At 32.3% G+C, this 57,671-nt stretch carries 37 protein-coding genes, 7 pseudogenes and 1 CRISPR repeat array (2 of these 45 only partly in view); of the genes and pseudogenes, 1 reads left to right on the top strand and 43 read right to left on the bottom strand.

Annotated features, from left to right (window positions below):
- Positions 1–495 carry the final stretch of a relaxase/mobilization nuclease domain-containing protein gene (locus ACQV2O_RS01030; RefSeq protein ID WP_428874728.1) on the top strand. It extends 837 nt beyond the left edge of the window, so the window shows 495 of its 1,332 coding nt (coding positions 838–1,332); its start codon lies beyond the left edge, outside the window; it ends in the stop codon at positions 493–495.
- Positions 496–504: 9 nt separating this feature from the next.
- On the opposite strand, the gene ACQV2O_RS01025 is transcribed toward ACQV2O_RS01030, so the two are convergent.
- The 43 genes and pseudogenes from ACQV2O_RS01025 to ACQV2O_RS00815 all read right to left on the bottom strand — a co-directional run.
- Entirely contained in the window at positions 505–2,412 is a 1,908-nt protein-coding gene (locus ACQV2O_RS01025) for a UvrD-helicase domain-containing protein (protein WP_428874727.1), read from the bottom strand.
- Positions 2,400–4,490: an ATP-dependent nuclease gene (locus ACQV2O_RS01020; RefSeq protein ID WP_428874726.1), complete on the bottom strand. Its 2,091-nt coding sequence runs from the start codon at positions 4,488–4,490 to the stop codon at positions 2,400–2,402. The genes ACQV2O_RS01025 and ACQV2O_RS01020 overlap by 13 nt, the downstream gene beginning before the upstream one ends.
- Before the next feature lie 19 nt (positions 4,491–4,509).
- The gene (locus tag ACQV2O_RS01015; protein WP_428874725.1) at positions 4,510–4,716 is read right to left on the bottom strand and encodes a helix-turn-helix domain-containing protein; all 207 of its coding nucleotides are present in this window, start codon (positions 4,714–4,716) and stop codon (positions 4,510–4,512) included.
- Between the two features lie 140 nt (positions 4,717–4,856).
- On the bottom strand, positions 4,857–5,516 hold the full coding sequence (locus tag ACQV2O_RS01010; protein WP_428874724.1) for a DNA-binding protein: 660 nt from the start codon (positions 5,514–5,516) through the stop codon (positions 4,857–4,859).
- A gap of 41 nt (positions 5,517–5,557) precedes the next feature.
- Positions 5,558–7,081: pseudogene (locus ACQV2O_RS01005) on the bottom strand (helicase-related protein); the annotation flags it as partial.
- Between the two features lie 118 nt (positions 7,082–7,199).
- Positions 7,200–8,834, bottom strand: coding sequence for a group II intron reverse transcriptase/maturase (gene ltrA / locus ACQV2O_RS01000; protein ID WP_428874723.1), 1,635 nt, complete (start codon positions 8,832–8,834; stop codon positions 7,200–7,202).
- A 613-nt stretch (positions 8,835–9,447) separates the two neighbouring features.
- A pseudogene (locus ACQV2O_RS00995) lies at positions 9,448–16,680 on the bottom strand (Eco57I restriction-modification methylase domain-containing protein); the annotation flags it as partial.
- A 182-nt stretch (positions 16,681–16,862) separates the two neighbouring features.
- Positions 16,863–17,390, bottom strand: a pseudogene (locus ACQV2O_RS00990) (ATP-binding protein); the annotation flags it as partial.
- Positions 17,365–19,084, bottom strand: a pseudogene (locus ACQV2O_RS00985) (DNA topoisomerase 3). The pseudogenes ACQV2O_RS00985 and ACQV2O_RS00990, both read right to left, overlap by 26 nt.
- 91 nt (positions 19,085–19,175) lie before the next feature.
- Positions 19,176–20,009 carry a nucleotidyl transferase AbiEii/AbiGii toxin family protein gene (locus ACQV2O_RS00980; RefSeq protein WP_428874722.1) on the bottom strand — a complete coding sequence of 278 codons (834 nt, stop codon included), beginning with the start codon at positions 20,007–20,009 and terminating at the stop codon, positions 19,176–19,178.
- Positions 20,002–20,595: a type IV toxin-antitoxin system AbiEi family antitoxin domain-containing protein gene (locus tag ACQV2O_RS00975; protein WP_428874721.1), complete on the bottom strand. Its 594-nt coding sequence runs from the start codon at positions 20,593–20,595 to the stop codon at positions 20,002–20,004. The genes ACQV2O_RS00980 and ACQV2O_RS00975 overlap by 8 nt, the downstream gene beginning before the upstream one ends.
- Positions 20,596–20,747: 152 nt before the next feature.
- Positions 20,748–22,706 (bottom strand): CD1107 family mobile element protein, encoded by a 1,959-nt coding sequence (locus ACQV2O_RS00970; RefSeq protein WP_428874720.1) that lies wholly within the window; start codon positions 22,704–22,706, stop codon positions 20,748–20,750.
- 195 nt (positions 22,707–22,901) lie between these two features.
- A complete protein-coding gene (locus ACQV2O_RS00965; RefSeq protein WP_428874719.1) occupies positions 22,902–23,135 on the bottom strand; it encodes a conjugal transfer protein in 234 nt (77 codons plus the stop codon).
- A gap of 12 nt (positions 23,136–23,147) precedes the next feature.
- Positions 23,148–25,480 (bottom strand): annotated as a pseudogene (locus ACQV2O_RS00960) (CD1108 family mobile element protein).
- 4 nt (positions 25,481–25,484) lie between these two features.
- A pseudogene (locus tag ACQV2O_RS00955) lies at positions 25,485–27,913 on the bottom strand (VirB4-like conjugal transfer ATPase, CD1110 family).
- Positions 27,804–28,214 (bottom strand): PrgI family protein, encoded by a 411-nt coding sequence (locus tag ACQV2O_RS00950; RefSeq protein WP_428874718.1) that lies wholly within the window; start codon positions 28,212–28,214, stop codon positions 27,804–27,806. Before ACQV2O_RS00950 ends, ACQV2O_RS00955 begins: the two are co-directional and overlap by 110 nt.
- Before the next feature lie 3 nt (positions 28,215–28,217).
- Positions 28,218–28,481 carry a conjugal transfer protein gene (locus ACQV2O_RS00945; RefSeq protein WP_428874717.1) on the bottom strand — a complete coding sequence of 88 codons (264 nt, stop codon included), beginning with the start codon at positions 28,479–28,481 and terminating at the stop codon, positions 28,218–28,220.
- A 16-nt stretch (positions 28,482–28,497) separates the two neighbouring features.
- Positions 28,498–29,361: a VirB6/TrbL-like conjugal transfer protein, CD1112 family gene (locus ACQV2O_RS00940; protein ID WP_428874716.1), complete on the bottom strand. Its 864-nt coding sequence runs from the start codon at positions 29,359–29,361 to the stop codon at positions 28,498–28,500.
- A 19-nt stretch (positions 29,362–29,380) separates the two neighbouring features.
- Entirely contained in the window at positions 29,381–29,596 is a 216-nt protein-coding gene (locus ACQV2O_RS00935) for a Maff2 family mobile element protein (RefSeq protein ID WP_428874715.1), read from the bottom strand.
- A gap of 1 nt (position 29,597) precedes the next feature.
- Positions 29,598–29,912, bottom strand: coding sequence for a single-stranded DNA-binding protein (locus tag ACQV2O_RS00930; RefSeq protein ID WP_428874713.1), 315 nt, complete (start codon positions 29,910–29,912; stop codon positions 29,598–29,600).
- Between the two features lie 212 nt (positions 29,913–30,124).
- The gene (locus ACQV2O_RS00925) at positions 30,125–31,021 is read right to left on the bottom strand and encodes a hypothetical protein (protein WP_428874712.1); all 897 of its coding nucleotides are present in this window, start codon (positions 31,019–31,021) and stop codon (positions 30,125–30,127) included.
- 164 nt (positions 31,022–31,185) lie between these two features.
- Positions 31,186–32,967, bottom strand: a complete 1,782-nt coding sequence (locus ACQV2O_RS00920; RefSeq protein ID WP_428874711.1) for a VirD4-like conjugal transfer protein, CD1115 family — start codon at positions 32,965–32,967, stop codon at positions 31,186–31,188.
- A pseudogene (locus tag ACQV2O_RS00915) lies at positions 32,964–33,450 on the bottom strand (PcfB family protein). Before ACQV2O_RS00915 ends, ACQV2O_RS00920 begins: the two are co-directional and overlap by 4 nt.
- On the bottom strand, positions 33,447–34,298 hold the full coding sequence (locus ACQV2O_RS00910) for an ATP-binding protein (protein WP_428874710.1): 852 nt from the start codon (positions 34,296–34,298) through the stop codon (positions 33,447–33,449). Before ACQV2O_RS00910 ends, ACQV2O_RS00915 begins: the two are co-directional and overlap by 4 nt.
- Complete coding sequence (locus ACQV2O_RS00905; RefSeq protein WP_428874709.1) at positions 34,295–35,065, bottom strand: replication initiator protein A; 771 nt, start codon at positions 35,063–35,065, stop codon at positions 34,295–34,297. Before ACQV2O_RS00905 ends, ACQV2O_RS00910 begins: the two co-directional genes overlap by 4 nt.
- A gap of 86 nt (positions 35,066–35,151) precedes the next feature.
- Positions 35,152–35,433 (bottom strand): CD1845 family protein, encoded by a 282-nt coding sequence (locus ACQV2O_RS00900; protein ID WP_428874708.1) that lies wholly within the window; start codon positions 35,431–35,433, stop codon positions 35,152–35,154.
- A gap of 228 nt (positions 35,434–35,661) precedes the next feature.
- A CRISPR array of direct repeats spans positions 35,662–37,941; the repeat unit is 36 nt; unit sequence GTCTTATATCCATTCAAAACAACATAGCTCTAAAAC.
- A gap of 73 nt (positions 37,942–38,014) precedes the next feature.
- The gene (gene csn2, locus ACQV2O_RS00895; RefSeq protein ID WP_428874707.1) at positions 38,015–38,674 is read right to left on the bottom strand and encodes a type II-A CRISPR-associated protein Csn2; all 660 of its coding nucleotides are present in this window, start codon (positions 38,672–38,674) and stop codon (positions 38,015–38,017) included.
- 1 nt (position 38,675) lies between these two features.
- Positions 38,676–39,008, bottom strand: coding sequence for a CRISPR-associated endonuclease Cas2 (cas2, locus tag ACQV2O_RS00890; RefSeq protein ID WP_428874706.1), 333 nt, complete (start codon positions 39,006–39,008; stop codon positions 38,676–38,678).
- Positions 38,998–39,870 carry a type II CRISPR-associated endonuclease Cas1 gene (gene cas1, locus ACQV2O_RS00885; protein WP_428873902.1) on the bottom strand — a complete coding sequence of 291 codons (873 nt, stop codon included), beginning with the start codon at positions 39,868–39,870 and terminating at the stop codon, positions 38,998–39,000. The genes cas2 and cas1 overlap by 11 nt, the downstream gene beginning before the upstream one ends.
- Entirely contained in the window at positions 39,870–43,850 is a 3,981-nt protein-coding gene (cas9, locus tag ACQV2O_RS00880) for a type II CRISPR RNA-guided endonuclease Cas9 (RefSeq protein WP_428874705.1), read from the bottom strand. Before cas9 ends, cas1 begins: the two co-directional genes overlap by 1 nt.
- A 464-nt stretch (positions 43,851–44,314) precedes the next feature.
- Positions 44,315–45,268: a 3-hydroxyacyl-CoA dehydrogenase family protein gene (locus ACQV2O_RS00875; protein ID WP_428874704.1), complete on the bottom strand. Its 954-nt coding sequence runs from the start codon at positions 45,266–45,268 to the stop codon at positions 44,315–44,317.
- A 528-nt stretch (positions 45,269–45,796) separates the two neighbouring features.
- Positions 45,797–45,964 (bottom strand): hypothetical protein, encoded by a 168-nt coding sequence (locus tag ACQV2O_RS00870; protein WP_428874703.1) that lies wholly within the window; start codon positions 45,962–45,964, stop codon positions 45,797–45,799.
- Between the two features lie 240 nt (positions 45,965–46,204).
- A complete protein-coding gene (locus tag ACQV2O_RS00865) occupies positions 46,205–46,981 on the bottom strand; it encodes an alpha/beta fold hydrolase (RefSeq protein WP_428874702.1) in 777 nt (258 codons plus the stop codon).
- 125 nt (positions 46,982–47,106) lie between these two features.
- A complete protein-coding gene (locus ACQV2O_RS00860) occupies positions 47,107–47,739 on the bottom strand; it encodes a TVP38/TMEM64 family protein (RefSeq protein ID WP_428874701.1) in 633 nt (210 codons plus the stop codon).
- Positions 47,740–48,040: 301 nt separating this feature from the next.
- A complete protein-coding gene (locus tag ACQV2O_RS00855) occupies positions 48,041–50,473 on the bottom strand; it encodes an FtsX-like permease family protein (RefSeq protein ID WP_428874700.1) in 2,433 nt (810 codons plus the stop codon).
- Positions 50,466–51,146, bottom strand: coding sequence for an ABC transporter ATP-binding protein (locus ACQV2O_RS00850; RefSeq protein WP_090288724.1), 681 nt, complete (start codon positions 51,144–51,146; stop codon positions 50,466–50,468). Before ACQV2O_RS00850 ends, ACQV2O_RS00855 begins: the two co-directional genes overlap by 8 nt.
- A 50-nt stretch (positions 51,147–51,196) precedes the next feature.
- Positions 51,197–52,057, bottom strand: coding sequence for a sensor histidine kinase (locus ACQV2O_RS00845; protein ID WP_428874699.1), 861 nt, complete (start codon positions 52,055–52,057; stop codon positions 51,197–51,199).
- Positions 52,058–52,708, bottom strand: coding sequence for a response regulator transcription factor (locus ACQV2O_RS00840; protein ID WP_428874698.1), 651 nt, complete (start codon positions 52,706–52,708; stop codon positions 52,058–52,060).
- A 1,961-nt stretch (positions 52,709–54,669) separates the two neighbouring features.
- Positions 54,670–54,945, bottom strand: coding sequence for a hypothetical protein (locus ACQV2O_RS00835; RefSeq protein ID WP_428874697.1), 276 nt, complete (start codon positions 54,943–54,945; stop codon positions 54,670–54,672).
- 18 nt (positions 54,946–54,963) lie between these two features.
- Complete coding sequence (locus tag ACQV2O_RS00830; protein WP_428874696.1) at positions 54,964–55,464, bottom strand: DUF2785 domain-containing protein; 501 nt, start codon at positions 55,462–55,464, stop codon at positions 54,964–54,966.
- Positions 55,465–55,632: 168 nt separating this feature from the next.
- Complete coding sequence (locus ACQV2O_RS00825) at positions 55,633–56,079, bottom strand: ATP-binding cassette domain-containing protein (protein ID WP_428873837.1); 447 nt, start codon at positions 56,077–56,079, stop codon at positions 55,633–55,635.
- A 252-nt stretch (positions 56,080–56,331) separates the two neighbouring features.
- Complete coding sequence (locus tag ACQV2O_RS00820; RefSeq protein WP_428873773.1) at positions 56,332–57,183, bottom strand: MerR family transcriptional regulator; 852 nt, start codon at positions 57,181–57,183, stop codon at positions 56,332–56,334.
- Between the two features lie 292 nt (positions 57,184–57,475).
- Positions 57,476–57,671: the final stretch of a TIGR01212 family radical SAM protein gene (locus tag ACQV2O_RS00815; RefSeq protein WP_428874695.1), read on the bottom strand. 728 nt of this gene lie beyond the right edge of the window; only the last 196 of its 924 coding nucleotides appear in the window; its start codon lies off the right edge, out of view — the gene reads right to left on this strand; it ends in the stop codon at positions 57,476–57,478.

Here is a 57,671-nt window from a genome sequence, read left to right as displayed (position 1 = left end):
TATGAGTATTGGGCAACCAAACATAACTTAAACACAATGGCTGAGTCCGTTATTTTCATAAGAGAACATGGCATTAAATCCATTAAACAACTTGATGAATTCATTCAAAAAAGTGCTGAAGAAAGACAGAGCTTACAAGATAAAATTAAAGAAATTGACAAGAATATGCAACTGCTTTCTGATACTATGGAGCAAGTTCATGCTGTTAAAAAGTATCGAGCCTACTATAAAGAATATAAGGTAAATCCGTCTGACAAGGCATTTTTTGAGGAGCATAAGGCTGAAATCACACGCTACGAAACAGATCTTGCAAAACTTAAAAAGTCCTATTCAAAGTTACCAAATTCAAAGGATATTTTAGATAGACTTGACAAACTGCAAGAAAAAAAGAATACCCTAATGCAAGAGTATTCTTCTTCAAAAACTACAATGGACGAGCTTTACCAAATACGAAAAAACTATGGTATTTATATGGGTAAGGAGATGGAGAGATAGCCATCTCCTCTATTCAATCGAAGAAATATCCATAACATTTTCTTCACCAAAAAAATCTTTTGCTTTCCCCAATATGTCAGAATCATTAGTAGGCATATATATTATTAAATTCTTTTTTGCTCTCGTTATACATACATAAAATAATTTTTTCGTTCTTAGTTGAACATTAGAATTTGAAGACCCCTTTCCAAATAATGTATTAAAATCGTATTTATTCCAATCAGACTCTAATACAAGAAGTACATTGTCATATTCACTACCCTTAACACTATGCTGAGTACAAATTGGTGAAAATTCTTTTAAATATAAAACACTTTTTCTATATTGATTAAATGTTATCTTTTTTATTCTCTCCCATAAATAAAATCCTTTATTTAAAATATAATCACTGAATAATTCATCTTCTTTGAGTAACCCTTTTACTTCCGCAAATTTTAAAATATCTTCTATCGTTTTATTATCTTCACTTACAAGATAATCAATTGCTTGCTTAAGACAAATCTTATCATTCCTATTACGAATAGAAAATTTTGTTATTCGTAAAAAATCATTAAATTTATTAGCCTCATATAATTCGATAATCTCCTCTAATATATCTAATCTTCGTAAAATCCTATCTCTATAAGAATTAGCTTCATATCTACCACTCATCCCATTTAATTTATATGACATAAGTGATTCCTTAGTAACTCTACATTTTTCGTAAGCTTCTTTCCATGGCATATCTTTTAAAACACTGTATATTGACTGATAAATTTCATCTCCGTTAATTTGATCCAACAGCTCTACTTTTTTATATGTCGGTTTTACCTCTAACGCCAATTCTCCCAAAGTCTTATCACTATCTAAATTTCCCTTATCAATTTTTTCCTTTATCTTGCTTATAAGCGTAATTATCAAATCAGCATTATATAGATCATATAAGCCTTTAAATCCAGCCATTTCAGCATTATATTTATGAGTCAACCTTAACTCTTTTGTTTGTTTTCCATCCAAGAAATTCCAAGATTCAAAAATACTCTTTTCCTTTATGCTTATAAAATCATCTGTTTCATTTCCATATAAAAATTTAATACTGCCTTCTTTAATAGTTCCATTCTCCATATTAGGTGCATTTATATCTTCTGAAGGTTCTTGTATAATACCATCATCTCTAAATTTATTGGCTACTTCAATTACAACTCTTGGATTTCTTCGGTTTTGAGTTTTTACTATTTTAGTTAAACTATATTGATTTAAATTACCAACTCCGTTGTCATATATAGATTGCATTGAATCTCCAAAAAAACCAATTACATTTTTCTTACTGCTTTGTTTAAGATGTTCTAATAATATATCAGCAACTAAAAGACTTGTGTCTTGATATTCATCAACAAAAATGCAGTCTGCAATATCCTTCAAAATGTCTGCTATTTTTTTGTATTTCTCAAACATTTTCTCTGCAACAATCAAAATGTGATCATGGCTAATTTTAATTCTGTTTTCATCATTTGGGGTTACAGAATAATACTCGTCATAATCCACATAAAGATTTTTGAAGTAATCTTTAGAAATTAAATCCTCAGAAAAATCTTTCGGCTTTTTAAAGTTCTTTTCATCTTCATCATTAATAAGTTCTACTAAAACATCCTTAATTTCATTTTGATATTTTCTGATAAGATCCCATATAAACTCATGGATTGTTGAAACCCAAATATTCTCATTTTCTATTCTTGATAAAATTTCTGCAACTGCATTATTTGTATATGTAATGCATACTATCTTAATATCTGGTAATTCTTCTGTGAGTGCATTTATTAATGAAATTAAGGAGTATGTTTTTCCACTCCCAGCTCCACCTTCTAAAATGAAATTTTCACCATTTTTTATACATTGAAGAGCTTCTAAAACTTCCTTTTCTAAAGTTACTGTATCCATAATAAACCCTCCTCAATATAATGTGGAACTGTCCATTTTTCATCCTCATTACCATCTTCTTTATCGAAATATAATAAACTTGATGCAAATGCTGACTTTTTTTTAACATTATTTAATGCAAATTTATAATAATCGCCACTTTCTATTTCATCAGCTGCAAAGTCTTTTAAAGCTCCATATTGATAAAACCCTTCTTTGTTTTTTAATATAAAGTCTTTATTTAATGCTATAAATGCATCTTCAAAACTACTCGCTTGATACTCACCATCAGATTCTGGTATTTGATAGGCTATTCTCATATTATCTTTAATTTTATCCTCAGCATTTTTCCCTACAAGTTCCTTAAATTGATTATTCGATGAATCAATTCCGGTATCTTTAAAAAATTCTTTTATTGATGCATTACTTGTATGTGTTCCCTCATCGGGGTGACAACTCGTATATACAGTTCTTTCTTTTCCATTTTTATCTATTTTCTTTTCAGATTTTACAGAGTCAATATCCGTAACAAACAAAACTTTTGTTCCTAAAAAGGAAAATAAAGGTATAAATATATGAGAATGCGCTCCAACTTCTATTATAGAAATGTTCTGTGATAATAGTGGAATAAGATCTGCTTTTGGCTTTTCTTTATTATCAATTTTATGCATCATCATTGGCATTAAAATTCGTTCGGTATCTCCTTCTATACAAATAGCTTTATCAGCAAAGAAAAGTTCACTTCTATTCATTGTCAGATATTGTTTTACAAACTTAAATCCTTTCTGTTCATCTCCACCATACTCTTCTTTTAAAGAATTAAAACTCTTAGCTATAACCATATTCTCGCTCTTCTTTAAATATATAATGTCATCAAAGTTACATTCAGAAACTATATGTGATGAATGCGAAGTGATTAAAATCTGCAACTGTTTATTCTTGTCTTCCAACAACTTTTTTCTATGTGCTTTAATATGAGATTTAATATTCCTTATAAATATATACTGTAACTGAGGGTGTGTATGTGCTTCCGGCTCTTCAATATATAAAAGATTTATATCTGCCGGTTGTTCAAATAATTCCTGTATCTTGGTTTCAATCTCAAACAAAATACCAATTAAATTCAAATACCCCAATCCATTATAAGTTTCTGGAAGTGAACTATCTCCCCCTTGTCTATAACTTAAATTTGTATTATCTGACAATAAATTTTTCTCTGAAATAGATGACTCTATTGCTATATCAATTCCATTTTCTGCACCACCATAAGTTTTTATAACATCTATAACACCACTAAAGATACCATCAATAGATTCTCCACTTTCACTTTTTTCTCCATTGTAAATCTTGTATAACTCTTTATCAGCTTCCTCCAATTTTTCTTCAAGTCTTGTAAATACCAACTCGCTTTCATTTTTAGCAGCTTTATAAGAACTAAAATATTTACCTGTTAAACTTGACAAAACATGATTACGATCATCATTAGAAACTGCTCTATCAGCTCTTATTCCTGCCACTTTAATTACTTTTTGAATATCCTTATTATCAATTTCTTCTGATCTATTTTGTGTTATTTGATTTAAGACAACATCAAATTCCCTTGAATATTTTTTAGTTTCAAAAAAATTTGAAAAATTCTTACTGATAAATTTAGAAAATGACATGAAATCTTTAAGATTCTTTTCGTTAATGATATCTTTTAATTCCATAATTCTCTTTATAGGTATTAATGAAATAAATTCTAAAACTATAATATTATTATCTGGATTCAAATCCATCATAAATTTTTGGATATTTGCATATGAATCATTATCATCATACTCAATAAATAATTGCAAATTAATAGCCTCTAATGATGTAGCTTTCTCTTGCTCAGATATATCGAAATCAACTATTTTTTCATAGAGTTCTTTCTGACATTCCAAATTTATATCTTCCCACATTACTTTAGATGAATTTAACATCTTATCCAAAATAATAAGAGCTGATGTTTTTCCGCAATTATTTTTACCTATAACTAATGACAATTCATCTTTAAAATCTAATTCAAAATTTTTTAATAACCTAAAGTTTTTCACTTTCATCTTTTTTAAAATCATTTTTCATTCTCCTTTTTAATTATTGCTTTATACACTCAACTATTTCCTCAATATCACAATCCAAAGCATTGCAAATTCTAAGCAAAACATCCGTAGTTACATTTTGCCCATTCTTCATTTTGTAAAATGTACTTTTACTTACTTTTGCTTTTTCCATAAGTTCATTGTTTGTCATATCTAAATCAATGAGTTTTTTGAACAATCTTTTATAACTAAAAGCCCTCATTTTTATCCTCCGTTCAAGAAAACTATATTTAGTATATTATACCACAAAATATACTTTTTTCATAAATATATTCTCTTTAATCGAACTCTCACAAATAAAAAAAGAGCCGGTGCAGCCCTAAGACCACACCGACCATAAATTTATCTCTCAACTTCTTTGTTTGCTTCTTTCTTTTCTTTTGGCTTTTCCTTATCTTCCGCCTGATATTTCTTAATAGTTCCAAGTATAGATTCTTTCTTTTCTTCTTGTCCTTTCATTTGTTCCTTTGCCTTTAACAGTTTTGAAAAAAGTATCCTAATATTACTATGCTCCTTACCGTTATCATCAATGGAAGTTCTGACTTGTCCAAATAGCTTAACAAAATCTCCTTGCTTAAAGTCCTTTGGAATATCACTTTTTTCTCCATAAGCGGAGCAATTATGATACACCTTATTTCCCACATCATCTTTGGATACTACGGAGAAATTTGCCACCTTAAAGGCTTCTCCGTTCTTATTTTCCCTTTCGACTACATCTACCTCTCCAACAATATTTCCAACTATATTGATAAGATTATCCTTTTCTTCCTGAACATAAGGCAGGTCTTTTATCTGCCCCTGTTCCCTTAAATCCTCAATCATATAGTCAAATTCTTCATGCAGTAAATTTATTGTGTCATTGTCCATATAATCATCATAGAGCTTATCCAAAGCACTTTCATCGTTAATGCCTTTTTCCATGCTGATAACAGCCTTAACAAAATCCTTATGATTATCCTTTACCATATCTTCTATTTTATCTCTTATTTCTTTGTAATCCATATTTTTTCTCCTTTCATTACAAAAGGGAGCGTATCGCTCCCTTATCTTGCATATTGTTCATATTGTGTATCTTTAGATTCTTGCCTTTTTTCATTTTTTTCTTGTTTTTGAAATTCTCTTATCTGCCCTAAAATAGATGGCTTATCCTCTGATTTTCCTATGGTTTTTTCTTTGGTTTCTTCTTTGCTATGAAGATTGTCCTCCACATCATAGGTTGACTCAAAATAATCACTGTCCTTAAAGTCATTGTCATATCTATCAGGAATACCATCATTATCCATATCTTTAGAAAGTGGATCATAGAAGTTACCATCATCGTCAATTTCAAGTCCTGTTGCTGCTTTTAAATCTTCCGAATCCATATAAACTAAATCGCTAAAAGAGGACATTTCTATTTCATTTTTCATGTTTCTTGGAGCTTCATTTTCTCCTTTATCCTCATAATCAAAGCTCTCAGTTTTAATTGGTGTATCATCAATGTACTGTGTCCATGTTTTCTCCTCTAAATCAAGTTCATACTGAATGCCATGTCTTTCATCCGGTGTATTGGTATAGGCAATCCCTATATGCTTTAAATCAGGGTATAGTGTATCAAACTCATCATAGCTATGATTTTCTTCGTACTCCCTGTTACAGAAGTCAATAATCGCTCTTTTTACATCTTCTACAAGAGGATTATCATTTCTATCTTCTTCTACTTCTCCCATATCAAGGAGCTTATTTAGTTCTGCGAGTCTTAGCACCTTAGTTTTCAGCTCATCTGCTTTTTCAAAAGGCTTTTTTAATTCTTCTTTGGCATTTTCCAGTTGTTCCTTTGTGCTGATAAGTTTTTCCTCTAATCTTTTCAGTTTTTCAGGCATTTTCTCAAGAGCGTTATCCAGTCTTGTAATATTTCCGTCCGCACTTGTTCCAAGCTCTCCTGAATGCTTTGCAGAACCATTTAAGCTAAAGGTATGCTCATTAGTAAAGAAGTTATAACTCACCTCTAAGTCCATATTTCTATACTTGCCTATCACCTTGCTTTCATTGATTTTAACCTTTGAAATTGCTTCAAGTAGCCTTTCCCCGGCTAATTTCTTATCGGTAATCTTCTCTCCTAAAATTGTAATAGAAGTAAACTTTTCCTCTCCTTCCGCTTTAGGCTCTACATCGGATATATCTTTCTTAACAGCTTCAATGAGCTTTTCCGTTCTTGCAATTTCTTCAGGATAATTTTTTGCTACCTTATCCTCTAATCTATAACGATTGGACTTATAGTTTGCTTCCAGCATTTTGAGTTTTGTAACCTCGTTATCCAAGTCCATCTTTTCTTTGATTTTGGGATCTCCCGTAGCCAACGCCTTTATTTCTGCATAATTTAAACTGCTTTCGTCTACATCTTCCGCCACACGAACAGGAGTCTTGGAAGTAATTATCTGTGAAATGAACTTCTGCTTGTTTTCTATGGTCTGCCATAAATAGGCATCAAAGGTATTCTCTGTAACATAACGATAGATATTTACTTTCTCATTTTCGTTACCCTGACGAACAATTCTACCTGCTCTTTGCTCTAAGTCAGCAGGACGGTCGAGTAGGTCAGGGATATTACTATCCCTTTCCCCTCTAAGAACCGTGCATGAGAGTTTCCCCTCACACGGCTCAAGCAATTCAAAACATCTGCCAATACAGATGTCGGCTAGTCAACTAACGATTTTGTTTGTAGCATTTATCGTGTACAAGATAACGGACTATTTGCCCATTTTCTCTTTGTTCTCGTACGTTCCATTGAGTGTCAGCAGTTATCTTCTCATTGCAAAGTGGACATTTATGTTCTTGCTTGTTCCACATATACAAGAGTGATTTTCTTCCTTTCAGTGACAAGAGCATTTTATAGGTCATTCTTTCTTCAAAGTATGATTTCCATTCTATATCAAATGGATTTGATTCACTTTTTATTTTTTTGTGTCTGATGATTTTTGTATCAAACATAAATTTTAGTGGAAATATATCTACTTTCCCTTTCTTTATGGACTTTACTAAGAATGTCCAACGTCTAGTCTTATAGAAATGAAAATACTTATTAGCAATCCAACGTTTCCCTTTTTTAGGATGTCGTCTTTTCGCCCATTGCCATAGCTTTTGGAAAATTTGGTTGTCTACTTTTTGAAATGTTCTTGATGAAGCTCCACATCTATAGTAGTTTGCCCAACCTATTATTTTAGGGTTTAACAGCCTTATTAGAGTTTCTTGTTTGCAAGACTTATTGCTATCGATTACATATCTAATGCTATCTAAAAACTTCTTTACACTCTTTTTGGACGGCTGTGTAAGTAGTACACCTTTAAATTTCCTAATATTAAATCCTAGAAAATCAAATCCATCATCAATATGTGTAATTAAAGTCTTTTCTTCTGATAATTCTAATCCTCGCTCACTTAAAAACTCGACTAACATTGGTTTGATGTCTTCCAATGTCTCTTTTGTTCTACCAGTGATTATGAAGTCATCAGCATAACGCACCATATTAACCATCGGGGAGTATTTCTCATATTTTCGATTTACTCTCTTGTTTTTAGTTGCTAATAATTCACTTAATCCATCTAATGTCATGTTAGCAAGTGTTGGCGAAATAATCCCGCCTTGCATTGTTCCTTCATCAGTTGCGAACAATTCTCCTTTAAAGATAACTCCACATTTCAACCATTTCTTTAATATTTTGGTATCCATAGGAATATTATTGAGTAACCATTCATGACTAATGTGGTCAAAACAACCTTTTATATCGCCCTCTAACACCCATTTTGGAGAGTTTTGGCGACATAAGATTGTATGACATTGTTGTATTGCATCTTGTGGGCATCTTTCTTTCCTAAATCCATAAGAATGAGGGTCTGCCGTCATTTCTGCAATTGGCTCTAATGCTAATAGATACAGTGCTTGCATTGCCCTATCTTTCATTGTAGGTATCCCAAGTGGGCGTAATTTCCCATTTGCTTTTTTAATAAATACTCTGCGTAATGGCTGTGGTTTATATCCATTTCTTTTTAAACTTAAAATAGCCTCATACTTTGCTTTGTCCGTAGACCATAATACTTTGTCTACTCCTGCTGTTTTCTTACCTTCGTTAGTTGTCACTCTTTTTACTGCTATTGCTTTTGCAGCAAAAGAATGTGTCAGTGTCCATTGCAAGGATTTTACCTTGCCATGTCCACCTTCTTTTCTAGCCTTTACAATACGTTCTTGTAGTTTTTTAACCTGTGCTTCGCATTTTTTCCAATCTATGGATTTCCATGCAAAATTAGGGTCAGTAGTTGCACACGTCTTTTTATTAACGTTCATTTGCTTTACTCCTTTCAAAAATTCTATAAGTTTCTTGTAAAGAATTACCTTACGTAGAAGTCTGCACCCTTTCGGGTTAGGGCAAATTTTGAACCCCTATTCATTTCATTACAAAATGACATTCGCTTTTTCTACAATCCTATACCTGCACCCCTATCGGTATTTCTTACGAAATACTTTCCTAAATTCTTAGGAGAGATACAGGCTTACCTTGTTCCACATAGATAACAAGAGTAGGTTAGGCTCTGTCTCATTCGCCGACGGTACTTATATCCGTGTAATCCTACCATGGAGAGGATTATCTGACCGCTTCCCGTTTTGGGCTGGAGCCTATCAGCAACTTTGGCTCGTTGGACGTTACGACGTTTATATAACAGTTCACTTATGTTAGCCATACTACTCAAGCCTAGCTCCCTAACCGCATTGTTGCTAGCAGATTCGTCTTTGCTTCACAGCTTAGACTTAACCACTTTCGTGGAGGGCTACATTGTCATGTCAGCTTCCAAACATTATCATCACTGATAAAGCAGGTGACACTAGGCTACCTCTAACGGAATAGAGGGTTTAATCTTTATTTAGTTAAACAATTATCTATGCGACTTTCAAGTCACACCCAAGGTACATCCAAATCATGAAGTGCAATCAGCTTATTTTGCACATTCGTTCCGGCTCCCATCTTCTGTGTTGAACCCATTAAGATACGAACTTCACCTTTTCTTACCTTTGCAAAGAGTTCATCTTTTTGTTTATCAGAATTCGCTTCATGGATAAAGGCGATTTCTTCTTTTGGGATTCCCATTGCTACGAGCTTTTCTCTGATATCATCATAAATGTTAAACTCTCCATCTCCTTTTGGAGTTGACATATCGGAGAAAAGTAGTTGTGTAGACTTGTTCTCTTTGGTCTTATCCCAAATGGCAAAGACATTTTTTACGCATACATTGACCTTACTGTCGGGATTATCAGGAAGTAGGGGATTGATTAAACGCTGATCTAAGGCAAGTTTCTTACCGTCATTGGTAATCTTTAGCATATTATCAACATCTGGTTCTACAACCCTATTTCTGACATCATCTGCTCTCTCAGATAAACTCTTTAAGATTTCCTTTTGTTCTTCAGATGGTTCAGTTTTAATAACTTCATAATTAGCTTCAGGTGTAGGAAGATTAAGCATATCGGCAGTCTGAATATCAGCAACTTCCTTAAACATACTCATTAGTTCAGGCAAGTTATAAAACTTAGAAAATCTCGTTTTTACCCTATATCCTGTTCCTTCAGGCGATAATTCAAAGGAGCTTTGTGTTTCTCCAAAAGTGGAAGCCCAAGAGTCAAAATGCTCCAGTCCATTCTTTTTAAGGCTCTCATACTGAAGATACCTTTGCATAGTATAAAGCTCTGTCATTGAGTTACTTACAGGCGTTCCTGTAGCAAAGACCACGCCTTTTCCGCCTGTCATTTCATCCATATAACGGCATTTCATAAACATATCGGAGGACTTAAAAGCTTCAGACTGTCCAATACCTGCAACATTACGCATTTTTGTATAAAGATAAAGGTTCTTAAAACCATGTGCCTCATCAACAAAGAGCTTATCAACACCTAATTCTTCAAAGGTAATCACATCGTCTTTCTTAAAATCATCATTTAATTTTTCAAGCCTTGTCTCCAATTTTTTCTTCGTCTTTTCAAGCTGTTTTACGGTAAAGTTCTGATTTCTGTCATGCTTGTATTCTTCTACATAGTTTACAATCTCATCAATCTGATCTTGAATATGTTTCTCTTGATATTCCTTAGACATTGGAATTTTTTCAAACTGTGTATGCCCGATAACAACTGCATCGTATTCCCCTGTAGCAATTTTCCCGATAAATCTCTTTCTATTTTTCGGTTCAAAGTCTTTTTTATCAGCCACCATAATGTTAGCCGATGGATATAGCTGCATAAACTCACGACCGATTTGCCCTGTTAAGTGATTGGGAACAACAAATAAGGATTTGGTACACATTCCAAGCCTTTTACTTTCCATTGCAGAAGCTACCATTTCAAAGGTCTTTCCACTGCCTACTACATGGGCAAGCAAAGTATTTCCTCCATACAAACTTCTTGCTATGGCATTTCTTTGATGTGGTCTTAAATCTATTTCCGTATTCATTCCCTCAAAAGAGAGGTTGCTTCCGTCATATTCTCTGTTACGGATTGAATTAAAACGCTCGTTATATAGTTTTACAAGACGGTTTCTTCGTTCCTGATCGTTAAATATCCAGTTCTTAAATTCTTCTTTTAGTAATTCCTGCTTTTGTCCTGCAAGCATAGTTTCTTTCTTGTTAAGGACAGAAGTTTTAGAACCATCCGGATTTACAATCTGGTCAAACACCTTTGTTTCTTTCAGGTTTAGGGCATCTTCAATCAACTTATAGGCATTTACTCTTGATGTACCAAAGGTCATTTCAGCAAGGTCATTTCCTCTGTCCCTGCTTTTTCCTTCTACATTCCATTCGCTTGTAAGGTTTGAAAATTTAACTTTAATATCCCATTTAGCATATCCCGGAGTTTTCAGCGTTTCAAAGATGAATTTCTCAATATCTTTAATCGGTATCCATGTTGCACCAAGACGCACATTGATTTCACTTGCTTCTAATTCCTTTGGAAGAACCTTTGTAAGTTCTACTTTTTGGTATTCCAAACGGTTCATTTCATAGCTTATCAGCTCTTTTTCTTTTCCGTTTTCTTCATAGCCAAGATGAGGAAGTTCTCTTTCCGTCTGTCTGAGCTTTGATAAATAGCTATCCACAATAGCAATCTTATCTCTGATATTTCCTGATAGGTATTCATCTTTTGTTACATAGCCATATTTATAAGAATTACTGCCATTTGCACAGGCAAATGGTAAATCGCCATCTTCCAAGTTAAAGGAAAGTGGTCTGTAAAAGTTTTGTTCTTCCCTAATATTTAGATAGATTTCCCCTCTAAGCTCCTCAATCAAAGTAGATCTATCTTTATCAGTAAGACTTCCCATATAATCAAAGTCCACATATCCTTTTTCAGATACCGATAAGACAAGAGCTTCTAAAGAGGTATCCACATGGTCTATAACTTTGGCTTTTGTAATGGTTCTTTTCGAGAAAATATCTCCTTTTGCCTTAAAATTTTCTTCTTCATCAAGAATTTCTATGGAAGATACAAGAGGGAAGTTGCTATCCTCTTTCAAGGCTCTGGTATTGCTTAAATTATTGACAAAGCCATGCTTCTTTGAAAAGTTGTCATATACTTCGTTTAGTTTTTCCTGTGAAGCCTTAATTTCTTCCTCGCTAAAATCTTCTTTTTGGCTTTTAATCACCTCTTTTAAAGCAGCATTCAGCTCAAGGTAATCCTTGATTTTTTCTTTATTTTTATCGCTTACTTCTTTTTTGATAAATAGGGAATTCTCCCTGTAATAGACTTCATCATCAATAAGTGTATAGGAGAAGTTTTTTATATCATCAGTTGCAGGGATAGATGTTACCTCATCATCTAAAAGCTCTATTTCTTCATACTTGGCATCTTTAGATATTTCTCTACCTGCCCTTGTAAGTAGCTCTTTTAAATTGGTATTTTCTTTAGGTAAGCAAGCTAAAGTATTTCCAAATCTTCCGCTTACTTCTTCCATAGAGCCAAGTACCTGTTCAGGATGATCGACAAAGTATTTGTTATATACAAGCCCGTTTTCATCTTCCGCAAGGTGTATCCAATCTTCATCTCGTTCTAATACGCTATCTCTTTTCTTTAAAAAGATAATATCCGAGGTTACTTCTGTGCCGGCAACACCCTTAAAGGTATCATTTGGAAGCCTGATTGCTCCTAAAAATTCGGCTCTTGCTGCAAGATAGCGTCTTACACTTTCATCTTTTTTATCCATTGTGCCAGATGATGTAATAAAGGCAATAACACCACCATTTCTTACCTTATCTATGGACTTAGCGAAGAAGTAATCGTGGATAAGGAAGTTATTGCGATTGTATTCTCTATCATTTACCTTGTATTCTCCAAAGGGAACATTTCCGATTGCAACATCAAAGAAGTTATTAGAGAAGCCTGTTTCTTCCAGTCCCTTTACCTGTACTTCACTTTCCGGATATAGTAGTTTTCCAATACGACCACTTACCGAGTCAAGCTCTACACCATAAAACTTTGACTTACTCATTTCATCAGGTACATTACCAATAAAGTTCCCGATACCCATTGATGGTTCAAGGATATTTCCATTTTTAAATCCCATACCGGAAAGTGTCTTATATATTCCGTCAATCACTGTTTTCGGTGTGTAAAAGCTCGTTAGGGTTGATTCTCTTGCAGCTTCATATTCTGATGGCGATAGATTTTTCTTTAAGAAGGCTCTTGCTTCCTCCCATTGACCAACCTTATTTTCATCAAAGACATCGGAAAGTCCTCCCCAGCCTACATATTTTGCTAAAAGTTCCTGAGCTGTAATATCAAGCTCTCGTTCTCCTTTTTCCACTCTATTAAGCATAGAGATCGCTCCAAGGTTATTGTTTAACCTCTCACTTGGAGATAACTTTTCAGGTAATGTTTCCTCTGTAATCTTGAAATTTTGAGCCTCATTTCTCTTTATTTCTACTTCTTCAAAAGTCTTTTCATGTTTCACATAAGTAAAATTTTCAAATATTTTATCAAGCTCACTTTCTTGGTGATAAGGAATTACATCGGAGCCTGTAATCATTCCACCAAGATATTCAGTATTATCCTTGACTGTTATTGTCTTTAAGTTATTTCCCATATCATCAAAGCGAGTTATGGTATAACTTTTATCTTTATCCCTATATTTAACTTCATCCCCAACAATAAAGTTTGGTCTTTCAAAACTTACTTGTCTTAATAAATCCTCATTATCTGTAAAGGCTATAATTGGAATTTGATGATTGCCTTGCCTAACAGGATCAAGCCATAAGTCGTTTCTTCCAGTGATTTGATTTTTAGAAATCTCTCTTACTTTGTACTCCTCATGATTAAAATATATGGTATCGCCTTCTTTAACTACAAACTCATCTGAAAGGCTATCCTCTTTTTCGTTAAGTTCAACTTCTTCTCTTTCCTTTAGATAATCAAATAGAGTTGTTTGAGCAGGTTTTACTGGTGTGTTTTCTTCTATTTCTTCTTTGATTTCATCTTTTATTTCTTTCTCATCAAAACTAAGTTCTCCATTAAATACAGATTGCAGTTCCTGCTCATCCATCTGCTTTTTAAGTTCACTGTCTTTAAGCTCTCTAAAGGTCTTTGGGAAATCTTCTAAAACAAGCCTTTGGGCATTTAATTCCTTCAACTCTTCAAGATTAAAATATCCCCACTCAGGCTCAATCCCAAGTACAAGTCCAAAAGCATCTTTACTTTCTCTATCGTACTCTGTCATATACCAAGTCCAGTTACTTCTAAAGGGAATGATATATGCTGCATGAACCTCTTTGTCTGCCAATGCTACATCTTCCTGTGCATAAAGCTCAGGTACTCGCTTTAGCATTTCTTCTGTCATTAAATTTTCCGGATTATCTTTAGAATAATAACTTGGTTCTTTGATTTCTTCTGTACTTTCCTTAATGCCCTTTTCTTCAAGATAAAGATTTTTAGAAAGCAGCTCATCTATATGCTTGGCTACATTTGACCAAGTAAGAAGAATATCATTACAACCTTTCTTTTCTAATTTAACTCCCTTTGCATCGTGCCATTCTCCACTTCCTCTTGCTCCTGAAACAGCATGAGAGCTTCCACCAATTTCGTATTCATCTTTTAGGAAATTCGCTTTTTCCTGCAAGGTATGATGTTCTTTAAAAAACTTAATTATTCGCTCTTTTCCTCTATCTACTCCACTTCCTCTTGAAATAGTAGCAAGGATTTCATCTTCTGTAATGAAAGCTTTTAACTGTGGATGTTCAGTCAGATTAGTAGAATAGTCCTTTCTTGGAAGTTCAAGTTCCTGTAATTTTTGATAAAGGCTATCTGCCTTATGATAATGAAATCTTAGTACATCTCTATTTTCTTTATATCCTTTCAAAAAGCGACTGTAATCTTTGATGACATTTCCAAGATTTTCAGGATTTTTAAGTAGCTCAGATAATCTTTTAGTTTCATCTGGAAAGCCACCTCCTCTTTCTATAAAGTCAAAATAGCCATGTGCTTTTCCTTCTTCGCTTAAATCGTGATATAGATACCATAAAGATTCTGAAATTTTATCTCTTTCATAGTCAAGTGCTTCTAAAAGCTCTACATTTGTAGCAAACTCTCCATTTTCTAAAAGCTCATTTATTCTACTTGCAGCATTTCTCCAGCTTAAAACCTGCGTATTATCTTCTCTTGCAGATGTTCCATAAGCTAAATGAATACCCTCATCCGAATACCAGGAAGATACTTCTTTTTCATCAATATAAAATCCATTTCCACCTTTGAATGTATCTTTAAGGTATTCTCCTAATTCTTCTACTGTTTTTCCTTTGGAAAATTCAGCAATGATAGGAAGTCTGCCACCGTCATAATTTCCTCCGTTAATAAGGATAGTATCTATATCCTTACTATTAAGTGGAATGGTAAGCTTCATCTGTCCATAGGAATTTTCAGGTAAAGAAAAAGAAGCCTTGTCAGCTTCTCTTATCTCTTTATCCGTATTTTCTTTTAGATTTCCACTACTTCCTTGATTGTCATTTCTTTGAGTGCTGAAATCATCGCTTTGTACTGTGGATGGCTCTCGTCCTCTATCTTCCAAGCTTTCATTAGTTTTGGCTTCTCTACTCTCATAAATTCTATCGCCTGTTTCTGAGTATCCATCAGATGTTTGATCAGTTTCTTCTCTTTGTATAGATCCACTAACATCTCGAAGTGGCTCTGCTCCTCGCTGTTTGAAAGATAATCCAGCCTCATCACTGCGTACACTGGATTCGGATATTCCCTCATAAAGTCCGTCTCTTCCTCTAACTGATTCAGTGTATTCTCTTTGATTTTCTCTATTATCTCGTCCGTACTCTCCATTTCGGAAAATTCGCTCGTTTTCACTAATTCTTTCCTGATCATCTCGTCGAAGTACATTTTCTTCTACCTCCTTTAATTCTTCTTTTATTTTATTATATCCTGCTTCTTTATCTCTTAAAGCTTCTTTTTGAAGTTCTACCTCTTTACTTTTTTGAATAGTTGTATCTATGATACTTCCGCTAATATCTGATACAGTTTCTCCAAGGCTCATAAGGGAAATGCTGTCAAGCATTGCAAAGTTTTCCTTTAATAGCTCCTTATCCATAGGATAGTCTACTTTAAATCTTGAAGCTACTGCATAACTTACCGAGTCCCTCACAAATTTAGTGAAGGCTATTCTATCCTCATCGGCTATTCTAAGCTCATTCATCAAGCTGTCTATTTTTTCATCTCCATAGAGCCTGCTTAAAGAAAAGATATTTTCTAAGGTGCTTTCACTTTCTTCATAGCCCTCACTTTTTATCATTTCTTTTAAAACATCTCTATGAGCTTCTTTGTCAAATCTCCAAAGATTTACTTCGTTAACATCTCTGTTTTTGGAAACAGTCTGACTAATATCAAAGATATAGTCCACCTTTTTGTATGTGCCATAGTCCTCTAAAATAGGGATACCCTTTTGACCACGCATAACTGTTCGGTTAAAGTGTTCACGCCAATAATCAAACTTGGCACAAGCTATGGCTTCAGGTTTTTTATCATAGATACTTAACTGACTTCTAAAGTCATATCTTTGATTGTTTCCTACAACTTTTAAGAGCTTTAGATATTCTACTTCGCTATCTAAAATATCTTGCTTTATAAGTCCCAAAATGTTATGAAAATCATTTATTCGCATATTTACCTCCTTCTTTTTTACAAATAAAAAGGTGCTTAGATTTTTACTCTAATCACCTCTAAATTCTGTGTATTGTAGCTTAATGCAACTTAAATTTTCTATTTCAACTTACTAAAAATCCTTATTTTACTGGCTTTATATCTCAATCATACCTGCATAAATCATGAAGTTGCAACTTAATACTATTCACTCAGTTCCCAATGACCATTACTTCCTCTGCCTACATATTTTAGATTATCTATTTCTTTAATGGCTCTTTCTATAGTCTTTACACTAACTCCAAATTCATCTGCAATTGCTTTTCTTGTAATCTTATCATTTTCTCTTATTTTTTCTTTTATAAATTCTGCAAGAGCTATCTTATCCTGAGCGACACCACTTCCTCCAACTTTTTGAGTCGCTATTTTCTTCAAAGGAATTATCGTTCTAAATATATTTTCCTCCTCGAACAGAGGATCAACACCTGAATATAGTCTTGTATATTTATATGTGTTTCTCATACCTGAACCAAGCTCATCAGCAAGTCCTATTTCTCTAAACACTTTTGAGATAGCAGGATTTTTAGGGAAAGGCTCAAACTTTTGTAAGTCCAATGCCCCCATTCCATGAGCTAAATTACTGTTTTCTATAGTAATCTTCTCATCGTCAATAATCATTTTTGCAGGAAAACCTCTTGAATAATCTCTATGAGCCAATGTGCTGGTTATAAGTTAAAACCACTTCTTTTATCTCATTTTCAATCGCCTCTAAAAAAAATTTCTTTGAAGATTTACCCTGTGCAATATCGGATAATTCCATTTCCCATTTTGCTGTTGTTTTTACGGATTTAAAGACATCAGCAACAATCGTTACAAGACTGATTCCTTTATGTGTAGCAATAAGGTTTTTCTTATCTCTCTCAATAAATCCCTTAAAGATTAGATTTTCAATAATTCCTGCTCTTGTTGCAGGTGTTCCAAGTCCCTTTCGCTCAACTTCTACACCTTTTTCCAATGCGTCATTTCCTGCAAGCTCCATAACCTTTAAAAGCGTATCTTCAGTAAAGTGTTTCGGTGGTGCTGTATATTTTTCTTTTATCTCCTTGTTTTCAACATCAAGAATATCACCTATCTTTACATCAGGAAAAAGATTATCCTCACTTTTCTTTTTAATATATTCTTTTAGATACTTGGTAAATCCCTCATCAACAATCACTTTTCCGGAACTTGTAAATTCAAATCCGTCAAATTCAGCAACAATCTTTGTTGTATTCTCAATTAAAGGATAGCCTACACTTGCGTGAAGCTTATCTGAAATCAGTTTATACACCTTCGCTTCACTCTCAGCGATACTCGATAAATCTTCATTCAGTGAGCTTGCTGTCGGTATAATCGCATGGTGATCCGTAACTTTTTTTGAGTTAAATACTATCTTAATTCTTTCAGTATCAAAGTCATTCTTACCTAAGATATTGTTAATAGTGCTTGTTATCATATCTTCAGTCAGGCATCTGCTGTCTGTTCTTGGATAAGTTATAAGCTTTTTCTCATACAAACTTTGTGCATAATCAAGTGTCTGCTTGGCACTGTATCCAAATAATTTGTTGCATTCTCGTTGAAGTGTTGTAAGGTCAAAAGGTAAATCAGGTTTTGTTGTTTTTTTCTTTCTGAATCACATCTGTAATTTCAATAGTATTTCCTACCAAATTAAGTAATTGGTCTGCAACTGTCTTATCATCAATTCTATCAGTAGAAATAGTAAATCCGCCTAATTCAAGCTCTACTGTATAATATTTTTCCTTTTTGAAGTTCTTTATCTCATCATCTCGTTTCACAATCATTGAAAGGGTTGGTGTTTGTACTCTACCTACACTGTAATTTTGTTTATATAGACAAGAATAAAGCCTACTGATGTTCATTCCAACGAGCCAATCTGCTATTGCCCTTGCTTGCGATGATTCAAATAGATTGTCGTAAAAACTACCATCTTGTAGATTTTCAAAACCATCTTTAATTGAACTGTCTTCCATTGATGAAATCCAAAGGCGTTTCATCTTCTTTTTACAATTTGCCTGATGATATACAAGCCTAAAGATTGCTTCTCCCTCACGCCCTGCATCGCAGGCATTTATCACAATGTCTACTTCCTTATCGTTCATCAACTTTTTAAGAATATTAAATTGTTTCTTGGTAGACTTTGCCACCACATACTTATATTCTTTTGGAATAATCGGTAAATCCGCCATATTCCACTTAGCATATTTTTCATCATAAGCGTCGGGATTCGCCATCTGAATTAAGTGTCCAACACACCAGCTTACCCTATATCCATTTCCTTCATAATATCCGTCTTTCTTTTTTGTAGCTCCTATCACTTTTGCAATAGAAATTGCTACACTTGGTTTTTCTGCAATTACAAGTTTCATATATTTTTCCTCCTGTTTTCAATAGAAAAGGGCGAAAGATTTAACTCTCTCGCCCTTTGTTTGCACCAAATATTGTATAGTTTTTGGTGCATTATTTAATTTTTCCTACTAATTCTATCGTTGTATTTATTACATCATCAAAACTTATGTCTTTAGCATAGCTGAATCTTTTTTGATAATTAGCCCATCTTGTATTAATATCTTTCTCATTTTTTAATATGTTTAATACCTCAAGAATACTATCAACATCAAAATTTGTCCTTCTGTATCTAAATGTATTTTCACAAGCTTTCTTTAATCTTTCAAAATCAATTTCTTCTTTTTCTAAATTATACAGAATGTAAATATCATAAAAATCTTTACTTCTACTATTAAACACCCCTCTTTTATAGACTGTCTGAAGCTTCTCTGCAAGCATCGTTTCTATGTTGTAAGCACAAATATCAAAAACATCATCACTGAAAATACTCTTGTATTCATAAGATATTTCACTTGGTGTAATTGGATCTCCTGTTGCTATATCAAGAGGAATAATTTGTCTTATATTCTCTAATCTACAAAGAATAGTAATTCTAAATCCACCATACTCATCTTCCTTGCGTATTTCTTCTATCTTTTGAATTTCATAACTTATTCCTGTATCATCTTTCTTTTGAAACATTTTTTCAAATCTTTGTTTTATATTTTCTTCTGTAAGAGAAAATCGTCTTATCAAAAAATCAATATCTACAGTATTTCTCTGCCTAATACCAATAACATTCGCAAGTAAAAAACCACCTTTAAATATAAAATTTTCATTCTCATCACTGTTGGCAATTTTTCCTAAAATGCTTTCCAGAAAAAAGTGTGTTTGTATTGCATTAAAGCTAAGTCCAGTCTCTTTTGATAATTTTTGACACATCGACCTTAATTTGTCCTTATTCATAGATAACCTCCATTAGTTCTTTTACTTGTTCATATATCTTGATTTTCTTTGAATACTCGTATAGTTTGTTCAAGTCCTTATTTTGGAAGCGTGCATACCTGTTAATTGTTTTAGAAAATAGCTCTGTTTCAACTTCATTTCTATTTTTTATAAGGTCGCAAAGAGTTCTTTCCAGATCATAAACTTTAACTAAATTCCCAAATACGGTTTTACATTCTGTAACACCTAAATCATAAATATCTTTTGTTACATAATGTATTATTACATTCTCACTTATGCGATGAGGATTGTAGCCTCTATATACTGTAATTTCCATTTCATTTGGAATTATATCCGTAAATTTATGAAGATACAGGGCAGATACATAAGAAAAAATAGGAACACTAAATCTACTATGAAAAAAGTAATATTCATCATAGTCTCCATTAGAATCTATATAAATCCCTCTACTTGCACGAGTTAGCTCTCCATTTTCAACCATTCGTGTAAGATATACGGTAGGAATACCTGAGTTTTTAACTTCCTTACTCGTAATAATTCCACCAAATTGTTTTATTTTTTCCCTTATTTTTTCTATATAATTCATAATACCACCCTTTGTTGTAATTGTGCTTACATTATATCGTTTTGTACGCATACTTGCAACAAATAAATAGTTTTTAAAAAGTAATAAGGGCGAAAAATTTTACTCTCTCACCCTGTTTTTCGTCCCAAATATTATATAGTTTTGGTATAAACTTACTCTAACTCATCATCTTCTTCATCTTCTGTTTCCAACGATTCATCTAATTCATTTTCACTTTCCTCTGCCTCTGAAAAGAAATCATCATCTTCCTCCTCAAAATCTTCAAGCTCCTTATCTTCCTTTTTCTTAATAACCTTGAAATAATATCCTGCTCCTAATGCTCCTACTACTACAAGAGCAAGGATTAAGTATGTTCCTGTATTGCTACTTTCTTCTTTTTTCATAGGCTTAGGTTCTTCTTTTACCGGTTCATCCTTTGTAATTTCTTGTTTTGGTTCTTCTTTCTTCTCAACCATATTAAGAAGATCATCTTCAGATACTTCCGTTAAAAGCACCACATTTTCGCTATCCTCATCATGGTTAATAATTAAGTGAAAAGTTTTACCATTTTTAGTTGTAAAGGTAACAAACTGTCTTGCATCTGCTGAATACATATGGCTTAACTTATTTTCTTCACTGTCATTATGGTGAATTGGGTAGTCATTGTTCGCATTATCCTTATTCTCAGTAACAGTTCCTCTTGCCTTTGATGGAGCTGAAGCAACTCCTTTATTGGTATTTACATTTTTATTTGAATCATCCATCTGTGAACTATTACTACTATTATTGGAAGGCTGTTTTGGCGTCAGCTTATTTGGATAACGAATTTCTTTTTCTTTATCATTGTTTTTTCCGGTATTTATATCCTTTGTATTACTTTCTCTACTATCTTGTGGCAATGAATCTTTTTTAATATCTCTTACCGATGTTTGTGGTAAATCACCTGTTTTTAATTTGATTTGTGAAGTAGGACTAACTGGAGTTTCAACTAATTTATGCGAAATAGGAGTTTTTCCAAGCTCATTCATCTTTTTATCAAGCTCCTTAATCTTCTCAATTAGTTTATCCATCTCTTTTTTCATATCTTGTGATAAGTTTTTATCTTCCTTGCCTTTATCAAGTTTTTCTTTCAGGCTATCTATTCTTTCTTCAAGCTCTTTAATTTTTTCTTTTTGCTTATCGTTTAATTTATCCTTATCCTTAGTTTCCTTGTTTAATTTATCAAGTTTTTCTTGAAGAACTTTAGATTCCTTTTCTATTTTGGAAATATCATTCTTAGTAATTTCTGTTTGAGTTTCCTTATTCTCCGTCTTTGTATTTTCTGTCTGAGTCTGAGCATTACTTTCAGATTTTTTTACTATTCTGATAATACTATCATTACCATCACCTTTTACTGTATAGCTCACGAAATCATCGTTAAAACTCATATTATCATCAAGCATTTCAAGATCAGAAGAATCTATCACCTGATTTTTTTCAAATAAAGCTATATATTCCTTATATACCTTTCCATCTTGGTATTGATATTTCACTTTTACTTCACTTTTTGTCTGACTCTCTTGATCCTTGGTATCAGTATTTTCTGTTTGAGATGATGCATTAGTTACCCTCGTATATAAATCCTCTAAAGGATATCCAATAAAAGCTACCCCTGTATAATATCTGTTCCATGTTTCAATAATTAGTTTATCTTCAGCAACTTTTATATCTTTTACATTATTGATATTAGGATTTGCATTAAGAACATTTTGCTTAATACGCTCAATTGTTTCAGGTTTTAGATCCCCACTATAATCTATCTTTTCTTTTATTACATTTCGGTTTAATTTATAAATATGTGCTTCAATTTCATAGACAAATTCATCTTCTTTATTCACATATCTTTTTTTTACTGCACTATTTTTTTTAACAAAACCTATATAATAGTCTTTGAAATATTCCTCGCCCTGTAAGCTTATAAATTGTCCAAATCCATGAGTAGCACTTATATCATGAGGGTAGCTTTTTTGACTGATATAGTCTAATTCATAAAGAGCATGAAATGGATTTTCCTTATTCATATTTTTTTGTGTAAACACTTCACTAAATACAAGATCATCTCCTCCACTTTGATTTGAAATCCAATGTTTCATTAGAAATTTAAATTCTAACTCTTTATTACTATTTCTGTAAAAATGTTTGGAAAACTCATAGTTTAAACTTTTATCAACAAAAGTTACTTTATAGTAAGCATCAAATTTTTCTCATCTTGACTTGCAAAAACTTTAGTAAAAATCCCTACCGTCAAACTTAGTAACAAAACTACTACAATACTTAGTCTTGCTTTTCTATTGTTTAAATATTTCATTTGTTCTCTCCTTTTTTATTTCTGCCTTTTCTTTATTTACCTTTGCCATCAAATCAGAGATTGTGATATTGTTTTTTCTGCAAATGGCAATAATTTCTTCATTTTCAAGTTCTTCTTCACGAATGAACAAAGGCTCCAATTCTTCATCAATCAGAGCCTTTTTATCCTTTAACTTCTTTATTTTCTTTTTTACTACTGTAAGTTCTCTTTTCAAATTTTATCCTCCTTATCTATTTACATTTGGTGGGAAACCATAGCCTACGGGATGGTGCTTGCAAAAAGTTGCGATCCAGTCATCTAAGGTAGTTACTCTAATTCGCCCTATATTATCTATCACCTTTCCATCACCTATATATATTCCTACATGACCATAGATAAGTCCGGCTTGTCCACCACTACTGCTGCTTTCAACTGCAACTATCATCCCAACTTTAAGTTTTGATTTATCAGATGTATAAGTGAAATTACGATACATATCATTAGCATTTCCTCCGACATACCCAAGTCCTGCATTCTTATAGACCTGTGAAACCCACATAGCACACCAACCTGAACCCGGAGATGGTGTAATATATGCAGCATTTACAATCTTCTTTTGAACTTCTGTAGAAGCTTCATACTCTTTTCCACTCCCAACACCTCCATTTAAGGCAATAAGGTCAGTATTACCAAAGGCTTCTCCCATGTTCCCTTGAGCAAGAAATAAAGCTTCATAATGTTTCAAATTATCTGGATAGTTTGCAAAAACCTCTCTAACAATACTATCCATTTCCTTTTTATGAAGTGTTATAATCAGTTTCTTGTACTCATAAGGTTCTTCATAACTTTCTGTATATTCGTTACCATCTTCATCGGTATAGGTTTCTGTAACTGTCCTATATCTGATTTCAATTTCTTCTTTGTATTCAAGCTCATACATGGACTTAAAAAGCTCATTTAATACGGAACTTACTTCTGATACATTCTTTACATCTCCACACCTTGATGTAATGTAGGATAAAAGTTCGTGGACATTATGACCGATATACTCGGTGTTATTTAGGATGTACTCGTCATATCCGGGATGATTTTCTTTAACATTATCAACCTCTCTTTGCAGCTCCTTTTCCATCTCCGAAAAGTTATCATTGATTTCACTTAGGACATTAAGCTTTGATAAATAGCTTGTTGCAAGAACTGTGCTTGTTGAGTTCATAATGCCTGTCATTCCAGTTCCTGCAAAGTTAATTATGAAAGTTCCCAAAATAATAAGACCTATGAAAATAATCATAAGTCCTTTCGCTTTTCTAATTATGAATTCCTTTGAACTTTTAAGACTTCCTATAAGTCCTTCCTTAATACGATCTCTAAGTCTTGTCTTGTTTTGCCTTTTAATTGATTCTTTCATCTGTTTTCGTTTTTGAAACTTCTTAAAGGAACTTCCTTGTTTATAAGCTTCCATTTTTTTCATTTCTTCTTTGGCATCTCGAAACTCTAATTTAGATTTTCGCTTTCTAATTTTATAGTCCTTATTTGTAAGATCATATCCTTTTTTTGCTCTTTTCTTATCCGAATAGTTCTTAATGCCATGAATAAGCCTTGACTTGTATCGGCTGTCTTTTCTCCTGCTTCTACGCCTTGATTTTCATCGCTTCCATGAGATAAGTAATCTCTTACTGTTTCACTTGACTTTGCTAAGCCTGACAAGGCAGATACTTTTACAGGATTTTTCTTCTTAAATATTTCCTGCTCCTTAGAGATTCTGTTCTTCTTTTCCCTATTCTGAATAAGGTCTTTCTCAGTCTTTTTCCTTTCCGTCTTATCGTATGTGGGAGCATCTTTCTTTTTCCTTGTATAGACCTTATCCGAATAGTTTTTTCTCTTGTACTTTTTCTTTTGAGCCTTTTGACTTTTTGAGAAGTCTTTTGTATCTTCCACTTTATGATGAAGATTATCCTCCACATCATAAGTAGACTCAAAATAATCGCTATCCCTAAAATCATTGTCGTATCTGTCTATAATTCCGTCATTATCAAGGTCTTTTCCTAATGGATCATACACTTCTTCATTTTTATGAAATGTTTCTTCCAAGTTTTGGTTTTTTCTAACCTTTTCAGCTATTTTTCTTTTCTTTAAAAGATCTGCTTTTTGTTCTTCAAAGGAGATTTTCTTTTCTTTTTTAATGCTTTCCATTTCAGGAATTATCTTATCAGCTACTTTTTCACCGTTCTCAAAGGAAGTAAAATCATTGTTTTCATATCCTGCTATGGACTCATCCAAAGTTTTACTCTCATCATCCCTCGATGTAGTTACTTCCTTGCCTTTTATCAAACTTCTAGGCTGTTTCACCTTTCTTTTAGGACTTACTTGCAGACCTTTTTTCTCATAATTTCTTTTACTTTCCTTTTCATGCACCTTATCTTGAAATCGGTCTTTGTCATGAATTATCTTCCCTCGATAATCATCCCCATGCTTTAACTTACTTTCTTCAGGCTCTATGCTGCCATTACTTTGCAGTGTTTCCTTTTCAATCCTTGCCCTTTGCCTTTCCTTAAAGTCCCTTTTCAATTTCTTTCCCATAAGCCTACCTCACTTCTTCAGGCTTGGTTGTCATTTTTTGATAAAGGATTGTGTTTTTCGGGAACTTATCAAGGAAAGGAACAATGGTGTTTCCAAAAAACAAAAGTCCTTCTCCTGCATTGGAATTAGTTACATATTTTAGCTGTGGCTGTGAAATTTTCAGTTTTCTTGCTAAAATTTCTCTATCACCTGAAGCCTGATTAAGCATTAAAACAAAGTCTGTATTATCAAAGATATTTTCAATTTCCTTACTCATAAGTAGGTCTTTTACATTTTGTGTAATGCCTGTAGGGATTCCGCCCCATTTACGAAACCTTTTCCAAATCTCTACAGAATAGGAAGCTGTCTGCTCGTCTTTTAACAATAAGTGAAACTCGTCTATATAGTACCTTGTAGCCTTATTTCCTCTATTTTGCGATACTTTGTTCCACACCTGATCCTGAATAACAAGCATTGCAATTTTTTTAGCTGTGAGCCTAACTCCTTAATATCAAAACAAAGTAGCTGCTTATTTAAGTCCACATTGGACTGGTGGTTAAATACATTAAGAGAGCCTGTTACATAAATCTCCATTTCCGTTGCCAACTTTTTACCGACTTTTTCTTCCTGATTTTTTAACATATCATACAGGTTTTGAAGAATAGGCATATTCTCTGGCAATGGATTTTCAAAATACTTTTTATAAATCTTAGGCAGGCATCTATCTATAACCGATTTTTCTTCTGCTGTAAGACCACTACCACCAACGACAAGTTCCAGCATGGACATAATAAAGTTTGCCTTATCTTTTAGTGGTGCGTCCCCATCGCCATAATTCATGTTGATGTCAAGCGGATTCAAATAGTCCCTTGACTTACTGCTAACCTTAATAACTTCTCCCTTAAACTGTTTTACAAGATTTCCGTACTCTCCTTCCGGATCGCAAATAATCACATCATCATCAGTTGTAAGAATAGCATTTGCCATTTCTCTTTTTGAACTAAAGGATTTACCACTTCCCGGAGTTCCAAGAATTAGACCATTCGGATTTTTTAACTTCTTTCTATCTGCCATAATCAGGTTATGACTAAGGGCATTTAGTCCATAGTACAGACTATTACTTGAATTGATAAAAAGCTCCTCTGTGGTAAAAGGCATAAATACTGCCGTAGATGATGATGTAAGTCCTCTATCTATTTCAATCTTATTTACCCCAAGCGGAAGCACACTGATTAAGCCCTGCTCCTGTGCATGGTCAAGTCTTTTTAACTTGCAATTATGCTTATTAGCAATGGAACTGATTTGCGAAATGGTATTATCCAGCTTTTGAATTGTCCTTGCAAAGTTCATAAAGATGATGGTTACAACAAACATTCTCTCATCTCTTGTCTGCAAATCTTTTAATAGGCTTTTTACATCTTCCCCATAGGTGATTAAATCACTTGGAATAATGTCCATATCATAACCACTTCTTACCGCTTTTTTATTTTCCTCTATTTTCATTTTATCAATATCCGTATTCTTTCTTTTTACCATCTTGATAGCTTCTGATTGCTCGATTGCCTTAATATGAAAAGAGATATTGATGTTATCATCTATATCTAAAAACTCGGAAAGCATACGGTCTGAAATCTCACTTGCAAGGATTTGAAAATGGCTTGCTGATCCGATAAACTTTCCAAACTTAAAATACCTTGATGGTGTAAAGTTAAATTCATCAGGAGCAATATATGTCTTTGTACTTTCCTTTTTCTTTAAGTTCTTATATGAAAATTCAAAGGTCTTATTTGGATTTAAAACATCATGAAGTATCTTTAGCCTTTCCTCTCCATTAAGGCTTTCTGCTCTTACTCCCATACTTTTAAGACTCGATAATATATCTATCTCCAGTCTTTCCAGTTTTGAAGTAGCCTGCTCTAAATTGTCTGCTTCCACTGTAAAGGTTACATACTTTGATTTTTTCAGTCCGTTATTTCCCTTTACAATCTGACTTCTAAGCATTTCTCGAAACTCATGGCGTATATCATCAAACCCGTCCTTTTTATCCGGTATCTGAATTGCCGACCTCATTTCTTCATTTCTTCCAAGCTGATTGATATATGAAAACTCTATGCTTACACTTGGATCAAATGAATTTAGGAAGTTTGGAAACTGATTAAAAATAAGATCCCTATCTTCTTCTAAGGCAAGTTGATAGTTTATATCCTCAAAGGCGATGCTCTTATTAAAATGATTTTCATCAATCTGACAAATTCCACTTTTTAGTAATCTAAGATAGGGTATCGTATCTTCGACAGTATATCTTTTCGCCTCTTTTTTAAAGATAATATCTAATATACTCCCTTTATTTTTCTTTAACTTTATCTTGTCTTTTCTTAAATCTTGTTTTTGATTTTTTAATGCCCTTTTGTTTTGTTCTAACCTTATTTGCTGAATTTTTCTTTTTCCTTTCAAGATAAACCTCCTTTCTCACTCTTTTTTGTGGCTGATAAAATTTATGAAGATAAATATACTTAAAGTATTTCTCAAAACTAAGTCCGTCCTTTTCAAAAAGAGTGATGAAAAATATAGGGAGAGTGGACACAATGAGAAATATAACTGCTATATCATTTGGAACTATCTTTCTCATAAATAAATAGACTGGTATTCCAATAAGCCCTGCAATCGTAAAACCTATCAGTTGTCTTTTCGTAAGGTTAAATGCTACTTTTGTTTTCACATTCTTTAAGTTCTTAGGAATAGGTACATATGCCATAACTTACCTCCCATCTTCTTTTTCCTTTGACAGTTCCTCTATATGCTCATATACGGAACCTATTTCCTCTTTAATACTTGCAATCTGTTCATCTGTATTTCTGTTATATCCTTCCTGCATCAAACAAAAATCATTATGACATCTACCTATATTTTTTGTTCTCTTGTCCAAATCATCAACCATGTTTTTAAGCCTGATTCTATCTATCACTGCCAAAACACCTGTTACAATTCCTACTGCTATAAATACTTTTTTTCTTTTATTCATCCTATCTTCCTTTCTTCTAATGTGCATTTAATACGCTTTTGGCCAGTGTTCCACTCTTTAACATCATTAACCCTAGCAAAACCGCATATCCAAGTATCGTAAATGTACTTGTGTGTATATCTGTTATCTGTATTGTCTTAACCAATACTGCGTATATTCCAAGACAAACTATTAAAAAGAGTCCTTGTAATCCAAGAGCAAAAAGCCCTTTGATGTAATTTGTTCCAATTTGTCCCCACTCACGATTCCCCATTGTGGCAAAAGGGATGGCTGAAACCGATGAGTAAACATAAATTTCAAACATTCTTCCGTAAACCACAAGCATAATCACAATGGATATAATTTGTATAGCAACTTTTATGAGAGATGTTTCAAATAGTATCATTACAAGTTCTCCAAGACCCTTATCCTTTAATCCCTCAACCATTTGAACAATCTGATCACCGGAAACAGTGGCAGAAGTATTTATCACTCCTGCCGCTTTGTTTACCAAACTTTGCCCCACATCAAAAACCGCCATACTAAACTCAAAAGCATGGGACACTAACCATACAGCAATCCACATCTTAATGATGTACTTAAAAAATTCAAAAGTATCTGTATCGTGCATATTGTTCTTTTGCATAACCATATTGATAAGCTCGATACATAAGATTGCTGTTATGATTAGTCCTGCTACGGGAATGATAACGGAGTCGTTAATGCTTTTAATGAAGCTAAAAACTTGTCCATTCCACCCCATTGGAGTTTTTCCCACATCCGTTGCAATAGCACCAACTTTATCGTTGATGTCAAGAAACATAGACTCTAAATTTGCTTGGATACCGCCCAGTAGAAGTTCCTTAAAAAACTCCTCTATTTTGTCGAATATTCCAAACATTTAAGTTCTCCTTTTCTTCTTACTTTAGTACATTTGCAAGAAGCGGAATCAGTTTAAGTCCTATAAGGACAATGCCTCCACCAGCCATTAGCTGCTTGATGCCCTGACTCTTTGCACCCGGATTATCATTACCATAACCTTCCATCAAGTTAATAACACCCCATGCACCTAGACCTGCTCCTACTGCCATTACCAAAATCTTTAATACATTAACTGCTTGAACAAAAAATTCCATATTAGTTTTCCTCCTTGTCTTCTTCCTTCTTTTCAATCTTGTTATATGACTTCACTACAAAATTTTTGTAAGTCTTTCCATCTTTTTCACGCTCCTTAAAGTAGCCAAAGATATGAATTAAATCTCCTTTTTCAAAACTTCTTGCCGTTTCTATTTTTTCTCCATAGGCTGCACAATTGATATATTCCTTGCCTTTACCATACTTTTTTACAAGCGTAAAGTTTACAACCTCAATAGTTTCTCCATCTTTTTCAAATGAGCCAAATACCGGTTCATTCACCAGATTGGCGTTAATGTTAATCATTTCTTGCTTCATTTAAAATTTCTCCTTTTCTCTTTAATAAAAAAGCGACTTGAAGTTTCATTTTCCAATCGCTTTATGTGTTCTATTATTTTTTACCTTGCCTATCTAGTAGGGCTTCTTATCCTGTTCATCTTTACCTCCTGATTGTAGGTACAAAAAAAGACGATAGATTATAATTTCTATCGTCTTGTATAAAGATTTTTTGCTATAACAATTCGCACAAATTATTTTATGCTTTCTTCAAATTTATACTTTACTTCATCTAAATTTTCAGAGATATATACTTCTGAAATTATATGATTAATTTTTTCATTATCTGCCTTTATTTTTATTCTTTTAATTTTTACAAATAGAAACTTAGAGATGTCTACATAATTATCTTTGATAATATAATAAATATAAGATGTTTTATTATTATAACTCTCATCTTCATGTTCTTCTCCACTATGTTTTAAAAGAATTGAATATCGATTAAAATAAAAATACCTTTCACATGCGATTACTTCATCTGCTTTTAAATCTCCATACCTCTCTGGAATTGTTATAGTAAAAATTTTTTCTAAGAAAAATATAAATAGATTTATACAATAAATAAAGAAGAATATTTTATTATACTGTAATAATGATATCGTAGAGCTATTACTATTTACTGAAATAATAGAAAAATAATATAAAATATAGAAATCTGTCAATAGCAGCCAAAAAATATAAACTAATCTTTTCCATGCAGAAATAAAATTCCAACTTTTAACTTTGCCATTCCTTAAAACAATATCATGTTTGTAAAATATATCTTTGTAAAAAATACCACTATATCCCAAGAATGCTATCAAAAAAGCTAGCAATAATAAAACAAAAGTAATACAGGTAAAATTTGAATAAACAAATTCTCCAAGATTAAAAATAAGTATTAATACAAAATATAATCCCTTTATAAAAATTTCAGGAAAGATATTTAACACCATTTCTTTTAATAAGCTTAAATCTATTAAGCATAGTAAGAAAGTAAATGGTATCACTATTTTGTGTAACCATGAATCTTTGTAATTTATCGAGAGATTATTCCCATATCCATCTTCTATACCCTCGATGCCTATTAGTTTTTTTATTTCCTCTTTCATAATGTCCTCCTCAAATACTTAATCTTACGCCTATATTATTAACCTGTATTTGATTTTTTATTTATAATTTAACTAGACTTGTTCCATAATTTATAAGTCTAGTTTATTAAATAGGCGATTTTGCTAATTTAGATATATTTTACCATATAAACAGTTAATTTAATCTAAATTCTTACTACCATTGTATTTACTTTTAACTTTGGTTTATCCTTCTTTTTCATATATTTCTCAACATTAAAAGCATTTCTCTTATCATAATCTTCCAAGAGCTTGTAATTCCTATGCTTCGTAATATCATATTTATCAGATAAGAACGGTCTAACTCCTCTCAATTGCAAGATACACTTGCTGCCATCCATTACCGTTATCTCGTCCTGACTCATTAAGTCTTTGCCTGTTTTCTGGTAATTGAGTCCAAAACTCTTTTGGTTGCTTCTTGTTTCAGAGGTGTTATAAAGGTCGATGGTTTCTTTTCCAAGTGTTTCAGATAGTTCTTTTAATGTTGTTTTTTCTTTTCCACCTAAGAATAGGGTACTATCACAGTTACCGACAATCGTATCTGCATTATCCTTGTAGATTGCTTTTAATTGAGATTGAGCTTGTAGGATAATACTTGCTGAAATTTCCCTTGAACGAATGGTGGCAATCAGCTTTTCAAACTTTGGAATAAGGCCGATATTGGCAAACTCGTCTAATAAAAATCTGACATGAATAGGTAACCTTCCGCCATATACATCATCTGCCTTATCACATAGTAGGTTAAATAACTGAGAATACATAATGGATACGACAAAGTTAAAGGTGTCATCTGTATCGGAGATTATTACAAATAGTGCTGTCTTCTTATCTCCAATGGTATCGAGCGCTAAATCATCCTCTTTCATCAATTCCCTTAGTTCCTTAATATCAAAAGGAGCTAGTCTTGCTCCACACGAGATTAAAATAGACTTGGCTGTTTTTCCTGCAGCAAGTTTATACTTCTTATATTGCTTAACAGCAAAGTGGTTAGCCTCTTTCTTTTCCAGTGCTTCAAATAATCTATCAATAGGATTCATATATGTTTCATCATCTTCTCGAACTTCTGAAGCGTCTATCATATCTAATAAAGTGGCAAAGTTCTTTTCTTCTCTTGGTGCTTCATAGAATATATACCCAATTAGAGCTGTATAATAAAGCTTTTCCGCTTTGACCCAAAAATCCTCACCTGATTTTTCCCCTTCTCCCTTGGTATTTGCAATGATTGTCTGTACCAATTTGAGTATGTCTTTTTCACTTCTTAAATAGGCAAAAGGATTATATCTCATAGACTTTTTAAAGTTTATGGTATTTAGTACTTTAATATCATAGCCATTTTTTTCTAACATCTTGCCACACTCTATTACAATCGTACCTTTGGGGTCAGTTACAACATAGAAAGAGTGCATTTGCATAAGATTAGGTTTGACATAAAATCTTGTCTTTCCTGACCCAGATCCTCCCACAACCAGCACATTTTTATTTCTAGCATATTTGGGATTCTTAGGTCTGGAGTTCATAGTTAAGCTTTCTGTTTGAGTAAGAATCACATTGTTTTCAAACTTAGGGTCAATGTATGGCTGAATATCTTTTTTATCTCCCCATCTTGCTGAGCCATACTCTTTTCCCTGTCTGAACTTTTTTGCATTTTTCCCTTTGGTATAGACAATAACTTTAATTAAAGCTGCCAATCCTATGCCCATTAAAATATCAGCCACATGAATACTGGGCAGTAAACTCATAGTATTAAACTCTAATATTCCTTGAAAGATTTTATCTATTACATCTCCACCAGTATAGGCTCTTACATGATGAGAAAAGATATTCCCTATATAGAAAAATGCAAGATAGGAAATGTTTTGTTTTACAAACTTTGCCTTATCTTGCACTTTGAATAAGCCTTTGATGTCTTTTATTATCTTATCAATCATAGGCTTTGCTCCTTTTGTTTGTTTTTGACTTTATCCTTAGAAATGGTATTCTTTGCCATCTCCTTGAACTTTTCAATATTCTTATGAATAGATTCTTTTCTCTCCGTTTTCTTTTCTGATTCTGAAAGGGCGTGCTTAAAAGCTTTATCCATTACTTTCATGTCTTTTGCCTGAAAGAATACGGAATATTTTCCGCTTTCTTTATCTTTCATCACCGAAAACTTTACACCGTAACGGTTAAGCTCTTTTTTCAGTTCTTTCAACTCCGCTTCTTTTACCGGAATTTCTTCAAGTTGTCCTTTTTTTTACCATATCTTTGAGCTTTACTTCGTTGCCATTAACATTAAGTAGATTTTCAAGTCCTCCAAATTTTCCAGCCTTTTTCATTAGTTTCTTTAGTAAATTTAAAATTTCCTTTCCCGTTACTTTAGCAGCCTTAACTTCCATATTCAGTGTTTTTCTTGCGATTTCTTCATTGATCAAGTTCGCTCACCTCCCATCAATAGTCTTTCCTTGTTTTGATTTAATTTATTTTTATGAATTTTCTTTCTATAATCTTCTCCTACCACCATTACAGGAATGCACATTTCAATAATCCTTGAATAGATTCGTTGATATTCAACTCCCTCTGTGCAGCCATAAATACTATCATAGGGTAAATTGGTTGTAAAAATTGTCGGTTTTTGCTTTAAATACCTATTGTTAATGATGTTATATACCTGTTCTTTTGCGTAAGCCGTATCTCGTTCAATGCCTAAATCATCTAATATAAGAACTGGAGTATTTACAAGGGAGTCAATATATGCGTTCTTATCAAAATCAAATCCACCTTTTTGTAGTTCGTTGATTATCTGTGCAAAATTTCTTATTTTTACACTGATTTGATACTGTTCAATTAGAGCATTGGCGATTGAGCAAGCAAGATAAGATTTCCCTGAACCAACGCTTCCATAAAATAACAGTCCAATGTTTTCTTTTTTCATATCTTCATATTTTTTTACAAAATTCTTAGAAATAGTAAGGCTTTGATTTTCTTTTCCTTGATAATTATCAAAGGTATATGACCACTGAATTATAGAGTTAAAACAGCTACTCTTTAATCTTTCTATTTTCATCTGTTTTTCTCTTTCTTTTCTCTTAAGTTCTCTATCTCTATCACATTTGCAAGAGGTCTTAAATATCATCTGCTTTCCTGAAAATTCTAAAACTTTCCCATCTTTTCTTTCATGACACTCTTTACAGTATGCGTGTCCATCTTTGATATACTCTGTTTCAGGATCATAAGAATACTCTACATTTTCTATCATCACTTTTTCTAATTCTTTTATCATAAGTGTTCTCCCTTATCATAATCCTCCCATGTAGGGATATTGGATGTTTTCTTACTTCCTTGGTCTTTATAAAACCAAGAAAGGATTGTTGCTTTATGGTCTTTATATGTCTTTCCGGTACTCTTGATATAGGCTGATAATCTTTCGATATAGTTATCAAGCTGTGAGTTCATTTTAATCTGCAAATCTGCTATATCTTCGTCCTTCAAAAATACATTTTGGAATGTGCCAAGTCCGATTTCTCCAAAACTATACTCTCTCTTACTATACTTACTCTTATTATTATCTATATAGTTAGAGTCAACATTTTTAACTTCCTGAAGTTCATTTTCTTTACTTCTGAAGTTAAAATCTTTTACTTCTGAAGTTAAGTTTTTTGACTTCTTGAAGTTATTTTCTTTTACCGCTAATACACTCATAAAATCTTTAACATAAATGATATTAGGTTTACCAAGTCCAAGCCTTACTCTTTCAATTAGTCCTATTCCTTTTTTACTGTCTAACTCATCTAGGGTTTTTATTGCAGTAGGCTTTGAGATATTTCTCCTTTTCATAATTTCATCGACTGTGAAATAGATAAATACCCTGCCTTCCCTATCTATCCATTTATTCTTGAAAGACATTCCTGTTCGCTTTAAAAGCATAGAATAAAGGATAATTGCTTCAGCAGACAGTCCTTTATATTCTTCTCCGTCCACCAATATCTCAGGTACTTTCAGAAAATTAAATCGTTCCGCTTCTCGATTGTAAAAATAATCAAAGTCCATCTTTCACCTCCTTACTTAGATTTTGCAAAGAAAAAGACGATAGTTTTTTTCTCTATCGCCTTTGGTAACCATTTTTATGAAATTTTTTAAATTGATTTTATTGTTTCATTGATACCTTGTAAAAAAGCTATAACTACTGCTCCAACCATTGGTATTCCGTAAGGACTTAATAAGAATCCTAATACCAATGCTTCTATCCCTATTGAAAAATTCTTTTGAAACAATGATACTACTCCAGCAAAAACACACATAATCATCAATAAATATAATACTGTTGTCCCTATGGCAAGTAAAAATGTTAGAAAAGCTGTAAGGATACTTAACAGCAAACTAATTGGGAACAAAATTATTTTTAATATCCATCTCATTTATTTCTCACCTTCCTTACACCGGAAAGGCTGACATAATAATGGCTTGAAATATATTCACACTCATAAACGCCTCCTCTTAGACTTAATTATTTGATTTTCATGATTACAAAAATAAGGATACAGTGCTGAAAGCTCCTATTTATCAAGCTTTTTTCTCTGTATCCCTATTATATCTCAAGCCCATAGCTCTAAAACTTAAACACTAGTATTGAAACAATCAATACGGTCTTATATCCATTCAAAACAACATAGCTCTAAAACTTAAATTATTCAATTGTAGGCGCCTCCGCTGTCTTATATCCATTCAAAACAACATAGCTCTAAAACAATGATTTACTTTAAATATTTTTAGTTTATGTCTTATATCCATTCAAAACAACATAGCTCTAAAACAACAGGAGGGATCTAATAATGGCTTTATTAGTCTTATATCCATTCAAAACAACATAGCTCTAAAACTCAATGCCTTGTGTTTCACTACAACTTACAGTCTTATATCCATTCAAAACAACATAGCTCTAAAACCAGTCTTTCCTGTCAATTGTTTTACACCACGTCTTATATCCATTCAAAACAACATAGCTCTAAAACAAAACATCACACCAAAAAAACGATTATAAAGTCTTATATCCATTCAAAACAACATAGCTCTAAAACTATATAATAGATATGGTGCTGAAAACATTTGTCTTATATCCATTCAAAACAACATAGCTCTAAAACAGCACCTAGCGTTAAACATAAAAGTTAAAAGTCTTATATCCATTCAAAACAACATAGCTCTAAAACTACCAGTTTTTACTATCATTTTTAATCTAGGTCTTATATCCATTCAAAACAACATAGCTCTAAAACGGTGTGTGTAGTCAAAAATAAAAAAGGTAAGTCTTATATCCATTCAAAACAACATAGCTCTAAAACTGTAGGTGAGGTTTCTATATGCTGGATCAAGTCTTATATCCATTCAAAACAACATAGCTCTAAAACATTTTTTGTCTTTGCCATGTTTAACACTTCGTCTTATATCCATTCAAAACAACATAGCTCTAAAACACGATTGTGTTGTGATTGTGTGTTGTGCGAGTCTTATATCCATTCAAAACAACATAGCTCTAAAACGACATTTATATTATAAACTAATTCTTTTACGTCTTATATCCATTCAAAACAACATAGCTCTAAAACATTCAGTTTCATATAAAGCCTCGACGTTTAGTCTTATATCCATTCAAAACAACATAGCTCTAAAACTAACAGATATTGATTACTATATGATGATAAGTCTTATATCCATTCAAAACAACATAGCTCTAAAACGCACCTCACACGCCACGCCAGCTCGCACAAGTCTTATATCCATTCAAAACAACATAGCTCTAAAACATAATATAAATATCAAGTCGATAATAAATTGTCTTATATCCATTCAAAACAACATAGCTCTAAAACTCTATTGTTCTTTATATGTTCTTTCATTCAGTCTTATATCCATTCAAAACAACATAGCTCTAAAACGAACAAGCAACACACAAGCACACAATCACAGTCTTATATCCATTCAAAACAACATAGCTCTAAAACTTATAACTATTGAAGAAATGGATACATTAAGTCTTATATCCATTCAAAACAACATAGCTCTAAAACAAAAACATACAAAAATATACACTACTATATGTCTTATATCCATTCAAAACAACATAGCTCTAAAACTATCAATGTTTTCTTGACTATCCCAATAAAGTCTTATATCCATTCAAAACAACATAGCTCTAAAACAAGGAAGGAGGAAACTTAATGGCAGAATCTGTCTTATATCCATTCAAAACAACATAGCTCTAAAACGGCATCACCATGTTTTATTAAAATTTACTGGTCTTATATCCATTCAAAACAACATAGCTCTAAAACAACCATCCTCAATCGTCCGCAATCGTCAATGTCTTATATCCATTCAAAACAACATAGCTCTAAAACGATTAAGATCCACAACAATTCCTATCATTTGTCTTATATCCATTCAAAACAACATAGCTCTAAAACGTGTTGTGTGAGAGTGTGTAGTTTATAATCGTCTTATATCCATTCAAAACAACATAGCTCTAAAACCATAAGTTTTTATAGCTAGATCGCTTTCAGGTCTTATATCCATTCAAAACAACATAGCTCTAAAACCGAACATCTTTTGTTTGTGTCATGGCATAAGTCTTATATCCATTCAAAACAACATAGCTCTAAAACGAATTGATTGGGAAGTAGAAAATAATACACGTCTTATATCCATTCAAAACAACATAGCTCTAAAACAATAAATACTTTCATTACTTTATCAAAATCGTCTTATATCCATTCAAAACAACATAGCTCTAAAACTCTATCTATCTTGCTATCTAATCGTTTATGGTCTTATATCCATTCAAAACAACATAGCTCTAAAACTCGACCTGATATTTTATATTATAAACAAATGTCTTATATCCATTCAAAACAACATAGCTCTAAAACCTCGCAATGCCTGGAGACCCTATTATGAAGCTATTTGTTTTTGCGAAAACTTCAGTTTTGAATGGGTAATTTTTTATTCTTCAAATTTATAAACATAATATTCTGAATCTATTACATATTGAGGGTATCCATATAACTTTCGTGGTTCTATAAAAAGTGTACGTAACCCATAACTAGTAATGTATTCAAATAAATCATGGACTTGATCTTGTGTTAAATAAGAAAGTGAATTGATAATGATTAATAACTTCTTTTTTTTCAAATAATTAACTACTTGAACTATATCATAAAAGCGTTCATTTATCGAGTGATAATCAGTAGCAATTGTCACATTAAATAACTTCAAAACTGCTTTTATATCCACTTCATTAGCTATTAAGTCTAGCTCTGAATCTATTAATACATCGTCTACTTGTACTAGTAATTGGTGCAGAGTTTGCTCTAATTGATTCTTTTTTTCAGGCGTCTCATTTAATTGATCTATTATATCTTGATAGATTATATTTAAGAAAGTGGTTGAATTAATTTGATACCCTAGTATATCTGTGATTATAACCATTTCATTGGCTTTTAAGTTATTGTTTTTATGGTCATAAAATTTTAACTCTGCCTCTTCAGTGTAAGAGTATATTTGTTCAATAATGTTTGAAAAAAGTTTGACCTCCTCAATTACCAATAGTGTAGGACATTCAATTAAAACCGGTTGATCGAGCATTTTAAAATTAATCTTCACTCTAATCTCCCTCCCCTAAAATCACAATACGATCTGTTCGATTCGCAATGGATACGTCTGATTCTCCTACCAAATATATCATCCTTGAAAATTGTTTTTCAGTCACTGTTAAAAGTGTGACTAATCCTTCTTCTGGAATATGTTTTTTTAAACGATTAATTTGCGCCACTTTAGCCGTTGAATTAAGTAAAATCTTACTATAAATTGAGTACTGATGCATAATAAAACCTTCATCAATTAAAAATTTTCTAAATTTACGATAGTCTCTTTTTTGCTCCAAACTAGCAACGGGCAAATCAAACATTAATAATAAACGCATAAATCTATAAGACATCTCTAAACTCCGGCTGCCTATTATCCTCCTCATTCAAAAATTTAATCGATCGTTTTGTATAATCGGCAATGATATTCGTTAAAAACATCTCTTGATCCCTATAAGCGAATGTTCGACTAAATATTTTAAAGAGCTTTAATTTAATCACTTTGAACTCTTCGCCTTGATACTTATAAACGATAGTATCAATTATTATTCGAAAGGGTTCCATTAAGTCACTTGCTAAATTAAATTCATTAAATTGATTATCATGTTTGATTCCTAATTGAGTTAAACAACCATTTTTTACAATTTCTCTAGCAAACATGCTTAAAATAAGGGTATACCCATAATCCAAGGCGGCATTAATAGTACTGGGATCTGTCCGTACAAAATCTGCTCCAAAAAGTGTGGTGAAATATAACCGAGAAGCATGCGCTTCTCGATTACTTTCATCAAAAGATAGAATGCCCTTACTAAAGTGTCTTAATGTTTCAGCTTTAGTATTAGCGCCTAGCTCCTGCAAAAAACTAGCCTGATTTAAAATTTTTTGTCTAATAATATTTCTCCATAGTTCATTTTTAAAAGAGACAGCCCACCTCATCTGTTTTTTCAATTGTAAGGAACTATCATGGCGTCCATAATAAGGTTGGAGCATACTTTTAGGTAGACGTTTTTCATCGCAAAAAACAACCAGTACATTATGATCAGCTAAATGTTTTAATAGCATCGTCGTTAGTGTAATATCAGTTGTTTCTAAAATAAGTATATCGATTTCTGACAAATGAATTAATTCGGTTGCTCGTGCACTTCGATAGTATAAATGGTGATTTTTATAGCTCAACTTGGAATGTGAGTTAACCACCACTGTCCGCCACGCCATTACAATTCCTCCAACTTTATTCTCGTTTCATAAAGACCAGTTATAGAATAGAATATTAATATAGATTCTTTTAAGCTTCCTAGAGTATACCTAACGCTAGACTGAGTTATATTTTCATCTAAAAAATTAAATGCAGCAGGTGCTCCATAAGAAACAAAAGTAAATAAAGAAACAATTGATTTGGCTAGGCCATTGATATCCTGACTCTTCTTCTGATAGATTGTTTCTAACCGTTTAGTAACTTTAGGTTTTTGGATATATTGATCAGCAAATCTAATAACCTCCTGGAAGATTAAATCAAACTTTTCTAAGTGATTATTTACATATTCTACACTTTCAGGATATTTACTTTCATCATAATGTTGAGCATGATAGACCATTGGCACTAAATGAGCAGATAGAACAAACTGATTACCTTTTTGAGCTTCTTGATGCGATGAAATCAAACGTCTTGCGCCCTCTTTTGTTTCGTAGAGTGTGTATTTCTTTAACACAAGGTATTCAGCGTCTTCTCGAAAGCCCTTGTCGCTTAAAAATTCTTTTGGAGATTGCTTAAACTTAGCTTTTTCTTGCATTGTTACGCCGATGAATTGCCATTTCTTCTTATCTTTTATTGCTAAAGTAAAGGCGGTTTTAGGGTTCAAATACCCTCCATATTTATTTATATCCAATCCTTCTTTTATTGGTATGAGTTTCTCTGAAGTCCCCTTAGGGTTTAACGTTTGTTTGTATAATTCTCCAGATTGTTCTTCTACTTTTTTGACGATATTCATCTGCTTTGAAGATAGCACTTTTTTAATTGTCTGCATTTCTTTATTTTTATCCCAAAGAACCTCGCCTGTCTTTTCGTCAATCACAAAGTCTTCCACAAAGAAATCAATCATCTGATCATATTTCATTTTTCGATAAGAAGCTTTGTTTTTAATAGAACTAGATTGATAAGAAAATTGACCATAGACCAAGTCACGTTTCACTCTTGGATTAACTTTCAAAATTTTATTAGCCACCACTGCATTTAAATATGCATCATGTGCATGATGATAATCGTTAATTTCACGAACTTTATAAAGATTAAAATCTTTTCTAAACCGACTTGCTAAAGTAGATTTTATGGTGACGATATCTACAGTTTTTTCAGCCGAAGAATCATTTAAAATCGTATCTAAAATATTAGCAACATATTTAGTTATCTGGCGCGTTTCTACCAAGCTTCGCTTAAGGAAACGTTCTTTTTCTTTCTCGCTCAATCCTCCTCTTTCGGCTTTGGTAAGGTTCGCTAGTTTCCGTTCGCTCATAAGTCCTGAGTTTTGTAAACGTTCCCAGAAACTTCGCTGTTTATCGACGATAGCTTTAGAAGGGACATCGTCCAATTTTCCCCTATTTTTTGCAGAACTAACAAGAACTTTATTATCAATCGAGTTATCTGTAGTAAAACTTCTTGGAATAATATGATCAATATCATAAAAAGATAAACGATGAATATCTAAAGGCTCTCCTGTATACATATCTTTCCCGTTTTGTAGATAATATAAATAGAGACGATCATTTTGTAAGGTTTCATTAACTATCGGTTGCTCTTTTAATAAATTACTACCAAAGTCCTTCAAGGCAGTCGTTAATTTATCTTCGCGTTTCTTAGATTGCTTCTTACCAAAAGCTGTCGTTTGATGTTCACGAGCCATTTCAACTACTACTGAATGAGGAGCGTATCCCATAATCCCTACCACTTCTTCTACAATTTTTAGAGATTGTAAAATTGATTTTTTTATAGCAGGCGAGCCTGGCAACTCATAAACCATATCCTCTAACGCTTGATCTTGTTCAATATTTTGAGCGCGTTCAATAGTCTCTTTAAAGCTAAGCGTTTCATCGTTAATTAATTGCATGAAATTTCGATTGTGATGGCGATCTACTCCATCATCATCCTTTAAATAGTCCATAATTGTCTTATGCGATTGCTTATCACGAATACCATCAATTAATTTTGCTGACAACCTTCCCCAACCTGAGTAATTTTTTCGAGAAAGATGCTTAATCATTTCTGGTGTTAAGTATTGATTAAATTGTTGCAATTGTGTTTTCTTCATCTTACGATCTTCGAAAATAGTCAGAATAAATATAATCTTTTCTAGCATTTGCGAAAGCGAGTCATCATCAAGTAAGGCTTGCATTCCTTCAATTTTCATAAAATCTAAATAGGTTGAATAACTTGCATTAAATCTTCCATCAATCCCATTGATTTCACTGGCTTTTATAGCCAACTCATTTATTAGAAATTTTTTTAAATTTTTCTCGCTGACAGAATGATTTTTCTTAAATAATTGATTAAAAATGGCTTCTTTTTCTTTTTTAGAAAAAAATTGAAGCCGTTGTCGCTCATCTTTATAGGAAACTTTTGTTAGTTCATTAAAAATGGCGAATTTTTGATACAGCAAACTTCGCTTAGGTAGTACCTTTTCCTCTGGAAGATAAAGGTCGTAGTTGGTCATTTTTTCAATAAAAGAAGTAGCAGATGCTTCTAAATTGACCACACTCTCAAAATTCCACGGTCTAACAGCTTCATTTGACTTTCTTGTCATCCATGAAAAACGATCTTCATTTGTTTTAGCAAGTGGCCCGACATAATAAGGAATTCTAAATTTGAATATCTGTAATATTTTATTACGGTTTTTGGCTAAAAATGGATAATACTTTTCTTGATGATTTAAGATAGCCACTAACTCTTCTTGATGGACTTGATGAGGAATACTTCCATTATGATAAGATCGTTGCTTTCTTAATAAATCCTCTGTCTCCATTTTATGAATAAAATAATCACTGCCCTTAATGTTTTTAATTTCAGCTCGAAGGTATTTATAAAACTCTTCGAGACTAGCTTCGCCGTCTATATATCCAGCATAACCTTTTTTTGTCTTATCCCTAAAAAGATTATAGTATAAACTCTTCGAATGATTTGCAACAAGGTCTTTAAGCTTTCTTAAATCTTCTTTATGTTCATTGTATTGACTTATCATATTATCAGAAAGGAGCGCATTTGTTTTTACACCACTCGGTTTCAAAACGCCTGCTAATTCAATAGCATCGTAAGTTGCCTTAGCCGTCGTAAATAATTCTAAATGCTCATCACCTATTTTTCCCAACAACTCTTCTAAATCCTCATTGTAGGTCTCTTTCGTTAGTTGCAACTCTGCTTTTTCTTCTAAATCAAAAGCCTTTTGAAAGTTTCCCTTATTTCCAACAATCAGATTTAAAAATTTTTCTAACGGGTGTGACGTTTTTATTTTTAAGAGATTTCTTACTCGTTGATTCTTAGCTGATCTAGCAATTTTTTCTTTAAAAATTAATTCAATTTGACTTGATTCCTCATCAGTTACTATTATTTTATCTTCTGGGAAAGCTTGATTAAACGTTTTAATAAATTGAAGCCATTGTTGTTTAATGGAAGTGTTTTTTAAGTCTAAGTCGCCTTCAATTAAAAAATGTCCACGGTATTTGATAATATGGGCGAGTGCCAAATAAACTAATCTTAAATCAGCTTTCTCGCTACTATCAGCTAAGTGTTTACGTAAATGATATATCGTTTCAAAGTTTAGGTGGTATTGTTTTTCCTCATCCATGTTTCCAAATATAGGGTATATGTTGTAAGGTTTGTCTTCGTCTGTAAAAAAGCTGTTGTCTAAACGTTCAAAGAAATTTTCATCCACTTCTTTTATCGCTTCAAAAAAAAGATCTCTTAAATATACAATTCGATTTCGCCGACGACGTAATCGCCGACGACTCGTTCTTTTCATTCGAGTATCTTCCGCAGTTTGTCCCGTATCAAAAAGGCGAACTCCCCAGAAATTCTTCTTAATTTTCTTACGATCAGTGTTGCCTAATATATTCATGTTTTTTCTCACAAGTTGGAGGTCTTCCGTTAACACAGCCCACCCTACTGATCCCGTCCCAATATCTAATCCAATCGTATAAGGTTTCTTCACTTAATCTCGCTCCATTTCATTGAGTTTTAGTATCATTTTTAAGATAACGGTTACATTATAACATAGCATTATATGAAAGAAGATAATTTTTTTAAAAATATTCAATTTTTCCAATAATAAAAAAATAATATAGAGCGTTGACACAAATGATTTTTATGTTATTATATAGATGTTGTATCCATTCAAAACAACATATGCGAGTTAAAATAAGGTTTAACCGAACCCAACTTATGGCGCTGTCTCGGCGCTTTTTTTTTAGCTAAAATTATGAAATTAACCACGCTAGAAGGTGAATTGTTTGTGTACAATGCGCTCATTCACTCTCTCATTCCATCTAAAATAGTAACCGCTTCTCAAGTGCTGCGAACACTCACTTTTGCAATGAACCTACTCTCTCCCCACAGAAAAAGCCCCCGCATCCGTTTAGGATGAAGGGGGATTTCTTATACAGTCGAGACGATCTATTAAAATTTATCATGGAGTTTAAGGATATCTAGCAACATTTCATCCCTATATTTTAATAAGGATTCCCGATCATTTCCAATTTCTTTTGGTCTGTTTTTAAGCGATTCTGCGACCATTTTCGGAATTTTCTCCTTGGCTTCTTCGGGAATTTCAGTCCATGTAGCAAGGTCTTCTAACCAGCTTTCTAACGATGGACCGATATGTTTGAGGACAGCTTCAATTCCACCTTCTCCTCCGCCTAGTTCAAAGACAAGACCCGGTCCCATAATTCCCCAACGAATGCCTGGTCCAAAGGTAACTGCCTTATCAGCATCTTCCATCGATACTGCACCGTCTAAGACCATCGAGATAAGCTCTCTAAAAACAGTCGCTTGAATTCTGTTAGAAACAAAACCTTTTAATTCTTTATTCAATACAATCGGTTCTTTATTAGAAGACTTAAAGATTTCTTTAGCCACTTCAATCGCCTGATCACTCGATTTTTCGCCTTTAGCCAATTCAATTAGCGGAATCAAGTGCGGGGGATTATAAGGGTGTGCTCCGATAATTCGATCGGGTTTTTCAGCAAATTTAGCGATTTCTGAAATAAGCAAGCCAGAGGTTGAAGAACCCATTACTGCTTTTTCTGGTGCATATTTTTCAAAGTCTTTAATAAATCCTTGTTTTATTTCATAATCTTCAGGTAAACACTCTTGAACATAATTAACATCTGCTAGCGCTTCTTCTAAGTTTCCTGTATAAGAGATTCTGCTTAAAATTCTATCTCTTTCTTCTGATGTAAAAACATTTTGAGTAACTAGGGTATTTAAAGCATTATCAATATATTTTTTTACTTTTTCTTCTTCTTCTTCCCATTTGTTATAAGAAACTACATTATATCCTCCAATAGCAAAAACAATGGGGAAAGAACTACCTATCACACCACCAGCAATAACGGTAATCTTTTTATCCATATAAAACGCTCCTTTAAATACAAAAACCAACCCTATAACTGATTTCATTAACTAGTGATAAACAAGACTATGTTCCATATCGTTTTAACGAACAACCCCATTGAATGTCATTAGTTATCTCCTATCCTTTTCTTGAAGCCCCCTTCCTAAAGCAATTCATTAAAGCAACGAACTGTCAATCTATACACATTCAATTTATTGGTCTTCGTTAACAAATTTATCTTAGAATAAAAATAGAAGTCTTTCAAGAATTCTGAATTCGTTGTTTTTTAATATCATACAATTCAAAACACCCGTCTTTTAAGGGTGTTTTGAAAGCATTTTTACTGTCAATTACAATCCATATAAACTATCTTTATTTTTAATGACCATTTAAATTATAAGGAGACAGTCTGTTGAAGATCAAAAAGGTTAAAAAAATCTATTGTATCCATTTTTCCTTCTTATTCATCCACTTGTATCCTACTTCAAGAGAACATTAACCTACTCATCGTTTTTCGACTATGTGATAGGTAGTGGAGTAATTTTTTAACTATTATATGGACCCACAATGGCTAATTGTTGACCTGGCTTGATTTTTAGAGTCACTCCGTTAATGATCGAATAATCTTTGTAACTAAAGTGGACATCTTCTAATTCGATCGGACTTGATAAATATGTCTTGTCTTTTAGATGATCTTCTGTTTTTTGTTCCAAAATATGAACAATTTTGCTTAGAGAACCTTTCATTCTTGAATAATCTGAAATCTGTTCGAAAAATGCCCCGATTAGGTTTAATAATTGAAGTTTTTAACTAATTAATGGAATTCTTATTTCATTCGTTTTTTATTTTTTAATTAGGTTAAAAAGACGATATTGCTATCTCTTTAGCTTTGTCTGTGAATTTGTTTATTCTACAAACAGGGATTTGTTAAAGAATTTTATCTCTCTCCTAAATTAAACATTATTTTCTAAAAATGGTTGAACCAGATCCAACCACTCTAAAGGAAGATAAACTGATAGGTAACCATGACCATAACCTTTTACTTGGTATAGCGTACAATTGGAATGCATTTTTCGAAATAGCTTGGCTGAATCCTTGACACAGTTCATTTCTTTTTCACCATAAATATATAAAACCTGTGCTTTACTTTCTATAATAGATCTTTTTAGTTTATATCCTCCCATATATGTTCGGTACATTGTAATTAATGTTTTCATGGGAAGTCTTGGCATATCTTCCATATAATAGTTTTCTAGTTCTGCTGGGTAAGCCATATTTGGATACATTTTTTTCATTAAACTAAGTTGAACTTTACTAGCTAATTTACTAAACATAAGTTTACCAAAAAGTTTTACAATTATCGTACTAACTCTTGCTAATTTTGGCTGAGGAATGCAAAGACTTCCATCTATGATTGCTTTCTGTGCTATTTCATTGTCTAATGATAATAACTCCATAACAATTTGCCCACCCAAAGAAACACCACCTACAGCATACAATTCTCCATCACAATTACTTTTTATATAATCCATAATTTGCTGTGCAAAATTTTCAGTCGAGATATAATCTTTCTGATATTCTTCTCCATGACCATCAAGTGTGGGTAAAATGACATGGTAGTTTTCGGATAACATACGCGCTTGGCGAAGATAATTCCACCAAGAATTACCTCCACCATGCACCAATAATATATGTGGACACTTTCGATCGCCAAATTCATGAAATTTCATATTTCAGTACCCTCTTTACTTCTATTTTGTAGGAAGTATATCATTTAGATTTTAAACTAAATCTTATTAAATTAGTAGAGACTTTCACCTTATTTTCTCCTTCTACCGTTTTAATTAATATAATTTTATAAGTGTGTCAGCCAATCGATAGAATATAAAATTCCTTCTTGTATTAGCCAAGTAAACACAAAAGTAGAAACAGCTTTTGTTGGGATAAAAATTAAAATAAACTTTTTAAAAGACAAAGAAGTCAGCCCAGCAATCATACATAGAATATCATCAGGCGCGGCTGGTAAGAAGAATAATGTTCCTAATATCCAAGCAAAACGATTAACATTTGATGTCCAAGCCATATATCTCTTATAACACTTTTCCGAAATAAAGCAGAGTATAAAAAATTTTCCGTACTTACGTGCCAGAAAGAAAGCAATAATCGATCCAATGGTAATCCCTATATAATTATAAATAAAACCAATTAAAGTTCCAAAGACAAAATTTCCTGCTACTGAAGTCATCCCACCTGGTATGATGGGAATAACTACTTGAAAAATTTGTACTCCAATGAAGAAGAGCGGCCCCCAAAAACCTAATTGACGGAGGTGAACGGTAAACATTCCACCTTGATTTTCAGGCTTAAAATACGTGCCACAAGAAATAAAATAAATAATAATCATTGAAAGAATTAAACCGACAAGGGTTATTATCTGAACTATTTTCCGATACTTTTTTACCCGTGAGCGTAAATCTAACTCTAGCATAAATAATAAACCCCATTTCATCTATAATTATTATATGATCCAACTGATTACTTAAACCTAGTATAGAGTCCTAATGTGATAAGAAAGTGATAATGTTTGTATTCGCTTAAATTATTTAGGGAGATTTGAATTTAATTAAAAGACTTAAAATTAATTAAAATAGGTTAATTTCTCAATTTCTACGGAAAACTTTTCTTCTTTAAACCTTTATTATTCCAGTTTTTTTACCCTCTTCTTAGACAAAATAAAAGATGTGCTAGAAAACCATGCGGATGTCTAGCACATCTTTATAATGTTAAACTTAGATCGTTCTAATTAAATCAATAATGGGTCTATCTAAAATTCTTTTTAATGAGAGGTAATAGATAAGTATATTAATTAGATAGATAACCAAAGAAAATCCTAAAAATAGTAAATAGTAATAGTTATTAATCAGAACCCCCAGACTTAGAGTGGAGGATAACAATGAAATACTAATCATAACGCCAAGCGTCACAAAAATTGAAAGCATAAACGATTTTATTTGTTCGAAGAAAAATTCCTTTAGATAGAGTTTTTTTAATTCTTTTGAATCCATTCCACAAGAATAAAACATGCCAATTTCTTTTTTCCTATTCATTAAACTCATATTAATGGATGAATAGCCATTGGTTAAATTTAAGATAACTATAATCAAACCTATCGCCACAATAATTTTTATTAAGGAGTTTAGACTCTGAGCTCGATTTTTTTTGACTTCTTCTCCTGAGATTATCTCGTATTGGTCATCATAAGCTACCTGCTGATTAATCTTCGCTTCAATATAATGCTTCACATCATTCACTTCTGCTTCAGCGACATTTATTTTTAATTTATAGGGATAGCGAGCGACTTCCGAATTAGCATCCTCCATCAAGCGATGATAATTAGCAAAATCAGTATAAAGCTTAACTTGAAAGGGCAGCGTCCGCGACTCATACATACCAGGATCATTAATGGTGGTAGCGATTTTAATTTTTGACCGATAGTTTTCACCAATGAATATATCCATTTTTTCAACATTTTTGAAATAAGGGATTTTTTTTGCCTTGGCAATTGGTGTTTGAGGATCCTCTTGAACCCGATTATCTAAAATGAATTGCCCCTTCTCTCCTCCCATCTTTTTTAAATCTTTTTCTTCTAAAGCAATCAAGAAGCCTTCAAGATAATCTGATTCCATTTTTTCTAGTTCTTGTTTTAGTTTTTTGCCTAAACCAACTTCCTCTGCCTGGTTGGATAAGGCTAAATTATTTTCAATAGATAAGTACTTCGCTTTCGAAATATACCCTTTATTATGCGGTATTTCTTTTAAGATATCTTTTAAGACTACAGGAATTTCATTATCTTTACTATAATAATCAACGATAATATTATACCCTTCATCAAAGTAGCCAAAATTAGTATAATAACGCGAAATTGACACAACCAAAAGGAATAAAGAAATGATTATAATACCTATAGCTGAAATATATGTCTGCGATTTTATACTTGCTAGGTTATTCAATCTTAGCTCTTGCCAAAGATTATCAGCTTTTTTTTTACTTGTTTTACCCAAGCTAATATTACCCTTTATTCCGTCAATAATACTGATTTGAGTGATTTTTCTTGTTGGAGTTATGACTGCAAATAAGACCACTGAAAAAGTAATCAATAAGATGACCAGACTTAAAAGAGGATTAATTTGGATTAATTCTATTTTTGTCACTTCTTGTGCTTTTTGAATATTAATAAATAAATCAGATAAGATTGCAAATCCCAGGAAATGCCCAATTAAAATTGGGATGATAGATAGCCAAATAGCTTCCTTCACTAACAGCTTATATATTTGTAAATTGGTAGTTCCAATCGACTTATACACTGAAAGCTCTTTTATTTTTCTAAGTCCCCATACCCAGAATATATTTTTGATGAAAAAGATAAATAGAGCTAAACAGACAATTAAGGAAAAAATGATCATAGCTTTTGACATAAATTGTTGTATCGGATCATTTTCAACCCCGAAATATGCAATTAGTCTTTCATTAAACTCTAAATCTAGAGTGCGATCTAATGTTTGACTCATTTGTTCTTGTAGAGTCTCTCTATTTTTATAAGCCTCTTCAAAAGAATCAAATTTAATTGAAGCTTGCAGTGGTTGATCACTAATGGCATAGGTCAATGCATAGGTAATTTTACTATATTTATTATAGACATCTTCATAAACACCTACGATTTCATACTCTTTAGTATTTATTACATTAAATGTTTCTTCATTAGTTACCGTACTTAACGGACCTACTTCTTTTTGATTAACCACTCGACTACCCAGTTTAATTGATAGTCTATTCCCTAATTTAAGCTGATGCTTATCAATAAAGGATTTGGAAAGGACTATTTGTGAATCATTTTCAGGAAAGTGTCCTTCAATCATCTCTGAATAGCTTCGCATTTGATTGATTGATTCATCTTGATAACTGATAGCTAAAATATCCTTTTCATATAAGCCTGAATCTGGTTGAACTGATGTTCCACCAGCTAATTTTACTGTTTCTATCGATTGAAGTTGCTTAATTTCTTGACTGTTTAATTCTTGTTTAATCACAGCATCGGCGTAATTCTGAGCCATAGTAGACTTATAATGAATTAAGAGATTGTTGTAGCCATAATAGATGACCACCGAAAAAAATAGACTCACAATAAACAGCGAAATAAAAATAGGGAAATTTCTTTTATTCATTGCGCTCATCCCCCTCAATTTTACCATCGACAACTGTAATCACTCTATTGGTTTGAAGAGCGATTTCCTCATCATGGGTAATGACTATGATCGTTTGTTTTAAACTTTTGTTAAAGAATTTTAAAATATCGATAATCTCTTGCGAATTTTTACGGTCTAAATTACCTGTTGGTTCATCTGCAAGTATAATCGAAGGTTTATAAATTAAGCTTCTAGCAATAGCCACTCTTTGTTGCTGGCCACCTGAGAGCTCACTAGGGAAACTGTCTAACTTATTTTCAATCCCCAATTTTTGAACTATATCCTTAAACCCCCCCTTGTCAATTGCTTTTCCGTCTAATTTTAAGGGGAGTTCTATATTATGTCTGACTGAAATATTGGGTATGAGATTATAAAACTGATAGATTAAACCAACTTTTCTCCGTCTGAACAAGGCTAATTCTTTCGCGCTGTAATTAGCGATATCATTTCCCTCTATATAAACTTTGCCCTCACTTGGAAAATCGACGCCACCCACAATATGGAGTAAAGTAGACTTGCCTGAACCACTAGGACCAACTATCGCCACAAATTCTCCTTTGTCAATGGTTAGATTGACCCCTTTTAAAGCTTGAACAAGATTATCTCCATTTCCGTATTCTTTTTTCAAGTTTTCTACTTTTAAGATCTCCATAATAGCCTCCTATTAGTTAGTAAATTAATAATAGTCTGGCAATGTGATAATTAGGTGACATTATAGAATTTAATTTCAAATTTTGCCCCATTCTCAACATTTGAGACATTTATTTCTCCTTTATTCTTTTCAACGATACTCTTAGCCATGGCCAATCCAATTCCAAACCCATTGGAATCAGGGGTCTTATAAAATCTTCTAAAGATTTTTTTCAAGTTCTCTCTAGCTATCCCACCGCCATTATCTTGAATAGTAAGCGAGGTAAATAAAGGATTTCTCCTTGAATCAATCTTTATATGATTACATAGGGGACGATTATAGGCATTTTTTAAAATATTCGTCACGGCTTCAGCCAGCCAGTAAAAATCACCCTCTATAAAGAGAGTTTCGAGAGAATCACTCACTTCAAAATGAACATTCCTTCTAAAATCAACTGTTTCTGAAGCATATTCCACTAATTCTGCTAAATTTATCCTTTCTTTTTTCATGAGGTCTTCTTTTGCATCCAGACTCGAAAGCTTTAATAAAATATCTGAAAGTGTATTCAGTCTTAACAATTGTCTTTTTAAAATTAAAAGTTCCGACTTACTGGCTTCTTGGACTTCTATGGTTTCCAAAGAAAACTGCATACTTGTTATAGGTGTTTTAATTTGATGGGCAATATCTTCAAGGTATTCTATCTGCCTTTGAGCGTTATCGACAGTCTGTTCCCGAGCTTCTACTAAAGCAATAAATAACTTGTAAAGACCATCTTCTAACAGCGAAAAATCATCTTGCTTCATAGGGATGGTATAATTTTTTTTGTTCATATTTTCGATTAATTGAAGCAATTCATTGATTCTTTGCTTCTTTCTATATTCAAGCCAATAATATAAGCTTAGTAGACTGAAAATCCAAAGTATATATATCATTTAATCCATCCTATATCCTATGCCTCTAATTGTAGTAATTACATCCTTATCAAGCTTTTCTCTGATTCTCTTAATGGTCGATGTCAATGTATTGTCATTAACGTATTTATCCCTATCCTCCCAAAACATTTGCATCAGATGACTTCTTGTATAAACCCTGTGTGGATTTTTTAAAAACAATAGAAGAATCTCGTATTCAAGCGCTGTTAGATTAACGGACTGGTGATGATAATGAACTTGCGATCTTGTAAGGTCAATTTCAATGTCTTTGTATGCTAAAGTTTTATTTTCCGTCAAAGGAATCGTTCTTAAAACGGCATCCAGTCTTGCCCGAAGTATCGCTAAAGAAAAAGGCTTAATCAAGTAATCATCCGCCCCACTATCTAGCGATCGTATAATAAAATCCTCATCATTCTTCACACTTGTAATAATGACACGAATATCTTTAACTTTTAACTGTTCAATTAAATGATGCCCCTCTTTGTCTGGTAAGTTGATATCTAATAAAGCAACATCATAAGTAATATTTATTTTTTCTAAAGCTTCATAATAGGAATGAGCGATGTCTGCAAGATAATCATGGCTCAGTATATAATTTTGAATTTGATTTGCTATTTCTATATTGTCTTCAATAATCAAGACTTTATTCACTGCTAAATCCCCCCATCTTTTCATAAATAATTATACAAATTATAAATCATAAAGACACCCTATCTTTTTAGAATGAAATAACCCTCAAAAATTAGATTTGGATCTAACTTTTGAGGGAATTATAAGATAGAAATCCTTTCAATTCTCAACATAATCTGCTCCTTCAGTTATTTAAGTATATCTTTAGTAAAATTATAGAAGTAACTAACTTTTTGAATATTTGTATGAAGTGTGTTCAACTCTAATTAAATCGAAGGTTTAATATCATTTATAAAAAATCTCCAATCGTAATCGTATATAGAGGAAGTAGGTACAATTTATCAATTAAATATATTATGATCTTCTTATAATAACTGCATTCCTAATTACAAATAATCGTGGAAAAGAAGATATTAATAGAAATTCTTACGACAGTGAAACACAATTCCTTTTTAAAAAAAATTAAAATCAGGAGGTTGATGACAAAGACCCACGTATCTCGACAAAAATAACGTCCTGCGGTTGCTTCCCTGGCATTTTAGCTGAACGGTACAATGCAAGGAATCAATAGTATCAACACAATCGATTGCTCATCAAAAATGCGTGGATATGATGAGCTAAGAGATGAAATACTGGTCTAACAATTACCATTTTATGGTATAGGTTGTACAATTAATTTGACTCTATCTATGGTAACTCATAGACAAAGAATTAACATTAAAACAATTACTAGATAAAATAATAACTTTAGGAAAGGAATTACTAAATATGGTTGAGTTAACTTATGGAATATTAGAATATACTAAAGCATATAATATTGAAGATTCTAGTAAAATTTATCGCATTATAGAAAGATAGGACAATTCCTTTATCCTTATCAATCAATTTGGAGAAATCTTTATAGCAGACAACAACGATTCAAATGAAGAATATGATGTTGACGATTATATTCGAATTGCTGTAAAAGAAAAAAGGTATATTTAAAAAAATTATGCAAAAGGTCTTCTTAAATAAATAGAGCTATTAGCTCTATCAAAAAAACTTTTCTTATAACTCTGATGAACAATTACTCGTTGCAAACGTTGATAAAATTTTCCCTTTAATTTCTGCAGATCAAAAATTTACTCTCTCTTAAGTTGAGAGATATTTATTAACTTTTAATTGTATGGCAGAAGATATTAGATTAACCCTTTCAAAAAAAAGATTTTATTGAAAAATCTAAAACGATTAAATCTTAACTATTAGAAAAATTCCCCAATATCAAGATTTATGAATCTTCTGTTTTTATAAATAATAAGATAAATGTCATTTTCATTTTTTATTTTTTATTTTCTTCAGATAAAACTGTCGTATCTAATTCATTATGACCTGTCAGTCTACATAAAGCATTGATCTGTCTTTGCATCTTTTTTGTTGTTTTTTGTTATCTGATAAATCTAATATTCCTAAAATCAGACTTACATAAAATAAGCCTACTAATATATATGGAAAAGCTATACATTACCTCCAAAATAATTTATTTATATGAATTTTATAATAAGAATTTTAATTTTCAATTAGAATTTGTATCATATGAGTAATCGTTAAAAAGGCAGTAATTCCGATTGGTTAAAAAAAGCTTGATCTGAATTTATTTTTACAGAGATATCGTAATTAAGATAATTATCTTGCTTAAAATTATCGATAACTTCTTTTTCGAATATAGACATTGATGATTTTGATAACAAAAATAGGAGGGTAATTCCTTCCTAGACTTTTTTAAGTTTGACTTATAGAAGTGAGAAAAAATCAACTTTAAATGATCCATAAATTAGTAAAGCTAAACAATCGAGAAATCCCTAACCAAAAAAATTTTAAATACTAACATCGCAAATGATAAATTCGAAAGTATAAATTCATTTCTCTATTTCTTGATTAATGGCAATATTTCATCATTCAGCTAAGTCAGTCACTCATTTTAGATTTTTAACTATTAAATCGGATTACCTGTTTATATGATCATACAAACACTTTTGTAACTCATCGCTAATAAGACCTAACTGATCTAATTCAATGTATATTACCATACAAAATGAACGAAAAGCTGACCATTGGTAATATTCTTTATTATTTTTTCGGGGGAACTTTTCTCGGTTAATCCACACTTTTAATTTATCCTCGTGTAAAATGTTATGAACAAATAATTCTTTAATAATATAGGCTAGACGGTCCTCTTCATCATCTACCGGTTTTATTTCTATCTTTCTAAAGTAGTTCATAATCGCTCTCCAGATAGCTTACAGATTCGTTTTATTAAATAAGGGGTGTTTAACGATTGCAACCATTAGATCTGCAGCATGCACAAAGGTGTGAACCCACCCAAAACGATCAGCATATCCCGAAAAATCCAACTCTTTGTAAAAGTAAGTCAAGGTATCATTTTCAATTTTTTTAAACGCTTCTTTGTCTAAAAGTTTATAGTATATTGAGCCTTTTTCATTGTCGTATGTAACAATTAAGGAGAGAAGTAATAAGGAAAAAGAGCGTTTTAAAGTAGCTTCCCCTTTTTTATCAATTTCAAATAAAATAAAATCTTTCTCTAACAATTGGTCAATCATATACCTAATTTGATCTATTGAAAATAATTCTTTTGCCATTCCTCTGACAAAAGTCCTATAGATTAATTTATCTCTAATTTCTGAGTTAGGATGACCTCTATTATTAATTAACCATTTTATTTCATCCAAATTATAGTTTTGTGAATTAAACTTCATCTTCTCTAATAACTGTTCTTTCATTACTGAGCTCCTTTTATAAGCTATACTCCTTATATTTTGTAGAGGTAAAGTTTAAATGAATTAGATTTTATAAAGACACACTAAATTTTTAGAAGGAAACATTCTCAATTCTCAAAACTTATGTATTTTACTCTAGGTAAATATAACTCTTTAACACGGCTTCCCATTTTATAAATAAATAACTTCATCAAATAGGTTTAAGTAATCAGGATTCGTATTATGACTGACTAATATGATTGTTTTATCTAATTGCACTAATTTTTTAGTGAGATCGATTTCGAGTTCAGAATTCATCGCGGAAAATGGTTCATCCATTAATAAAATAGGCATTTGAGAAAGTATAGCTCTTTGCAATTTGATCATTTGTTTCTGTCCACCGCTAAGTTGACTACAATTATCACTCTTTAAAATTTTATTTTTGTGCTTTTCAGGTAAACTAATTTCTTCTTTTATTGTAAAACTATCAAATAGTGTGACATTATTAGCATAATTATCCGAAAAAACATTAGAAAACTGACTATTATAAAAAATAATTTCTCTTAATTGACGATAAGACAATTCTCTATTATCAATCAATATTTTTCCGTCCAAAGGTTGGAGATTACCAAATAGTATATTGAGTCAAGTGGACTTTCCTTTTCCACTCTCTCCAACTATTAAATACTTCATGTCTTTTTTTAATTTCATGTCTTAAAAAAAGCGAATGGATTCATTCATTTCCAATCGCCATGTGTTTTATTATGTTTTTACCTTGCTTATCAAGTAGGGCTTCTTATCCTATCCATCTTTCCTTTCTGATTTTTGGTACAAAGAAGACGATAGATTTTAATTTCTATCGTCCTTTTACGATAATTACCCTACTTAAGTTTATATGTTTTTATCTATCAACTTTTGATTTGCTGCTAATAACTCTTCATAATAATCATTATATGCTGGACTAAACTTTTTCATCAAAGGAATAGCTTTTTCATAATAACCTGAATCTTGCATATGCTTCTTCATTTTTTCTTGAATACGATATATTGGGTTATTTAGATAAACACTACTTTCCTTAAAAGACTGATATCTTTCTAACATTTCTTTGTTTTCCTCTAACCATTCGTCTGCATTATAAATAGCCTTTGTTTTTTCCTCATTTACCTCTTCAATGTCTGTTAGTGAAATGGTTTTTGATGCTTGGTCTATTGCTATCTTCTCATCTTCATCTAACTCAAAGTCAGGCATAGTATCTAAAAATTCAATATAGTCTTCATAATATTTTATCTTATCCTCTTTCAACGTATCTGTTAAAAAAGCTTTGTATGATAAAAAGAAAATTTGACCAATATATCCAGGAAATGCTCTTACTAACTTAGAATAAATCGATTCCTGTTGATCGATTAAAATCAATTGTTCTTTTACAGTGTTTATATCTAATCCCTCAAGGAGTAGTTTCAATATTTCAACTCTTTTATTATCTAATTGTGATTTTATTTCTCTATCTCGAATGATAGTGGCTAACGATGACTTATTGGGTTCTTGTAAAATACCTTCAATTTCCTCTATTGAGCAACCTAATTTTCGATAAATAGATATTTTCTTCAGAATATCAACCTCTTCATCAGTGTAAATCCTGTAATTATTCGACTCTCTTTCTGGACTAATAAATCCTTTTTCTTCATAATATTCTATGGCTTTACGTGTTAGACCTGTTTTTTCTCTCACTTCATTCATCAACATAGTACATACCTCCTTTTAAATCAAATATATCAGCCCCCCTAAGGGACAGGTCAAGAGATATTTAATAATTTGAAATAAGAGATCTGTGGTTTCTTTAATTAGAAGTTCTGATAGTTTTTTCAGTCCTTATTCTTTTATTATTAGAAATAAAATAGTGATGCAATGATCGATACTTTGAATAAAAAGAGGTTATTTTCTCTTGTTCTTTTTCAAAAAGCTGGTTATCAAATCTTTTAAAAATAAAGTACCATAAAGTTCACTATCTAACCCCATGGTGCCTTATTTTAATGGATTAACTTCGCATCCCCTGATAGGATCCTCTTCTTTCAAGCTCTTGATCAATAGCGTTTAAGACCTCCCACTTCTTCAGTGACCATTGAGGTCCAATCAATCGCTCACGCGGTGCATCGCCGGTTAATCGGTGAATAATAATATCCTGAGGGACATACTCCAATTGGTCACAGATTAATTGCACATATTCCTCCTGT

Origin of the sequence: Facklamia sp. P13055, from assembly GCF_050409445.1 — a bacterium.
GTDB lineage: Bacteria > Bacillota > Bacilli > Lactobacillales > Aerococcaceae > Facklamia.
This window is presented reverse-complemented; position numbering and strand designations above follow the sequence as displayed.

What these genes read in the sequence shown, in the direction of transcription:
- ACQV2O_RS01025 (WP_428874727.1), bottom strand. Translation starts at nt 2,412, where the DNA reads ATGGATACAGTAACTTTAGAAAAGGAAGTTTTAGAAGCTCTTCAATGT.
- ACQV2O_RS01020 (WP_428874726.1), bottom strand. Translation starts at nt 4,490, where the DNA reads ATGATTTTAAAAAAGATGAAAGTGAAAAACTTTAGGTTATTAAAAAAT.
- ACQV2O_RS01015 (WP_428874725.1), bottom strand. Translation starts at nt 4,716, where the DNA reads ATGAGGGCTTTTAGTTATAAAAGATTGTTCAAAAAACTCATTGATTTA.
- ACQV2O_RS01010 (WP_428874724.1), bottom strand. Translation starts at nt 5,516, where the DNA reads ATGGATTACAAAGAAATAAGAGATAAAATAGAAGATATGGTAAAGGAT.
- ltrA (WP_428874723.1), bottom strand. Translation starts at nt 8,834, where the DNA reads ATGAACGTTAATAAAAAGACGTGTGCAACTACTGACCCTAATTTTGCA.
- ACQV2O_RS00980 (WP_428874722.1), bottom strand. Translation starts at nt 20,009, where the DNA reads ATGAATAAGGACAAATTAAGGTCGATGTGTCAAAAATTATCAAAAGAG.
- ACQV2O_RS00975 (WP_428874721.1), bottom strand. Translation starts at nt 20,595, where the DNA reads ATGAATTATATAGAAAAAATAAGGGAAAAAATAAAACAATTTGGTGGA.
- ACQV2O_RS00970 (WP_428874720.1), bottom strand. Translation starts at nt 22,706, where the DNA reads ATGAAACATTGGATTTCAAATCAAAGTGGAGGAGATGATCTTGTATTT.
- ACQV2O_RS00950 (WP_428874718.1), bottom strand. Translation starts at nt 28,214, where the DNA reads ATGGCATATGTACCTATTCCTAAGAACTTAAAGAATGTGAAAACAAAA.
- ACQV2O_RS00945 (WP_428874717.1), bottom strand. Translation starts at nt 28,481, where the DNA reads ATGAATAAAAGAAAAAAAGTATTTATAGCAGTAGGAATTGTAACAGGT.
- ACQV2O_RS00940 (WP_428874716.1), bottom strand. Translation starts at nt 29,361, where the DNA reads ATGTTTGGAATATTCGACAAAATAGAGGAGTTTTTTAAGGAACTTCTA.
- ACQV2O_RS00935 (WP_428874715.1), bottom strand. Translation starts at nt 29,596, where the DNA reads ATGGAATTTTTTGTTCAAGCAGTTAATGTATTAAAGATTTTGGTAATG.
- ACQV2O_RS00930 (WP_428874713.1), bottom strand. Translation starts at nt 29,912, where the DNA reads ATGAAGCAAGAAATGATTAACATTAACGCCAATCTGGTGAATGAACCG.
- ACQV2O_RS00925 (WP_428874712.1), bottom strand. Translation starts at nt 31,021, where the DNA reads ATGAAAGAGGAAATAAAAAAACTAATAGGCATCGAGGGTATAGAAGAT.
- ACQV2O_RS00920 (WP_428874711.1), bottom strand. Translation starts at nt 32,967, where the DNA reads ATGATTGATAAGATAATAAAAGACATCAAAGGCTTATTCAAAGTGCAA.
- ACQV2O_RS00910 (WP_428874710.1), bottom strand. Translation starts at nt 34,298, where the DNA reads ATGATAAAAGAATTAGAAAAAGTGATGATAGAAAATGTAGAGTATTCT.
- ACQV2O_RS00905 (WP_428874709.1), bottom strand. Translation starts at nt 35,065, where the DNA reads ATGGACTTTGATTATTTTTACAATCGAGAAGCGGAACGATTTAATTTT.
- ACQV2O_RS00900 (WP_428874708.1), bottom strand. Translation starts at nt 35,433, where the DNA reads ATGAGATGGATATTAAAAATAATTTTGTTCCCAATTAGTTTGCTGTTA.
- cas2 (WP_428874706.1), bottom strand. Translation starts at nt 39,008, where the DNA reads ATGTCTTATAGATTTATGCGTTTATTATTAATGTTTGATTTGCCCGTT.
- cas1 (WP_428873902.1), bottom strand. Translation starts at nt 39,870, where the DNA reads ATGGCGTGGCGGACAGTGGTGGTTAACTCACATTCCAAGTTGAGCTAT.
- ACQV2O_RS00875 (WP_428874704.1), bottom strand. Translation starts at nt 45,268, where the DNA reads ATGGATAAAAAGATTACCGTTATTGCTGGTGGTGTGATAGGTAGTTCT.
- ACQV2O_RS00865 (WP_428874702.1), bottom strand. Translation starts at nt 46,981, where the DNA reads ATGAAATTTCATGAATTTGGCGATCGAAAGTGTCCACATATATTATTG.
- ACQV2O_RS00860 (WP_428874701.1), bottom strand. Translation starts at nt 47,739, where the DNA reads ATGCTAGAGTTAGATTTACGCTCACGGGTAAAAAAGTATCGGAAAATA.
- ACQV2O_RS00855 (WP_428874700.1), bottom strand. Translation starts at nt 50,473, where the DNA reads ATGAATAAAAGAAATTTCCCTATTTTTATTTCGCTGTTTATTGTGAGT.
- ACQV2O_RS00850 (WP_090288724.1), bottom strand. Translation starts at nt 51,146, where the DNA reads ATGGAGATCTTAAAAGTAGAAAACTTGAAAAAAGAATACGGAAATGGA.
- ACQV2O_RS00845 (WP_428874699.1), bottom strand. Translation starts at nt 52,057, where the DNA reads ATGATATATATACTTTGGATTTTCAGTCTACTAAGCTTATATTATTGG.
- ACQV2O_RS00835 (WP_428874697.1), bottom strand. Translation starts at nt 54,945, where the DNA reads ATGAACTACTTTAGAAAGATAGAAATAAAACCGGTAGATGATGAAGAG.
- ACQV2O_RS00830 (WP_428874696.1), bottom strand. Translation starts at nt 55,464, where the DNA reads ATGAAAGAACAGTTATTAGAGAAGATGAAGTTTAATTCACAAAACTAT.
- ACQV2O_RS00820 (WP_428873773.1), bottom strand. Translation starts at nt 57,183, where the DNA reads ATGTTGATGAATGAAGTGAGAGAAAAAACAGGTCTAACACGTAAAGCC.